The organism is Streptomyces sp. NPDC033180 (genome assembly GCF_055577645.1).
Window position 1 is genome coordinate 214,437 of the sequence record NZ_JBVIPU010000005.1, and the last position, 55,167, is coordinate 269,603.

Consider the following 55,167-nt stretch of genomic DNA (forward strand, 5'->3'; position numbering starts at 1 on the left):
GACTTCATCCACACGCAGAAGCGCGACCCGTACACGGGCTCGCAGGAGGCCGACAACGTGTGGGACTTCTGGGGCCTCAGCCCCGAGTCGACCCACCAGGTCACCTGGCTCTTCGGTGACCGCGGCATCCCGGCGACGCTGCGCCACATGAACGGGTACGGCTCGCACACGTACCAGTGGAACAACGAGGCGGGCGAGGTCTTCTGGGTCAAGTACCACTTCAAGACCGACCAGGGGATCAAGAACCTCACCACCGACGAGGCGAACCAGATGTCCGGCATGGACCCGGACTCCCACCAGCGCGACCTGCGCGAGGCCATCGAGCGCGGCGAGTTCCCGTCCTGGACCGTGCAGGTGCAGATCATGCCGGCGGCCGAAGCGGCGACGTACCGCTTCAACCCGTTCGACCTCACCAAGGTGTGGCCGCACGAGGACTACCCGCCGATCGAGATCGGCAAGCTGGAGCTCAACCGCAACCCGGAGAACATCTTCGCCGAGGTCGAGCAGAGCATCTTCTCGCCCGCGCACTTCGTTCCCGGCATCGGTCCGTCCCCGGACAAGATGCTCCAGGGCCGCCTCTTCGCGTACGGCGACGCCCACCGCTACCGCGTCGGCATCAACGCCGACCACCTGCCGGTGAACCGCCCGCACGCCACCGAGGCGCGCACCAACTCGCGTGACGGCGCGCTGTACGACGGCCGCCACAAGGGCACGAAGAACTACGAGCCGAACTCCTTCGGCGGCCCGTTCCAGACGGACCGGCCCCTGTGGGTGTCCACCCCCGTCACGGGTGGCACGGGCAACCACGAGGCGCCCTCGCACGCCGAGGACAACGACTTCGTGCAGGCGGGCAACCTCTACCGCAAGATGTCCGAGGACGAGAAGGCACGTCTGATCGAGAACCTCGCGGGCAACATCGCGGGTGTCTCGCGCGACGACATCGCTGAGCGCGCGATCAACAACTTCCGTCAGGCGGACGGCGACTTCGGCAAGCGTCTCGAGGCCGCGGTCCAGGCCCTGCGCGGCTGAGACCGTCTGTCGTAGCTCGTCTGGGGAGAAAAGGCGGGCCGGATCCTCTCGGGGGTCCGGCCCGCCTTTCCGCGTTCTGGGGGAGTGCTCAGACGGTGAGCGTGGGCGCTTTCGCCTGACGCCTGCTCGGGGCCCAGCAGCGGATGATGTCGCGGACCGAGACGATGCCGGACGGTTCGTTGCCGTCCATCACGATCAGGTGCCGGAAGCCGCCGTGCGACATGGCGTCGGCCGCCTCCTCCAGGGTCCAGGACGGGGTGGCGAAGACGACATCGGTCGTGGTGTGGGTGCCGGCGGTCTCGGTGTCGGGGTTCTGGCCGAGCCCCAGCGAGATGAGGACGTCGCGCTCGGTCAGGATTCCCAGGCCGGAGTTGTCGGAGTCGAGGACGACGGCCGCGCCGACGCGGCGCGTCGACATCAGGCGGGCCGCCTGGCGCAGTGTGTGGGCGGGACCGATGGTGAGGACCACCGTGCTCATGGCGTCGCGGACGAGCATGGGCTTGAGCCACCTCCTGAGTGGACCGCAAGAGAAGCGATTCACAAGTTCACAAGTGGGGGGACTCTCAGAGTCGCAGCCCTGCGCGTCGTCAACAAGGGGGCGCGTGCTGCCGGTTCAGGGCGTGCGCACCAAGGGCGCGCGCCTCCGCCGCGAGGGACGCGAGTCCTCAGTAGCGCTGGTTGAGGTAGCCGAGCAGCTCGTCGTGGAGCAGGCCGTTCGACGCAGCGGCGTTGCCGCTGTGCGGGCCCGGAGCGCCGTCGAGGCCGGTGAAGGTGCCGCCCGCCTCGGTCACGATGATCGCGGTCGCCGCCATGTCCCAGAGCGAGAGCTCGGGCTCCGCGCAGATGTCGATCGAGCCCTCGGCGACCATCATGTACGGCCAGAAGTCGCCGTACCCACGGGTGCGCCAGACCGCGCGCGTGAGGTCCATGAACCCGTCGAGGCGGCCCTGCTCCTCCCAGCCCGAGAGCGAGGAGTAAGCGAAGGAGGCGTCCTGGAGCCGCGAGACCTTCGAGGCGTGGAGCCGGGTCGCGGAGGTCAGGCTGCGCCCGGTGTAGGCGCCGGCGCCCTTCGCCGCCCACCAGCGCCGGCCGAGCGCGGGCGCCGACACGACACCCACCACCGGCTGGAAGCCGCCCTCGCCCGCCTCCATGAGGGAGATCAGCGTGGCCCAGACCGGCACCCCGCGTACGTAGTTCTTGGTGCCGTCGATCGGGTCGATCACCCAGCGGCGAGGGCCCGTGCCCTCGACTCCGAACTCCTCGCCGAGGATCGCGTCGCGCGGCCGGCCCCGCTTCAGGTTCGAGCGGATCAGCTCCTCGGCCGTTTTGTCCGCCTCGCTCACCGGCGTCATGTCCGGCTTGGTCTCGACCTTGAGGTCGAGAGCCTTGAACCGGTCCATCGTCGCGGCGTCGGCGGCGTCCGCGAGGACATGGGCAAGACGCAGATCATCGTGGTAGTCGGGCATGAGTGAACAGTATCGATCTCGTTGTGCCTGAGCCACAGCGCCGTATGTCCGGGCCATTCCGGGACATGACGCATACCGTGCCAGGTCGCGCCGGGGCTATTGACACCGCTCCCGAGCACGTCAACTCTGGCCGCAGAGCCGCTTCGGCCCCGGGAGGCGACGATGCCTGCGGCACGGGAATCCTTACTGGACGCGGCCAAAGCGGCGCTCGCCCGCCGACCGTGGCCAGGCGTTCGCATGGTCGATGTCGCGGCCACCGCCGGGGTGTCCCGGCAGACCCTCTACAACGAGTTCGGCAGCAAGGACGGCCTCGCCCGCGCCCTGCTCCGGCGCGAGACCGACGTGTATCTGCACGGCGTGGAGCGCGCGTTGGCCGTGGCGGGCGTCCCGGTGGACCGGCTCGCGGCCGTGGGCGCCTGGACGATCGCCGCCGCCCGTGGGAGCGAACTCACGCGGGCCATACTCACCGGCTGCTGGAGCGAACGCCTGCCCGCGCCGAGCAGGCCCGGGGTCTCCGCCTCACCCGTACCGGCACAGCGGCGTGCGGACGCGGGCGTACCCTCGCCCGCCGAACTGCTCGCCCTCGTCCGGGACAAGGCGGTGAACGCGCTGGACGGCAGGGCGCGGCCGAAGGACACGGAAGAGCTGGCCATGGCCTGCGAGAGCGCCGTGCGGATGGCGTTGTCGTACGTCGTCGCGCCCTCACCGACAGGTGAGGATCCCGTGGAACTGGTGCGCGGGGTCCTCGGGCACTGGACCGGCGCCTGAGGTCTGCGAACCGGCGCCTGAGGCCCGAGATCAGTCAGTGGGCGGAGCCGGAGAGCTGGAGGCCGATGACACCGGCGACCACCAGCGAGATGGAGACGATCTTGAGCGTGGAGACCACGTCACCGAGGAAGATCATTCCGTAGATCGCGGTGCCCGCGGCACCGATGCCCGTCCAGACCGCGTACGCGGGACCCACGTCGAGTTTCCGCAGCGCGAGGGTGAGCAGACCGAAGCTGCCCAGGGCGAAGGCCGCGAAGGTGATCGTCGGCCAGAGCCGGGTGAAGCCGTGCGAGAGCTTGAGGCAGACCGCGAATCCGGTCTCCAGGAACCCCGCGACGATGACCAGCAGCCACGCCATGTATCTGCCTCCCGCAACCGAACGTTCGGTGACCGCTTCGCCTGGCTTGGTTCAGGCCTGGTGCGATTATGCCCTTGCCGCTGTGCCTCGGGCGCAAACAACGGCGAGGTCAGTCGTCCTCGCGTCGCTCGCGGGTCGAGAGGAGCCTGCGCAGTGAGTACAGACGCGCCGGATCCGCGTGCCCCTCCTCCACCCACGCGTCGAGGGCGCAGTCCGGCTCGTCGTGGCCGCACGCGCGCGGACAGCCCTCCGTCCCCGGCACCAGATCGGGGAACGCGAGGATGACGCGGGACGGGTCGACGTGGTGCAGGCCGAAGGACCGCACGCCGGGCGTGTCGACCACCCACCCGCCGGACGAGCCCGCCAGCGGCAGCGCGAGCGCCGACACGGTGGTGTGCCTGCCGCGGCCCGTGACGGCGTTGACGTGCCCGGTGCTGCGTCTGCGCTCCTCGGGGACCAGGGCGTTCACCAGCGTCGTCTTGCCCACACCGGAGTGGCCGACGAACGCGGTGACCTTCCCGTCGAGGACTTCGCGCACCCGGGCGAGCTCCGCGCCGTCGGTGAACTCCTCGCGGCTGGTGACGACATAGGGCATGTCGAGCGTGGAGTACGTCTCCAGGATCTTGTCGGCGGACGCCAGGTCGGACTTGGTCAGGACGAGGAGCGGCGTGAGACCGCCGTCGTACGCCGCCACGATGCAGCGGTCGATCAGGCGTGTGCGCGGCTCCGGATCGGCGAGGGCGGTGACGATGGCGAGCTGGTCGGCGTTGGCGACGACCACCCGCTCGTACGGGTCGTCGTCATCGGCCGTGCGCCGCAGGACCGACGTGCGCGGCGAGATGCGCACGATGCGGGCCAGGGTGTCCTTCTTGCCGGAGAGATCACCGACGAGCGAGACGTGGTCGCCCACCACGGCGGCCTTGCGCCCCAGTTCGCGGGCCTTCATGGCCAGTACGATCCGGTCGTCGACCAGGACGGTGAGGCGGCCCCGGTCGACGGTGAGGACCATGCCGTCGGAAGCGTCCTCGTGCTTGGGCCTGATGTGCGTGCGCGGGCGGTTGCCCTTGCGGTTGGGGCGGACGCGGATGTCGTCCTCGTCGGGGTTCTTTCCGTAGCGGCGCATGTCCTGGATCCGCCCGTCAGTTCCCGAGCATTCCGGTCCAGAGTTCGGGGAAGTCGGGCAGCGTCTTCGCCGTCGTCGCCACGTTCTCGATCTGTACGCCCTCCACCGCCAGGCCGATGATCGCGCCCGCGGTGGCCATGCGGTGGTCGTCGTAGGTGTGGAAGATCCCGCCGTGCAGACGGCGCGGACGGATGTGCAGGCCGTCGGCGGTCTCGGTGACGTCGCCGCCGAGTTCGTTGATCTCCTTGGTGAGGGCCGCCAGGCGGTCCGTCTCGTGCAGCCGCAGGTGGGCGACGCCGCGCAGGGTCGAGGGGGAGTCGGCGAGGGCCGCGACGGCCGCGATGCCGGGGGTCAGCTCGCCGACCTCGCTCAGGTCCACGTCGATGCCGTGGATCGAGCCGGAGCCGGTGAACACGAGCCCCCGCTCGGTCAGTTCGCAGGAACCGCCCATCTCGGTGAAGATCTCCCGAAGCTTGTCGCCGGGCTGCGTGGTGTGCGCGGGCCAGTCCGGGATGGTCACGCGGCCACCGGTGACCAGGGCCGCGGCCAGGAACGGCTGGGCGTTCGAGAGGTCCGGCTCGACGGTCAGATCGCGGCCGAGCAGGGCGCCGGGGGTGACCCGCCACACGTTCGGCTCGCCGCCCGACTCCGGGGTGTCCACCTGGGCGCCGACCGCGCGGAGCATGTCGACGGTCATCCGGATGTGCGGCATGGAGGGCAGAGCGGAGCCGGTGTGACGGACCTCCACACCCTGGTTGAAGCGCGGGCCCGAGAGCAGCAGGGCGCTCACGAACTGGGAGGACGAGGAGGCGTCGATCTCGACCGGGCCGCCGTCCAGGGCGCCGCCGCCGTGCACGGTCAGCGGCAGCGCACCGCGGCTGTCGTCGTCGATGCGGGCACCGAGCGCGCGCAGGGCGTCGATCACGCCGTTCAGCGGCCGCTCGTACGAACGGGGGTCGCCGTCGAAGCGGATCGGGCCGTCGGCGAGGGCGGCGACCGGGGGCAGGAAGCGCATGACCGTGCCCGCGTTGCCGACATCGACCGTGGCGGGGCCGTGCAGGCCGGAGGGGATGATCCGCCAGGCCTCACCGGAGCCGTCCGGGCCCACGCCTTCCTCGATGCCGACGCCGAGCGCGCGCAGGGCGCCCGCCATCAGGAGGGTGTCGCGCGAGCGCAGCGGCCGGCGCAGCCAGCCGGGCTCGGCGGCGAGGGCGGCGAGGACGAGGCCGCGGTTGGTGACCGATTTGGACCCGGGCACATGGACCGTCGCGGCGACGGCTCCGCTCGCGTGCGGGGCTGGCCAGAGGGTGCTGTGCGCTGGGTTTGCGGTCATGCCCCCACTTTAGTGGCAGAGAGGTGAGGGGTCGTGGCTGCTCAGAGGCCGAGCAGCCAGCGCCCGCCGCCTATCAGCGAGCACAGCGAGACGGCGTGGAAGAGGAAGAGCCACATCCCCGCGGGGACGTGCGTGAGCCGCGACAGCTGGTCCGCGTCCGAGTCGCCCGCGCCGCCGCGCCTGCGCTTGGACTGCAGCTCGAACGCGGGACGTACGCCTCCCAGGAGCAGGAACCACACCACGGCGTACGCGAAGGCCGCCTGCACCTGCGAGCTGGTCAGCCAGGAGACGAGCAGGAAGGTGCCGCCGGTGACGATCACGGTGAGGGCGCCGTACGCGTTGCGGATCATGACGAGCATCACGATGAGCAGCGCCGTCGCGATCCACAGGAACGCGGTGATGTGGTCGGCGGCGAGGAGCGCGGCGCCCGCCAGGCCGAGCAGGGGCGGCGCGGTGTAGCCCGAGGCGGCGGTCAGGATCATGCCGAGGCCGGTGGGCTTGCCGCGGGAGACGGTCAGGCCGCTGGTGTCGGAGTGCAGCCGGATGCCGTCGAGGCGGCGCCCGGTCAGGAGGGCGACCAGGCCGTGGCCGCCCTCGTGCGCGATGGTGATGGCGTTGCGGGCGACCCGCCAGACGCCGTGCGGCAGGACGACGGCGAGGGCGACGAGGCCGGTGATGATCACCAGCCATTCGTCGGGCGCCGCCTGCGTCCCGAAGACCCGGTCCCAGAGGTCGGTCAGGCTGGCGTTCGCGGTTATTTCCATTGCTGGTGCCATTGTCGGGACCGGCTCCTCTGGTCGGATCTAAAAGGGGTCGGCGCGTTAGCGCTGTCGTTGAGGGGCGGTGGTCGGGCGACGGGTGGGCCTGGCAGTCTGGCACGTATGTGCGGACGGTATGCATCGAGTCGTAGGCCCGAGGATCTCGCAGGAATCTTTGAGATCGAGAAGTGGGAGCCGGAGGAGGCCCTCGACCCCGATTTCAACGTGGCCCCCACCAAGGAGGTCTACGCGGTCCTCGACCGTCCGGTGAAAGACGCTGAGGACCCCCGCCCGGTTCGCCAGCTGCGCACACTGAAGTGGGGACTCGTCCCGTCCTGGTCGAAGACACCCGAGGGCGGCGCCCGGATGATCAACGCCCGCGCGGAGACGGTGCACGAGAAGCCCTCCTACCGCCGGGCCTTCGCCTCCCGCCGCTGCGTCATCCCCGCCGACGGCTACTACGAGTGGGTCACCGGCTCCGGCGAGCGCGATCTTGAGGTCGAGGGCAAGAAGAAGCGCCCCCGCAAGCAGCCGTACTTCGTGACGCCCGCCGACGGCTCGGTCTTCGCGATGGCGGGGCTCTATGAGTTCTGGCGCGACAAGACGCTCCCCGACGAGCACCCCCTCGCCTGGTGGGTGACGTGCACGGTGATCACCACGGAGGCGGAGACCTCCCCCCTGGCGGTCGCGCCGGGGGAAGGCCCCCGCTCGCTGGCCGACATCCACCCGCGGATGCCCCTGATGCTGACGCCGGACCGCTGGGACGCCTGGCTCGACCCCTCGCGCACGGACGTCGAGGACCTGCGGCCGCTCCTGGAGCCGCCGCCGCACGGCCTGATGCGGGCCTTCCCGGTGTCGACGGCGGTCAGCAACGTGCGCAACAACGGCCCGGAGCTGCTCAAGGAGCTGGAGGGGCCCGAAGAAGGCACACTCTTCTGATGTGACCAAGAGCGATCCCAAGAGCGATCCCAAGAGCGATCCCAAGAGCGATCCCAAGAGCGAGATCGTCGAGACCGACGCCGGTGACGCGCGCGTCACCTGGCATCCCGCGCCGAAGAGCAGGGCCCGCCACATCCTGGCCCTCAGCCACGGCGCCGGCGGCGGCATCGAGGCCCGCGACCTGCGGGCCATCGCCGCCGCCCTGCCCGCGCACGGCGTCACCGTCGCCCTCGTGGAGCAGCCGTGGCGCGTCGCGGGCAAGAAGCTGGCGCCCGCGCCGAAGACCCTGGACGTGGGGTGGCGAGGCCTGTGGCCCGCGCTCGCGCAGCCGGGCCTGCCGGTGATCGCGGGCGGACGCAGCGCCGGGGCGCGGGTGGCGTGCCGTACGGCCACCGAGCTGGGCGCCGCCGCCGTCCTCGCCCTCAGCTTCCCGCTGCACCCGCCGGGCAAGCCGGAGAAGTCGCGCGCGGAGGAACTCCTCGGCGCCGGGGTGCCGACCCTCGTCGTGCAGGGTGGCAACGATCCCTTCGGGAAGCCCGCGGAGTTCCCCGAAGGGACGTACGAGATCGTCGAGATCCCCTACGGCGATCACGGCTTCGCGATCCCCAAGCGCGCCGACATCACCGAGACCGAGGCCATGACGATCGTCACGGATGGCGTCATCCGGTGGACGGGAATGTTGGGTGCGTGACCTCTGTTGTGCCGAACAGAAGCCAAACGCTGTTGGTACGAGAGGAAGTCCGCCGCATGGGTTCGACCATCTGCCCGGCCCGCTCCAGCGCCCCTGACCTGGAATGGACGGTGCTGAGCGCGCCCAAGACCGCTCCTATTCGAGCGGCGGCGGGACCGGATCGTCGTCTATCCTCCGATTCGAGTGGGGCTGCTTTCGGTCTCACCACGTCTTTGGAGGAGGTGGGTCCGGTCACTGGGACCGACGCAGGGGCCGAGAACGGCCAGGCGGAGCGACCCGACGGAGGCGCCGAGACGCCGGCGGAGCGCACGGCCCGCTTCGAGCGGGACGCCCTGGGCTTCCTCGACCAGATGTACTCGGCGGCGCTGCGCATGACGCGCAACCCGGCGGACGCGGAGGACCTGGTGCAGGAGACCTACGCCAAGGCGTACGCGTCGTTCCACCAGTTCCGTGAGGGCACCAACCTCAAGGCGTGGCTGTACCGCATCCTCACCAACACGTTCATCAACTCGTACCGCAAGAAGCAGCGCGAGCCCCAGCGCAGCGCCGCCGAGGAGATCGAGGACTGGCAGCTCGCGCGTGCCGAGTCGCACATGTCCACCGGTCTGCGCTCGGCCGAGTCGCAGGCGCTCGATCACCTGCCCGACTCGGACGTGAAGTCCGCACTGCAGGCGATCCCCGAGGAATTCCGCATCGCCGTCTATCTGGCCGACGTAGAGGGCTTTGCGTACAAGGAGATCGCGGACATTATGGGGACACCTATCGGTACGGTGATGTCCCGGTTGCACCGCGGTCGTCGCCAACTGCGCGGCATGCTCGAGGACTACGCCCGCGACCGCGGCCTCGTCCCCGCCGGCGCCGCCTCAGAGTCGTCGAACGAAGCGAAAGGCTCAGGCTCATGAGCTGCGGAGAGCCGCACGAGACGGATTGCAGTGAAGTCCTGGACCATCTCTACGAGTTCCTGGACCACGAGATGCCGGACAGCGACTGCACCAAGTTCGAGACGCACTTCGAGGAGTGCTCTCCGTGCCTGGAGAAGTACGGCCTCGAGCAGGCGGTCAAGAAGCTGGTGAAGCGCTGCTGCGGCCAGGACGACGTGCCCGTCGACCTGCGCGCCAAGGTCATGGGGCGTATCGACCTGATCCGCTCGGGCGAGGCCGTGCCCGACCACGACGTGACGGTGGAGACGACGGCCGCCGATGCCAATGTGTCCGCCAAGAGCCTGCGGGCCAAGGAAGCCTGAGCTTCCGGTAGTTGAGTGTGAGCAGGTCGTGACGGGAGTCCGTCACGGCCTGCTTTTTTCTGTCCACCGTCGTTCACCGTCACTCGTACGTGCCAATTTCCGCGAGGGGGGCTCGGAGCGTGCGACTCTCGCTCTAGTCTCCGGACCTTGGAACGTGGTCCCTGGGGACGGTCACGGGGGAGGAGACGGTGCCATGCGGTCCATCGCCCCATGGGCGCGCGCCTACATCCTGTGCGCCGCCCTGGCCTGCGCCGCCTGCGCCGCGCCCGCGCTGACCTCGCCGCGCACGCCGTGGGGCGCGCTCGCGCTGCTCACCGCGCTCTACGCCGGGTGCGAGCAGATCACGCGGTGCCGGGTGGTCGGACGCCGCGTACCCAACGGCCTCGGCACCTTCTTCCCCGTGCTGCTCGCCGCGGTCTTCCTGCTGCCGCCCGGGGCCGCCGCCCTCGTCGCGGTGCCGGGGGCCCTGCTCGCCCGCGTCGAGCGACGCCCCCGGTGGGTGCGCAGGGTCTGGCGCGCGGCCCAACTCGCCCTGGCCGCCTGGGTGTCGGCGTGGACGTATGGAGCGTTCGGCGGGCGCGAAGCTGTGGCCGCGCCCGACTTTCCGTACGCGCTCGTGCCCGCGGGAGCGGCCGTCCTCGCCTTCTCCGTCGTGCTGACCGCCCTGGACGGCGGCATCCTGGCCACCGCGGAACGGGCGCCGGTGCGGACCGCCTGGCGGGGGCTCTTCCTGCGGTCGTTCGCGCCGGTCGCCGTGCACGGCCTCGCCGGTCTGATGATGGCGGTGCTGTGGCGCAGTCCGTACGGGCCGCTCGCCGCGCTCCTCGTGCTGCTGCCGATGGGGGTCTCCTGCTGGGCCTTCGCGCAGTACCACCGGGAGCGCGCCGCCCACCAGGCCACCATCCGGGCGCTCGTGCAGGCCGTCGACATCAAGGACCGCTACACCCGCGGGCACAGCGAGCGCGTGGGGCGGGCCTCCGTGATGATCGCGCGGGAGCTGGGGATGGCGGACGAGCGGGTGGAGAGCCTGCGGTTCGCCGGAATCCTGCACGACGTCGGCAAACTGGGCGTACCGACCCGGCTCCTTCGCAAGGACGGGCCGCTGACCCCCGAGGAGCGGCGGGTCATCGAGCTGCATCCCGAGTACGGGCACGAGATGGTGCGCGGGATCGGCTTCCTCGGGGAGGCGCGGGCGGCGATCCTGCACCACCACGAACGGATCGACGGGAGCGGGTATCCCTACGGGCTCGTGGGGCGGCAGATTCCGGAGTTCGCCCGGGTGGTGGCCGTCGCCGACGCGTTCGACGCCATGACGTCCACGCGGTCCTATCGGCGGGGGCGCCCGGTCGCCGCCGCTGTGGCCGAGCTGTCCCGCTGCGCGGGATCGCAGTTCGACCCTGTGATGGTCGCCGCGCTGCGGCGGGCGATCGACCGGCATGGATGGCATCCCGCGGTCACCTCGGACACCGGCGAGGTGCCCTCCCCTCGGCAGGAGGCCGCCGGTGTGCCCACGCCTCCCGGGGCGGGAGCGCGGTGAGGGCCCGCCTGCCCACGACGGTGGCGGTCTGTGTATACGGCGCCGCCGGGCTGCTCACGCTGCTCGCTCTCGCCTGGACCCTCTGGCACGGCGTGGCCGAAGGGGGGATCGCGCTCGCCTTCGGGGGGCTCGTCGCCGTGGGGGAGCTGGCCCGGTGGGGCGCAGGGGGGAGCGACAGGGAGCCCGCCCCGCTCGGGGCCGCGGGCGCGCTCGCGTACGCGCTGCTCGGGGAGGTCGGGGGACGGCCCACGCATCACGGCGTGTTCCAGGTGATCGCTGTGGTCGTCGCGGCCGCGCTCGTCGGCGCCGTCCCGCATGTGGCGCTCGGCAAGGGGCCCGCCCTGGACCACGTGGCCCGGCGGGTGCTCACCGTCGGGTTCGCCGCCGCGTGCTTCCAACCGCTCTACAACGCCGGGAAGTTGAAGGAGTGGGTGGGGCAGGGGCCCGCCTTCGCCGCCGTCATCGTGGCGCTGCTCGTCCTCACGGCCCTGTGCGACGCCGTGCTCGCCGCGGCCATGGCGCACGCCCGTACCCTCCCCCACAGCCTCAAGGGCACGGGAGGTACCCCCATGCCCTTCGGCCCCATCCTGAGAGACGAGCTGCGGGCCATGCTCGGCATCGGGTCCGCCGTGTGCGCGACGGGGGCCGTCATGGCGCTCGCGGTCGCCGTGGCGGGGCTCTGGGCGCTGCCGGTGTTCAGCCTGCCGCTGCTCCTGACCCAGCTGTCGTTCGGGCGGTACGCCGCGGTGCGGACCACCTATCGGCAGACCATCACCTCGCTGGCACGGTCCACCGAGATCGCCGGGTACACCCCGCAGGGTCACGCCCGCCGGGTGGCCGCGCTCAGCAGGGCCGTCGGCCGTGAGCTGGGTCTCTCCGCGCCGGACCTCACGGTCCTGGAGCACGCGGCGCTGATGCACGACATCGGGCAGCTCTCCCTCGTCGACCCCGTGCCCGCGGGCGCCACCGCGGCCCTGCCGGACGCGGAACAGCGGCGCATCGCCCTGCTCGGGGGCGCCGTCGTGCGTCAGACGGGGGTGAACGGCGACATCGCCGTGGTCGTGGAGCGGCAGGCGGACCCGTATCGCGATCAGCCGCTCACCGCCCGTATTGTGCGAGCCGCCAACGCGTACGACGAGATGGCAAGGGGAGAAGGTCCCACGGGGCCTCTCAACGCTCTGGAGCGGCTGCGCCTCGGCACCGGCCGCGACTATCAGCCCGAAGTGGTGGAAGCCCTGGCCCGGGTGCTTTCGCGGGGCGGTCATAGCTTGCCGCCGGTTGGGTAACCCATGGGTAATGAGCGGCCGTCCGACCGTACGTGGTTGGATGCGAAGAGGGCCCTCGGGCACAGCGAAACTCAGGAACTCAAGGACCGGCAGGCGGGAATCGTGAGGATCTTCGGCAAGGGACGGCACCGGCCCTCCGCCTCATGGCGGCAGGCCACCGACCGCGCCTTCACGCTGATCGGCGACGGGCGGTACGAGGACGCGGGCGCACTCCTTACCCGCGCGGCGGATCTCGAGCCGTGGCTCTCGGAGTCCTGGTTCAACCTCGCGCTGCTCCACAAGTTCCGGCACGACTGGGAGCAGGCGCGGGCCGCGGGTCTGCGGGCCGTCGCGCTGCTCGACCGGTCACAGGGCGCCCCCGACTGGTGGAACGTGGGGATCGCCGCCACCGCCCTGCAGGACTGGCCGCTTGCCCGGCGTGCCTGGCAGGCGTACGGCCTGAAGGTGCCCGGCGGTGTGGCCGCGTCCGGGGAGCCCACCGGCATGGACCTGGGCAGCGCCGCCGTGCGGCTGTCGCCCGAGGGTGAGGCCGAGGTCGTGTGGGGGCGCAGGCTGGACCCCGCGCGCATCGAGGTGCTCTCCATCCCGCTGCCCTCCTCCGGGCGCCGCTGGGGCGAGGTCGTGCTGCACGACGGCGTTCCGCACGGCGAGCGGACGACGGGGGAGGGGGACTCGTATCCCGTCTTCGACGAGATCGAGCTGTGGGCTCCCTCACCCGTCCCCACCTGGGTGGTTCTCCTTGAGGCCGCCACCGAGGACGACCGGGACGCCCTGGAGAAGCTCGCCGCGGACGCGGGCTTCGCCGCCGAGGACTGGTCCTCGTCCGTACGGCTGCTGTGCCGCATGTGCTCCGAGAGCCGCATGCCGAGCGACGAGGGCGACGGCGAGCACCTCGACCCGCACGACCACAGCGAGCCCGGCCACCCCGGGCCGCTCGGCCACCGCAGCCCCGGCGCCCTGTGGGTGCCCGAGCGCGAGTGCGGCATCGCGGCGCCCGCCGCCCTGGTGCGCGGCCTGCTCGACGGCTGGGTCGCGGACAGCCCGGACTCCCGTGACTGGCGGGATCTGGAAGAGGTCTGCTGACTCCTGGCCGTAGGCTGTACCGGCACTATCTCTTGTGGGTTCCCAGGAAGGCGTACGTCGGACAATGGCGCAGGACACTGAGCAGCAGGCCTCGGGCGGGGTCCTCCCCGTAGACGACGAGGGCTTCGTCATCGACACGGAGGACTGCGAGGAGCGGGAGACGGCCCACCGCGAGCGCGGCACGTCCCGGCCCATCACGGTCGTGGGCAACCCTGTGCTGCACAAGGAGTGCAAGGACGTCACCGCCTTCGACGACGAGCTCGCGCAGCTCGTCGACGACATGTTCGCGAGCCAGCGGACCGCCGAGGGCGTGGGCCTGGCCGCCAACCAGATCGGCGTCGACCGGAAGGTCTTCGTCTACGACTGCATGGACGACGAGGGCAGGCGGCACGTCGGCGTGGTCTGCAACCCCGTCGTGCGTGAGCTCCCCGCGGACCGGCGCCGCCTGGACGAGGCGGGCGAGGGCTGCCTTTCCGTGCCCACGGCCTACGCCGATCTGGCCCGCCCGGACTACGCCGAGGTGACCGGGCAGGACGAGAAGGGCAACCCGATCAAGGTGCGGGGCACCGGGTACTTCTCCCGCTGCCTGCAGCACGAGACGGACCACCTGTACGGCTACCTCTACATCGACCGCCTGTCCAAGCGTGACCGCAAGGACGCGCTGCGGCAGATGGAAGAGGGCACTCCGCGCTACCCCGTGGTGCCGAACGCCTAGTCGACTCCGAACTCGCGCGCACCACGCGCCACCTGCGGCCCCTGGCCGGGAACTTCTTCCCGGCCAGGGGCCGTTCGCATGAACCGACCTCAACCGGTCAGCTGTGCGATCGAAACAGGCTCATGGTGATCCAAAATCAGTCACGTACGGGGATTTTCTCGGCACTGGGGGGTAGTGAATGGCGCAAATCTGTTCCCTGAACGGTCAGTTGTGGTGCTGAATGGAAAGCGCGGGGATACACAACGGCGCGCGCCCGGTACGGCGGGAGGGGCGTGCGTTTTCACGCGGCTGAGAGGGGTTTGTCCGTGCCTGCATATTCACACGGCACTTCACCGACACAGACACGGGCGCCGGCGGTATCCGTGCCGCCAGCGTTGGCGCTTCCGGTGATCGAGTCAGGGTTTCCTCGTCAACTGCATCCGTATTGGCCACAGCTCCAGGAGAAGTCCAGGACGTGGCTGCGCGAAATGCGCCTCATGCCCGCGGACAAGGTCGAGCGGTACGCGGACAGCCTGTGCTACACGGACCTGGTCGCCGGCTACTACATTGGCGCACCCGATGAGTTGCTCAGCGCGATAGCCGATCTCAGCAGTTGGTTCTTCGCGTGGGACGACCGGCACGACCGCGACTCGGTGCACGGCAGGGCGCTGCAGTGGCGCCGACTGTGCCGCGGGCTCCACGAGACGCTGCGGACTCCCCGGCAACAACTGCGGCACCACGACCCTCTGGTGGCGGGGTTCGCGGACTGCGTCCTCAGGTTGTACTCCCACCTCGGCCCCAGCTGGAACGCCCGGTTCGCGCGGCATTTCCACAGCGTGATCGAGGCGTACGACCTGGAGTTCAGGAACCGCAGGACCGGCACGGTCCCGACGGTCGAGGCCTACATCGAACTGCGCAGGCTGACGTTCGCCCACTGGGCGTGGATCGACCTGCTCGAGCCCACGGCACGCCACGAGCTGCCGCCGGCGGTGCGCAAGCACCCCGCGTATCGGCGGGCGGCGCTCGCCACACAGGATTTCTCCGCCTGGTACAACGACCTGTGCTCGCTCCCCAAGGAACTCGCGGGAGACGAACTGCACAATCTCGGGATCAGTCTGATCCAGCACGAGGGGTTGTCCCTGGAAGAAGCCGTGGCGGAAGTGCACCGGCGGGTGACCCGATGCATATCTGATTTCCTCGTGGCGGAAAAGGAAGTGCTGCGTCTCGCCGGGCAATTGGCCGATGGAAGCGTGCAGGGGAGGGAACTCTCGGACGCAGTGGAATCGTGCGTCGCCAATATGCGGAACTGGTTCTCTTCCGTGTACTGGTTCCATCACGAATCCGGTCGCTATCGGGTGGACAGCTGGGACGACAGGTCCATTCCCCCGTATGTGAGCGACGCGGAACTGAGTGACCTGGCCGAAACTGAATTGGTAGGTGAGGAATGAGCGTCGAATCCGCGATACCCGCGACAACAACTCCACCGCTCGTCAGTGGCGGTGCCCCGCTCATCGGGCATGCCTGGAACCTGGTGCGCGACCCGCTCGGCTTCCTCGCCGCGCTGCGGGATCACGGTGATCTCGTACGCATAAGGCTGGGGCCCAAGACGGCGTACGCGGTCTGCGACCCCGAACTGGTCGGGCAGCTGTTGAGGAGCCCCGACTACATCGTCGGAGGGCCGCTCTGGGACACCCTGGAAGTGCTCCTCGGCAAGGGCGTGGCGACCAGCAACGGCAAGCTGCACCGGCGTCAACGGCGCATGATGCAGCCCGCGTTCAGGCCCGACCGGATCGCCGGCTACGCCAAGGTGATGGAGGAGGAGGCCCGCCTGACGGCCGCGCGCTGGCGGCCGGGCGACACCGTCGACATCAACGCGGAGATGTTCCGCACCGCCGTGCGCGTCGTGTCCCGCTCGCTCCTGGAGGTCGACGCGATCAGCGAGAAGGCGGACCGCATCGCCGAATCGCTGCACACCGTCTTCGAGGGGCTCTACCGCAGGATGGTCCTCTCGGTCGGTCCGCTGTACCGCGTGCCGACCCAGGGCAACCGCCGCTTCCAGAGCGCGCTGGCCGATCTGCACGCACTGGTCGACGAGATCGTCGCCGAAGGCAGGGCGGCGGGCCCGGATCAGGACGACCTGTTGGCCGAAATGCTGCGGGCACGCGATGAATCAGGGCAGCCGCTCAGCGATCAGGAGGTTCACGACCACGTGATCTCCCTTGTTGTGGCGGGTGCCGAGAATATCGCGTCGACCCTGGCGTGGACGTTCCATCTGCTGGCCCAACACCCCGAGCAGGAAAGGCGATTGGTTGAAGAGGTAAATTCCGTAGCGCCGGGCCGGGAGATCACATTCGCCGACCTCGGGTCTCTGCCGCACACCCGGAATGTCGTCACCGAGGCCATGCGTATACAACCCGCAGCCTGGATATTCACCCGCAGGTCGGTGGGGGAAACCAACCTGGGCGGCTACCGCATTCCGGCCGGTGCCGACATCGTCTACAGCGTGTACGCGATGCAACGCGATCCGCGTTCCTTCGAGCAGCACCTCGAGTTCGACCCGGACCGCTGGAACCCGGAACGCGCGGGTGACGTACCGGAGTTCGCGATGATGCCGTTCGGTACCGGTAACCGCAAGTGCCCGGGCGACCATTTCAGTCTGGCCGAACTCGCCATCATCCTGGCGACGGTGGCCCCGAAGTGGCACCTGGCGCCGGTCGCGGAGACCGACGCCGACACGAAGATCGGCATCACGCTACAGCCGAAGCATCTGGTCCTGCGGGCCGAGCGGCGCTGACGGCAGGGCCGCGGAAGGTGCGGCGGTAGGCGTTCGGCGTGGTGCCGAGCGCCCGCAGGAACTGGTGGCGCATCGCCGCGGCGTTGCCGAAACCGGCACGCCCGGCGATGGCGTCCACCGTCTCGTCCGAGCCTTCGAGCAACTCCTGTGCCAGGAGCACGCGTTGGCGCAGGAGCCAGCGGTAGGGCGTGGTGCCGGTCTCCTGCTGGAAGCGGCGCGCGAAGGTGCGCGGCGACATGTGCGCGCGCTCGGCGAGCCGCTCGACGGTGATGTCCGTGTCCAGATGGCGCTCCATCCAGGCGAGTACCCCGCCCACCGTGTCGCACGCCGATCGCGGCAGCGGGCGTGCCACGAACTGGGCCTGGCCGCCGTCGCGATGGGGTGGCACGACCATGCGCCGGGCGATGGCGTTGGCGACCTCCGTGCCGTGCTCCTGGCGGACGATGTGCAGACACGCGTCGATCCCGGCGGCGGTGCCGGCCGAGGTGATGACCGGGTTCTCGTCCACGTACAGGACGTCGGGCTCGACCCGGGCGCGCGGATAACGCACCGCGAGTTCCGCGGCGTGCTGCCAGTGCACGGCGCAGCGCCGGCCGTCCAGCAGGCCCGCGGCGCCGAGCACGAAGACGCCGGAGCAGACGGAGAGGATGCGGGTCCCGCGGTCCACCGCGCGGCGCAGGGCGGCGAGCAGCTCCTCGGGGTAGTCGCGGTTCACGAACTCCTGGCCCGCGGGCACGGTGATGAGGTCGGCCTCTTCCAGCCGGTCGAGGCCGTACGGAGTGGTGATCGAGAACCCGGCGTGATTGCTCAAGGGTCCGCTCTCCGCGGCGACCACCGCGAAGTCGTACACGGGAAGGCCCGCGTCGCTCCGGTCGAGGCCGAACACCTCGCAGACGACGCCGAGTTCGAAGGGGTGCACGCCGTCGAGCAGGACGGTGGCCACGTTCTTCAGCATGTGTGCCAGTGTGCCGCAGGGCTGGCAGTAAGTCGATGGTGTGTGGCAGTCCTGCCACTGCCGCGTCCGCCCGGCGCGCAGGACAGTGAGGACATGAACACATTCCTCGGATACGTGACCGTCCTGACCGTCCTCCTCCTGCTGGCCGCGCCCTCGCTCGTCGGGTACGTCCACGACCGTCGGATCGACCGCGAGCTGCGCGAGGCGGAATCCGCCCCGCGCAGCCCGGACGTACCGGAGGTACTAGAACTCGTCGTCGAAGGAGACCGAACCCTCGACCGCGACCTGGTAGGCCGAAGGCCGGCGCTCGAAGAAGTTGGTCAGCTCCTGGACACCCTGGAGTTCCATGAACGAGAACGGGTTTGAGGAGCCGTAGACCGGCGCGAAGCCGAGCCGCTGGAGCCGCTGGTCGGCGACGCACTGGAGGTACTCGCGCATGGAGTCGGTGTTCATGCCGGGCAGGCCCTCGCCGCACAGGTCGCGTGCGAACTGCAGCTCGGCCTCGACGGCCTCCTTGAGCATGTCCGTGACCTGCGTCTGGAGCGCGTCGTCGAAGAGCTCGGGCTCCTCCTTGCGCACGGTGTCCACGACGTCGAAGGCGAAGCTCATGTGCATCGTCTCGTCGCGGAACACCCAGTTGGTGCCGGTGGCGAGGCCGTGCAGCAGGCCGCGCGAGCGGAACCAGTAGACGTACGCGAAGGCGCCGTAGAAGAAGAGCCCCTCGATGCACGCGGCGAAGCAGATCAGGTTCAGCAGGAAGCGGCGCCGGTCGGCTTGCGTCTCCAGGCGGTCCATCTTCTCGACGGAGTCCATCCACTTGAAGCAGAACTCGGCCTTCTCGCGGATGGAGGGGATCTCCTCGACCGCGTCGAAGGCCGCGGCGCGGTCCTCCGGGTCGGGCAGATAGGTGTCGAGCAGCGTCAGATAGAACTGGACGTGCACGGCCTCCTCGAAGAGCTGGCGGCTCAAGTAGAGCCGTGCCTCGGGGGAGTTGATGTGCTTGTAGAGCGTGAGCACGAGGTTGTTGGAGACGATCGAGTCGCCGGTCGCGAAGAACGCGACCAGGCGGCCGATCATGTGCTGCTCGCCGGGCGAGAGCTTGGCGAGGTCGGCGACGTCCGAGTGGAGGTCGACCTCCTCCACGGTCCAGGTGTTCTTGATCGCGTCCCGGTAGCGCTCGTAGAAGTCCGGGTAGCGCATGGGGCGCAGGGTCAGCTCGAAGCCCGGGTCGAGGAGGTTCTTTTCGGCGTTCGTGGTGCTGGACATTACTGGCAGGCCTCGCAGGACTCGGGGTTTTCCAGGGAGCAGGCGACGGCGTCTTCGGCCGTGACCTGGGCAGGTACGAAGGAGGGGTCGGGAACGGGCTCGGCGGTCTTGCCCGCCGCCGCGCGGGCGATGCGGGTCGCCGGGCGCGAACGCAGGTAGTACGTGGTCTTCAGACCCTGCTGCCAGGCGTAGGCGTACATCGAGGAGAGCTTGCCGATGGTCGGCGTCTCCAGGAACAGGTTCAGGGACTGCGCCTGGTCGAGGAACGGCGTGCGCGCGGCGGCCATGTCGATCAGGCCGCGCTGCGGGATCTCCCACGCGGTGCGGTAGAGCTCGCGCACCTCGGCCGGGATCCAACTGAACCCCTGCACCGAGCCGTTGGCCTCGCGCAGCGCCTCGCGGGTCTTGGCGTCCCAGACGCCGAGCCGTTTCAGTTCCTGCACCAAGTAGGCGTTGACCTGGAGGAATTCACCACTCAGCGTCTCGCGCTTGAAGAGGTTGGAGACCTGCGGCTCGATGCACTCGTACACGCCCGCGATGGACGCGATCGTGGCGGTCGGCGCGATCGCGAGAAGCAGCGAGTTGCGCATGCCGGTCACGGCGATACGTTCCCGCAGCGCCGCCCAGCGCTCCGGCCAGGTCAGCTCGACGCCGTAGTGGTCGGGGTGCAGGACACCGCGCGCGGTGCGGGTCTTCTCCCAGGCGGGCAGCGGGCCGTTGCGTTCGGCGAGGTCGGCGGACGCCTCGTACGCGGCGAGCATGATCCGCTCGGCGATGCGCGTGGAGAGAGCACGCGCGGCGGGGGAGTCGAAGGGCAGCTTCAGCTGGAAGAAGACGTCCTGCAGACCCATCGCGCCCAGACCGACCGGACGCCACCGTGCGTTCGACGTGCCGGCCTGCTCGGTCGGGTAGAAGTTGATGTCGACGACGCGGTCGAGGAACGTGACGGCGGTACGGACGGTCTCGTCGAGCCGCTGCCAGTCGATGTCACCGGCGGCCGTGTCCACGAAGGCGCCGAGGTTCACCGAACCCAGGTTGCAGACGGCCGTCTCACCGTCGTCCGTCACCTCCAGGATCTCCGTGCAGAGGTTGGAGGAGTGGACGGTGTGGCCGGGCTCCGCCGTCTGGTTGGCGGTGCGGTTGGCGGCGTCCTTGAACGTCATCCAGCCGTTGCCGGTCTGCGCGAGGGTGCGCATCATGCGGCCGTAGAGGTCACGGGCCGGGATGGTCTTGCGGGCGAGCCCGGCGGCCTCGGCCTCGCGGTAGGCGGCGTCGAACTCCTCGCCCCACAGGTCGACGAGCTCGGGCACGTCGGCCGGCGAGAACAGCGACCAGTCCTCGCTGGCGGCGACCCGGCGCATGAACTCGTCCGGGATCCAGTGCGCGAGGTTGAGGTTGTGCGTGCGGCGCGCGTCCTCACCCGTGTTGTCGCGCAGCTCCAGGAACTCCTCGATGTCGGAGTGCCACGTCTCCAGGTAGACCGCGGCGGCGCCCTTGCGGCGGCCGCCCTGGTTCACGGCGGCGACGGAGGCGTCCAGGGTCTTCAGGAACGGGACGATGCCGTTGGAGTGGCCGTTCGTGCCGCGGATCAGCGAACCGCGGGCGCGGATGCGGGAGTACGAGAGGCCGATGCCGCCCGCGTGCTTGGAGAGGCGCGCGACCTGGTGGTAGCGGTCGTAGATGGAGTCCAGCTCGTCCAGCGGGGAGTCGAGGAGGTAGCAGGAGGACATCTGCGGGTGGCGGGTGCCGGAGTTGAAGAGCGTCGGCGAGGACGGCAGGTAGTCCAGACGGCTCATCAGGCGGTACAGGGCAGCGACTTCGTCCACCGAGCGCGCGGAGCCGTCCTCGGCGAGGCCGCTCGCGACGCGCAGCATGAAGTGCTGCGGGGTCTCGATGACGTGCCGGGTGATCGGGTGGCGAAGGAGATAGCGGCTGTGCAGGGTGCGCAGACCGAAGTATCCGAAGCGGAAGTCGGCGCCGTCCTGGAGGGCGGCGTCCACGAGCCCGTCGAGGTGCTCCGCGTGGTCGGCGACGAACGCGGCGGTGCGGTCCGCGATCAGTCCCTCGCGGTGTCCCACGGCGACCGAGTCGGAGAAGGAGCGCACGCCCTGCGAGGCCGCCTCGTCACGGATGCTGAGACTGAGGAGCCTGGCCGCGAGCTGCGAGTACGTCGGGTCCTCGGAGATGAGCCCGGCGGCCGCCTCGGTCGCGAGCTCCCGCAGCTCCGCCACATCCGCTCTGGCCGAACGGCCGCGCAGCGCGGCGGCGGCGACCCGGCCGGGGTCGGCGTCGGGGAGGTCGGCGGTGAGGTCGGTCAGGGTACGCAGCAGCGCGGTTCCTGGGCCGTCGGCGGTCTGCTGACCGTCGGTGATCTGCGCTGACGCAGGTTCGGCTGGCGCGATGGTCACGGAGCACTCCCTCGCTCGGCTCAGAGCCTTGCGGAGGGGTGAGTGACACACGGGGGCCGCCCCTGGGCAGGGCTGCGCTCCGCGTCCACCAGCCCATTCCACGAGGCCCGGACGTCGTCGGCACCCGGACCGGTCGGAACGGGCGCACTGTCGACAGGTCTTCGGACTTGCGAGCACGACAAATGCGTACTCATACACCGTTGCGGGACAGTTCCGGACTTGCACCGGATTCCCCTGCGGCGACAGCGAGCACGAGCATACATCTTGTGCTGGCTCTGAGCGGCAGCCCCATATCTTGTGTCGGCGCGCACAAAAAAGCGCGGGCCGCCGGGGGAATCCGGCGGCCCGCGCCATGCGTTACGTACAGGAACAGGCTCAGTGCCCGCCCGGTGCTCCCACCGTGGCAGGCGGCAGTTCCTCCGTGACGCCGGGGTCGCCCGCGTCCGCCGTGTAGTCGCCGGGAGACGTCTCGTCGATGCCGTCAGGGGCCTTCATGGCGCGCAGGACGAAGGTCATGACCACGGTGACCACCACGTTCAGGACGAACGCCGTGAGGCCGATGTAGCCGATCTCGCCGATGCCGGGGATCTCGTCGGACGAGCCGCCGAAGTGCTTCTGCGTCGGCGAAGCGACACCGTACGCGGCAGCCGTTCCGTAGACCATGCCGACCGCCCAGCCCGCGAGCAGCGCCCAGCGGTGGAACCACCGCGTGAACAGGCCGCCCACCAGCGCGGGCATGGTCTGCAGGATCCAGATGCCGCCCAGGAGCTGGAAGTTGATCGCGACCGTCTTGTCCATGGTGAGCACGAAGGCGAGGGCGCCCACCTTCACCAGGAGCGAGACAAGCTTGGAGACCTTGGTCTCCTGGGCGGGCGTCGCGTCCGGCTTGAGGAAGTCCTTGTAGATGTTCCTGGTGAACAGGTTCGCGGCCGCGATGGACATGATGGCGGCCGGGACGAGCGCGCCGATGCCGATCGCCGCGAACGCGACGCCCGTGAACCAGTCGGGGAACATGTTCTCGAACAGCTGCGGGATCGCCAGCTGCCCGTTCTCCACCTTCACCCCGGCCGCGATCGCCATGAAGCCGAGGAGCGCGAGCAGCCCCAGCATCAGCGAGTAGAGCGGCAGGATCGTGGTGTTGCGGCGGATCACGTTGCGGCTCTTGGAGGAGAGCGTCGCCGTGATCGAGTGCGGGTACATGAACAGCGCGAGCGCGGAGCCGAGCGCGAGCGTGGCGTACGTCCACTGCCCGGCCTCGCCCGGCGCGAGACCCGCGACGGGCTTGCCCGCGGCCTCGTTCGCCGACGAGAACTTGTCGCCCGCCGCCTGGAAGATCTCGTCGAAGCCGCCGAGCTTGATCGGGATGTAGATGATCGCGACGGCGATGACGAGATAGATCAGGCCGTCCTTCACGAACGCGATCAGCGCGGGAGCGCGCAGACCCGACGAGTACGTGTACGCGGCGAGCACCGCGAACGCGATCAGGAGCGGCAGGTCCTTGATGAACCAGTTCGTGTCGGGGCCGCCGCCGACGCCCATGACGTCGAGCACGGCCTGGATGCCGACCAGCTGGAGCGCGATGTACGGCATCGTGGCGAGGATGCCGGTGACCGCGACGGCCAGCGAGAGCCCCTTGGAGCCGAAGCGCCCGCGAACGAAGTCCGAGGTCGTCACGTATCCGTGCTTGTGCGAGACCGACCAGAGCCGCGGCAGGAAGGTGAAGATCAGCGGGTAGACGAGAATCGTGTACGGCACCGCGAAGAAGCCGGCCGCGCCCGCCGCGTAGATCGCCGCCGGGACCGCGACGAACGTGTACGCCGTGTAGAGGTCGCCGCCGAGCAGGAACCACGTGACCCAGGTGCCGAACGACCGGCCGCCCAGGCCCCATTCGTCCAGGCTCTCGGTCTCGGCCTTGCGCCAGCGCGCGGCCAGGAAGCCCATCGCCGTCACGGCGACGAAGAAGAAGATGAAGACGGCGAGGGCGATGCCGTTGACGCCGCCCGTGTCCGCTGCGAGCACGTTCATCGGGTCGCACCCCCCTGGGCCTGCTCGGCCTTGCGGGCGCGCTGGTCACGCTGCCACAGCTTGTAAGCGATCATGGTCAGAGCGGTGGATATGAGCACCCACAGCATCTGGTACCAGTAGAAGAACGGGATGCCGATGAAGGTCGGGTCGACCTTCGCGTAGGAGCTCACCCAGAGCATCGCCACGAACGGCGCGACGAGACAGAGGGCAACGACCACGCGGACCGGCGTGATCACCGGTCTGCTCACTTCAGGCGCATCTGACACTTCGCGGCTCCGCTCCCTCGCTTATCCCACCTTTAACGTGCGGGAAATCTAAGCGAGAGGATTGATCTATGGAACCCCCGTCCGGATAGCGGACGGATACGGGACACATCAATGTGCCTGCTCAGTACGGGAACGGCGGATGCTCAGCAGCAGCGGAACCCCCGCCTGGGGTCCGACTCCTGCTGATCCGTCCGCATACGCTCGAACTCCCTCCGGGAGGGCACGGATGCCCCGGGATGCGTCTTCCGCTTGTGCGCGACATAGCGGTCGTACGCGGACTCGTCGGTCAACTCCCGTGCGTACCAGCGCACCCAGCGCAGCCCGCGCAGCACCCACGTCATGACGAGACCTGCGCGTCGTCGGAAGACCTGGCCTTCGCCGCCGCCAGCTCGGCCTTCTCCTCCGGTGTCGCGATGAGCCCGGCCGGAGCGGTGAGCTTCGACTCCACGTACTCGGCCTCGCTCAGCTTCGACGACCGGGGGTCGCGGATGTGCTTCACGCAGATACGGGCCGCGTCCGCGATCACGATGACGATGAGCAGGGCGAGCACAGCCGAAAGGACGCCGTCCACCGCGGAGTTGGTGACGACGGTGTGCATGTCGTCCATGGACTTGGCGGGCGGCAGGACCTTTCCGTCGTCGATGGCGTCCTGGTAGATCGAGCGCTGCTTGAAGAAGCCGACGCGCGGATCGCTTGAGAACACCTTCTGCCAGCTCGCCGTGAGCGTCACCGTCGCGTCCCAGGCGAGTGGAACGCCGGTGATCCAGGCCCACTTGAGGCGCCCCGACTTCACCAGGAGCGTCGTGCAGACGGCGAGCGCGACCGCGGCCAGGAGCTGGTTGGAGATGCCGAAGATCGGGAAGAGCTGGTTGATCCCGCCGAGCGGCTCGTGCACGCCCACCCAGAGGAAGTATCCCCACAGGCCGGTGACGATCGCGCTCGTGATGATGAGTCCGGGCTTCCAACTGACCCTCTTGAAGGGCTTGTAGACGTTCCCGAGCATGTCCTGCAGCATGAAGCGGCCCACGCGCGTACCCGCGTCGAGCGCGGTCAGGATGAACAGCGCCTCAAACATGATCGCGAAGTGGTACCAGAACGCCTTCAGGGAGCCGCCGGTGACCTTCGAGAAGATCTCGGAGACACCGACCGCGAGCGTGGGCGCCCCGCCGGTGCGCGAGAGCAGCGAGGACTCCTCGACGTTCTTGGCGGCCTGCGCGAGATCCTCGGGGGAGATGGAGTACCCGAAGCCCGCGACCGCCTGGCTCGCCGCCTGGACGTTGTCCCCGATGACGCCGGCGGGCGCGTTCATGGCGAAGTAGAGCCCCGGGTCGATGATGCTCGCCGCGATGAGCGCCATGACCGCGACCGACGACTCCATCAGCATGGAGCCGTAGCCGATCATCCGGATCTGCGTCTCCTTCTGGACCATCTTCGGCGTGGTGCCCGACGAGATCAGCGCGTGGAAGCCGGACAGGGCCCCGCAGGCGATGGTGATGAAGACGAACGGGAAGAGCGATCCCGCGAAGACGGGCCCGTCGCCGCGCGAGGCGAAGTCGGTCACCGGGTCCATCTTCAGCGTCGGCAGCGTGATGACGACGCCGAGCGCGAGCAGCAGGATCGTGCCGACCTTCATGAACGTGGAGAGGTAGTCGCGCGGCGCGAGCAGCATCCACACCGGCAGGATCGAGGCGATGAACCCGTACGCCACCAGCCAGATGACCAGCGTCGAGGGCGCGAGCGTGAACGTCTGAGCCAGGGACGACTCGGCGACCCAGCGCCCGGCGACCAGTGCGACGAGAAGCAGCGTGATCCCGATGAGGGAGACCTCGCTGACCCGGCCGGGGCGCAGGATTCGCAGGTAGAAGCCCATGAAGAGCGCGATCGGAATGGTCATCGCGATGGAGAAGGTGCCCCAGGGGGAGTCCGCGAGCGCGTTCACGACGACGAGCGCGAGCACCCCGAGCAGGACGATCATGATGGCGAACGCGGCGAGCAGCGCGGCGGCCCCGCCGAAGGGGCCGATCTCCTCGCGCGCCATCTGGCCGAGCGACTTCCCGTCACGCCGTGTGGAGAAGAAGAGGACGACCATGTCCTGCACGGCGCCCGCGAAGATCACGCCGACGATGATCCAGATCGTGCCCGGCAAGTACCCCATCTGCGCGGCCAGTACGGGCCCCACCAGGGGGCCCGCGCCCGCGATCGCCGCGAAGTGGTGGCCGAGCAGGACACGGCGGTCGGTCGGGTGGAAGTCGATGCCGTTGTCCAGTCGCTCCGCCGGAGTGGCCCGCTTCTTGTCGACCTTCAGGACGCGATGGACGATGAACTTGGAGTAGAAGCGATAGGCGATGGCGTACGAGCCGAGGGCCGCGGCCACCATCCAGGCGGCCGACACCTCCTCGTCCCGCGAGAGCGCGAGCACGGTCCAGCCCGCGGCGCCCACCAGCGCGACGAGGGACCAGATGACGATGGTTCGGGGATTGGCTGTGCGCACCGGGTCGTCCTCCCGTTCATCATGCGATGACGGGAGGAACGTAGAGCAGCACGGTGATCTGCGCCAGACCCCGGAAGAGGGTCGGTGCGCCGAGCTGCCGGTTACTCCGTGGGGCGCTTGAGGCGTGCCACGAACTTGTAGCGGTCGCCGCGGTACACCGAACGGACCCATTCCACCGGCTGGCCGCCGCCGTCCAGGGAGTGCCGCGACAGGAGCAGCATCGGCAGACCCACGTCCGTGCCGAGCAGGCCGGCCTCGCGCGGCGTGGCGAGGGAGGTCTCGATGGTCTCCTCGGCCTCCGCGAGGTGGACGTCGTACACCTCGGCGAGTGCGGTGTAGAGCGAGGTGTACTTCACCAGGGAGCGGCGCAGGGCCGGGAAGCGCTTGGCCGAGAGGTGTGTCGTCTCGATGGCCATGGCCTCGCCGTTGGCCAGGCGGAGCCGCTCGATCCTGAGCACCCGGCCGCCTGTACTGATGTCGAGCAGTCCGGCGAGGGTGTCGTCGGCGGTGATGTAGCCGATGTCCAGGAGCTGCGAGGTGGGTTCGAGGCCCTGGGCCCTCATGTCCTCGGTGTACGAGGTGAGTTGGAGGGCCTGGGAGACCTTCGGCTTGGCCACGAAGGTGCCCTTGCCCTGGATCCGCTCCAGGCGGCCCTCGACGACCAGCTCCTGCAGGGCCTGGCGCACCGTCGTGCGCGAGGTGTCGAACTCGGCGGCCAGCGTGCGCTCCGGCGGGACCGGGGTGCCGGGCGGCAGCGTCTCGGTCATGTCGAGCAAGTGCCGCTTCAGGCGGTAGTACTTGGGCACGCGCGCGGTACGGCCGACGGTCGCCGCCGTGCCGGTCTCCGCGGCCGGGGACGCACCCGCCTCGGTTTCCGTACTCCCCGCCTCGGTGCCCATGGCCCGCCTTCCTGCTGCCGTCACCGGCTCCTCCGTCTGTCGCGGCTCACATCGTGGCACGTACCGGGCCGGGCACACCGTGCCCGCTCAGGTGTCGGTCCGATAACGGACCTGACAGCCCTTCTTATACACCCTTGACACCCCTAAAGGTCTAGGCCAAGCTCCCCGTACTGGTCTACACCATTAAAGACCAGGTTCCAGTCCCACGGGCAGATCTCGGTCCTATTGGTCGCTGCGGGTGGGGGGTTGACTGGCATCCCTTGAGGAGGGTGACGTGAAGCGCAAGCTCATAGCGGCCATCGGTGTCGCGGGCATGTTGGTCTCGATCGCGGCCTGTGGCAGCGACGACGACAAGAAGGCCGGGGGAGCCGACAGCTTCAAGGGGGAGACCCTGACGCTCTGGGCGATGGACGGCTCCACGCCGGACAAGTGGCAGAAGGACGTCACGGCTGCGTTCGAGAAGAAGACCGGCGCGAAGCTGAAGTTCGAAGTCCAGCAGTGGAACGGCATTCAGCAGAAGCTGACCACCGCCCTCTCCGAGGAGAACCCGCCGGACGTCTTCGAGATCGGCAACACCCAGACCGCCGCGTACGCCAAGACCGGCGGGCTCGCCGAGCTCGGCGACCTCAAGGAGTCGATCGGCGCCGACTGGACCGAGTCGATGAACAAGGCCTCGGTCATCGACGGCAAGCAGTACGCCGCCCCGTGGTTCGTCCTCAACCGCGTCGTGGTCTACAACAAGAAGATCTGGGCCGACGCCGGCATCAAGGACACCCCCAAGACCCGCGAAGAGTTCCTCAAGGACCTCAAGCAGATCGGCGCGAGGACCGACGCCGAACCGATCTACATGCCGGGACAGTTCTGGTACCACTTCGTCGGCCTGACCATCGGTGAGGGCGTCGAGCTGGTCAAGAAGGACGGCGACAAGTACGTCTCCAACCTGGGCGACCCGAAGGTCGGCAAGGCCATGAAGACGTACCAGGAGTTCGCGAAGCTCTCCAAGGCCCCCAAGAACAAGGACGAGGCCACGCCGCAGCAGGGCGAGGTCTTCGGCAAGGGCAAGACCGGCACCTTCATCGGCATGCCGTGGGAGGCCGACCTGGCCATCAAGGCGGACAAGAAGATCGCGAAGGACATCGGCTACTTCACGATCCCGGGCGTCACGGCCGAGAAGCCCGAGGGTGTCTTCCTCGGCGGCTCCAACCTCGCCATCGCCGCGACCAGCAAGAAGCAGGAGCTCGCCAAGGAGTTCCTGAAGATCGCGCTGTCCGACAAGTTCGAGGGTCAGTTCGCCAAGGAAGGCGGCGTCATCCCGAACAAGGAGTCCCTCGAGTCCTCCCTCGCGGGCAACCCGGCCGCCAAGGCCATGACGCCCGCCACCCCCGGCGGCGGCATCACCCCGCTGATCCCGGAGTGGGGCGCGGTGGAGAACCCGCCGAACCCGATCAAGAACTACATGTCCGCGGTGCTCAACGGTAAGTCGCCTGCCGATGCCGCCAAGCAGGTCGAGGGCGAGCTCAACAAGCGTCTGGCGCAGAAGCAGTAAGGACGCGCTCCTGCCGGGGCCTTCGGGCCCGGGGTGTCATCACCCCCGGGCCCGGTGCCCCGGCGCAGCGCTGCGTTCCGCGATGCCCACGAAAGAGATGGCGAGCATGACCGTGCAGACCGAACGGCCGCCCTCCGGCCCGACGGACGTCGTGAAAACGGACGGACGGCCGGCTGATCCCGGCAAGCCCCGCGAGCGGGCCCGGTCGCTCGCCCCCTACCTGCTCCTGCTTCCCGCGGTCGCGGTCACCCTGCTGCTCCTCGGCTGGCCGCTGGTCAACAACGGGATTTTGTCGTTCCAGAACCTCAACATGAGGCAGTTCATCCTGCACCTCACGGAGTGGAACGGGTTCGACAACTACAAGGAGGTCCTCACCGGCGAGGACTTCTGGCGGGTCACCGGCCGCTCGGTCGCCTTTACCGCCGTCAACGTCGTGCTGATCATGATCCTCGGCACGCTGGTCGGACTACTGCTCGCCCGGCTCGGCCGGAAGATGCGCACGTTCCTCCTGGTCGGCCTCGTGCTCGCCTGGGCGATGCCCGTCGTCGCCGCGAGCACGGTCTACCAGTGGCTGTTCGCGCAGCGCTTCGGCGTCGTCAACTGGGTGCTCGCCAAGATCGGCTTCGAGTCGATGGCCGAACACGACTGGCTGGCCACGCAGTACTCGACCTTCTTCGTCGTGCTGCTGCTGATCGTCTGGATGTCCATCCCCTTCGTGGCGATCAACCTGTACGCCGCCACTACCACCATTCCCAACGAGCTGTACGAGGCCGCGGCCCTGGACGGCGCCGGCGCCTGGAAGCAGTTCACCCAGGTCACGCTGCCGTATCTGCGGCCCTTCCTCTACGCCACGACGTTCCTGGAGATCATCTGGGTCTTCAAGGCGTTCGTACAGGTCTTCACGATCAACGAGGGCGGACCCGACCGGCTCACCGAGATCCTTCCCGTCTACGCCTACATCGAGGGCATGGGCAACCAGCACTTCGGCATGGGCGCCGCGATCGCGCTGCTCACCATCGTCATCCTGCTGGCCATCACATCGTTCTACCTGCGGATCGTGCTCAAGCAAGAGGAGGACGAGCTGTGAAGCGCTCGCTGATGGGCCGTCTGTGGCCCAACCTGACAGCTGTCGTCATCTTCGTCCTCTGCGTCTTCCCCGTGTACTGGATGTTCGCGACGGCCTTCAAGCCGAGCGGCGACATCATCGCCGAGGACCCGGTCTGGATCCCGACCGACGTCACGCTGGAGCACTTCAAGAAGGCGATGAACGCCGACCACTTCTGGACCATGGTCGGCAACTCCCTCACTGTCACGGTCCTCGCGGTCGTCTTCTCGCTCATCATCGGCGTGACCGCGGCGTTCGCCCTCGCCCGTATGCGCTTCAAGGGGCGCCGCGGCTTCATCATCGGTTTCATGCTCGCGCAAATGGCCCCGTGGGAGGTCATGGTCATCGCGATCTACATGATCGTGCGCGACGCCGACATGCTGAACAGCCTGATCCCGCTGACCCTGTTCTACATGGTGATGATCCTGCCCTTCACCCTCCTCACGCTGCGCGGCTTCGTCGCCGCCGTGCCCAGGGAGCTGGAGGAGTCCGCCATGGTCGACGGCTGCACCCGTATGCAGGCGTTCCGCCGGGTGATCCTGCCGCTGCTCGCGCCGGGCCTGATGTCGACCTCGCTCTTCGGCTTCATCACCGCGTGGAACGAATTCCCGCTCGTCCTTGTCCTCAACAAGGAGGCGGAGGCCAAGACGCTGCCGGTGTGGCTGTCCAGTTTCCAGACCGCCTTCGGCGACGACTGGGGTGCCACCATGGCCGCCGCCTCGCTCTTCGCCATCCCGATCCTCGTCCTCTTCGTCTTCCTGCAGCGCAGGGCCGTCAGCGGTCTGACCGACGGTGCCGTGAAGGGATAACACGCCATATGACGACACTCACCAGCCCCACCGACACTCTGACCCGCGACGCCCTGACCGTCCTGCAGCCCGGCTTCGTAGGAACCAGCGCGCCGGACTGGCTGCTCCGCAGGATCGGTGAGGGCCTCGCATCGGTCGGCCTGTTCGGCCGCAACATCGCCTCGCCCGAACAACTGGCCGCACTGACGGCCCAGTTGCGTGCCGAGCGCGACGACGTCCTGGTCGCCATCGACGAGGAGGGCGGTGACGTGACCCGCCTGGAGGTCCGCTCCGGATCCTCCTTTCCCGGCAACCACGCGCTCGGCGCGGTCGACGACACGGCGCTGACCCGTGATGTGGCCGCCGAGCTGGGCCGCCGGCTCGCCGCCTGCGGCGTCAACCTCAACTGGGCGCCCTCCGCCGACGTCAACTCCAACCCGGACAACCCCGTCATCGGCGTACGCTCCTTCGGCGCCGACCCGCTCCTGGTGGCCCGGCACACCGCCGCCTACGTCGAGGGGCTGCAGTCCTCCGGCGTCGCCGCCTGCACCAAGCACTTCCCGGGGCACGGCGACACCGCGGTCGACTCGCACCATGACGTGCCGCGCATCGGGGTGGACCCCGAGATGCTCCGGGCGCGTGACCTCGCGCCGTTCCGGGCCGCGATCGCCGCGGGCACGCGCGCGGTGATGAGCGCGCACATCCTCGTCCCCTCTCTGGACGCGGAGTACCCGGCGACGCTCTCGCGCCGCATCCTGACGGGCATCCTGCGCGAGGAACTGAACTACGACGGCCTGATCGTCACGGACGGCATGGAGATGCAGGCCATCTCCGCCACGTACGGAATCGAGCGCGGCAGCGTCCTCGCCATCGCCGCGGGTGCCGACGCGATCTGCGTGGGCGGCGGCCTCGCGGACGACGACACGGTCCTGCGCCTGCGCGACGCGCTGGTCGGGGCGGTGCGCGCGGGCGAGCTCTGCGAGGAGCGCCTCGCCGACGCGGCCACGCGGGTACGGGCCCTGGCCCATTGGACTTCGGTGTCGGGCGCGGCCGATCGTTCGGGGGGCGTGCCCGGCACCGAAATCGGCCTGGTCGCGGCCCGCCGCGCCCTGACGGTCACCCGGGGCGAGACCTACGCGGCCCCGCTCACCGAAGCTCCGTTCGTCGCCGCGTTCACGCCGATGGCCAACATCGCGGTGGGCGACGAGACGCCGTGGGGCGTGGCCGCGGAGCTCGAACGGCTGCTCCCTGGCACGGAAACGGGCAGCTTCACGGGCGCGGACGCGGGCGCGCTCGCCCTCGCGGAGGCGGGGGAGCGGCGCGTGGTGGCCGTCGTCCGCGATGCCCACCGCCACGCGTGGATGACGGAGGCACTGCACACCCTGCTGACCGCTCGCCCCGACACGATCGTGGTCGAGATGGGCGTCCCCCAGTCCACGCCGACAGGCTCCCTCCACATCGCCACCCATGGGGCGGCGAGGGTCTGCGGCCTGGCGGCGGCAGAGGTGATCACGGGCGCCCCGTAAGGGGCGCGGGGAACTGCGCGATCAGCCCCGACGCACCAGCAGGTGGGCTACAGGCAAAAAGGTGCCGGGCGCCCCCGACAGAGGGGCACCCGGCACCTTTCGCATGAGGCCCAGGGGCCCGCTCAAAGCCCTTGCCAGGCAGGCTTCGCCGCATACGTGGCCCGGAAGTACTCCCCGAGCTTCAGCTTGGAGGCAGCCGCCTCGTCCACGACGACCGTCGCGTGCCGATGCAACTGCAGAGCCGAAGCCGGAACAACCGCGGCGACAGGGCCCTCCACCGTCGCGGCGACCGCGTCCGCCTTGCCCTCGCCGGTGGCCAGCAGCACCAGATGCCGCGCTTCGAGGATCGTCCCGATCCCCTGAGTGATCACGTGGTGCGGCACCTGCTCGATGTCCCCGTCGAAGAAGCGCGCGTTGTCCACCCGCGTCTGCTCCGTCAGCGTCTTGATCCGCGTACGCGAGGCGAGCGAGGAGCACGGTTCGTTGAACCCGATGTGCCCGTCCGTGCCGATCCCGAGCAGTTGGAGGTCCACACCCCCGGCGTCCGCGAGCGCCTGGTCGTACGCCTCGCACGCCGCCTGTACGTCCTGCGCGCTGCCGTCGGGCCCCATGAAGGACTTCTCGCTGAGCCCCAGCGGCTCGACGACCTCGCGCAGCACCACGGAGCGATAGGACTCGGGATGCCCGGCGGGCAGTCCCACGTACTCGTCGAGCTGGCAGATCCGCGCCCGCGACGCATCCACGGCACCGGAGCCGACCTTGGCCGCCAGGGCTTCGTAGATGGGCAGTGGGGTGGATCCGGTGGCGACACCGAGCAGGGCGTCAGGCTTACGGCGCACCAAGGCGGCCATGGCCTCCGCGATGAGCTCGCCGCCTGCCTTGGCGTCCGGGACGATGACAACTTCCACGCTGGGCCTGCCGATCTGGAGAGGGGCTCACGGGCCCGGAGAGAGGACCCACGGGGAACTACTGGACTATGTGGTATAGACCAATCTAGCAGAGCTGGCCCGCCCGGGCCCCGGGTTCCCGGGCTTCAAGTTCCCGCATTCCATGCTCGGCTCTCCGGCCCGCCCCCGCCCGTCGGGCAGGCCACGCCCCGAGCGGCCGACGCCCCGCGACGCCTCTCCGGCGCCGGGCCGCAGACGTCCGCGCTCACACCCCGAGTGCGGAGCCTCCCGTCGCGTCGATGTACTGACCGGTGATCCACCGCGCGTCGTCCGAGGCGACGAAGGCGACGATGTCCGCCACGTCGGCGGGCCGGCCTATGCGGTCGAAGGTCGAGTACCCGGCCATCTCGCCGCGCTGCTCCTTTGGAAGCCCGTCCATCATCTCCGTCTCGATGATCCCCGGCGCCACCGCGTTGACCGTGATCCCGCGCGGACCCAGGTCCTGGGCCAGGGTGTGCGTCAGGACGTTCAGTGCTCCCTTCGTCATCGAGTACCCGATCGTGATCGGGAAGGCGATGCGGGTGACGCCCGAGGAGATGTTGATGATCCGGCCGCCGTCGCGCAGTCGGTCGAGGCCCTTTTGAATGATGAAGAACGGTGCTTTCACATTGACCGCGAACACCCGGTCGTACTCCGCCTCCTGGACCTCTCCCACGTGGCTGTAGAGCCCGATGCCCGCGTTGTTCACCAGGATGTCCAGGCCGTCGGCATGCCGGTCGAACTCGGTCCAGAGGGCTTGGGCGTCGCCGGGAACACCCAACTCCGTGCCGATCGTGAAGGCGGAGCCGCCCGCGGCCTCGATCGCCGCGACCGTCTCCTTCGCCGCGACCTCATTGCTGCCGTAGTGCACGGCGACCCGCGCGCCGTCCCGCCCAAGACGCTCGGCGATGCCCCGCCCGATGCCCCGGCTGCCACCCGTGACCAGTGCCGTCTTCCCTGCGAGCTTCCCTGCAAGCGCACTCATGAGAGCCGCCCCCTGTTTCTCTAGTGGTCGTTACAGAAAGAACCGTAGCGGATGCCGCGCCGTTTTTCTAGCGGCCGCTATACAATTCACTCCATGGCGACGAAACAACGCGGACGCCCCCGCTCCTTCGACCGCGAGACCGCGCTGGAGCAGGCCCTGCGCACCTTCTGGGAACAGGGGTACGAGGCGACATCGGTCACGGATCTCACCCGCGCCATGGGCATCGGCGCCCCCAGCATGTACGCGGCCTTTGGTGACAAGCAGTCACTGTTCGAGGAGGTCGTGCTGCTGTACGGGCAGACGCACGGCTCCTTCGGCGAGCGCGCGTTCGCCGAGGAGCCGACCGTCCGCGGCGGAGTCGCGCGCATGCTGTACGAGGCCGCCGACAAGTACACGGAAGCCGGGCACCCGCACGGTTGCCTGGTCATCTGCGCTGCGACGAACTGCACGACACCGGAGATCGAGGCCGGCCTGCGCGAGCGGCGCAACGCCAACGTCAGCTCCATCGAGTCCCGCATCAAGGCCGCCGTCGCCGCGGGCGAGCTTCCCCCGGAGACCGACGCCCCCGCCCTGGCCCGCTATACCGGCGCCATGCTGCAGGGCATGTCCCAGCAGTCCCGCGACGGCGCGAGCCGACAGGATCTTGAAGCGGTCGCCGAGCTGGCCATGCGGGCCTGGCCCGAGGTATAAGTCCGCTGAGCGGCAAGTGAAGAAAGAGACAACAACAAACATCTGCCGACGCATGGACACAAGTGAATGGTCTAGTCCACAATGCGTTGGTAAAGCATCCGCCCTTCCCGCACAGGAGGGCGGACCGAGGAACCGGCACTCTCTGCCCTGACCGTGTCGGATCCTCCGATCGGCCGTCCGGTACCGCACATTCCGGTGGTCGGTGTTCCTGAAGGGCTGCGGTGCCGTGGGTGGGTTGAGGGTCCCGCCCTGGCGCCGCGGCTCGTCGGGAATCTCCCGGAGCGGGCCCGCCGGACGTGCCAGGTACGCTCGCACACGTGCCCTCCATGAACGACCTCGTACGCCAGCACACCGCTCTCGGTGACTCCGATCTCGAGTGGCTGCATCTGCTGGTCTCGGAGTGGCAGCTGCTCTCCGACCTCTCCTTCGCCGACCTGGTGCTGTGGGTCCCCACCCGTGACGGCACCCGCTATGTCTCCGTGGCGCAGATGCGGCCCAACACCGGACCCACCTCCTACCAGGACGACATGGTCGGCCACCTCGTCCCGCGCGGCCGCCGCCCGCTGCTCGACGCCGCCCTGGACGAGGGCCGCATCGTGCGCGAGGGCGACCCCGAGTGGCGCGAAGAGGTCCCGGTGCGGGTCGAATCCATCCCCGTACGCAGGGAAGGACGCGTTCTTGGGGTCATCGCCCGCAACACGAACCTGCTCACGGTGCGCACTCCCTCGCGTCTCGAGCTGACCTACCTCCAGTCGGCGTCCGACCTGGCCCAGATGATCGCCGCGGGGTCCTTCCCGTTTCCAGGCCAGCAGGTCGACATGGACGCGTCCCCGCGCGTGGGCGACGGTCTGCTCCGGCTCGACGCCGACGGCATCGTCCAGTACGCGTCGCCGAACGCGCTCTCTGCCTACCACCGACTCGGCCTCGCCGCCGACCTGGTCGGCCACCACCTCGGCACGGCGACCGCCGAACTCGCCCCGTCCCGCGGCCCGGTGGACGAGGCACTCGCCAAGGTCGCCAGCGGCTGGGCGCCCCGCGAGTTCGAGATCGAGGGCGGCGATGGAGTGATCCAGCTCCGGGCGATCCCGCTCAAGCCCAAGGGCCCGCGCATCGGCTCGCTCGTCCTGCTCCGCGACGTCACTGAACTGCGCCGTCGCGAGCGGGAGTTGATCACCAAGGACGCGACCATCCGGGAGATCCACCACCGGGTGAAGAACAACCTCCAGACGGTCGCCGCGCTCCTGCGCCTCCAAGCCCGCCGCATCGACTCCGCCCCCGGCCGCGAAGCCCTCGAAGAGGCCGTACGCCGCGTGGGCTCCATCGCCATCGTGCACGAGACGCTGTCCCAGAACCTGGACGAGCGCGTGGAGTTCGACGAGATCGCCGACCGCGTCCTCGCGATGGTCGCCGAGATCTCGCCCGGCAAGGTCACCGGCCGGCGCACCGGACGCTTCGGCATCCTGGACGCCGAGGTCGCGACCCCGCTGTCGATGGTCCTCACGGAGGTTCTGCAGAACGCCCTGGAGCACGGCTTCCAGGAAGGGGACACCGGCACGGTAGAGGTCTCGGCCGTGCGCGGCGGCACCAGCAAGGACGCCCGACTCCTCATCACCGTCCAGGACGACGGCGTCGGCCTGCCCGACGGCTTCGATCCACACCGCTCGGGCAACCTCGGCCTTCAGATCGTCCGCACCCTGGTCGAGGGCGAGATGGGCGGCACGTTCGACATGGTGCGGGCCCCGGAGCGCGGCACGCAGGTCGTCCTGGACATCCCGGTGAGCGCCGACAAGTAGCGCACTCACGTACGAAAGCAGCGCATACGCAAAGCAGTGAGCCCCGGACCGAAGTGGTCCGGGGCTCACTGCTCACGTTGCGTTGCGCATCGGGGGTACTGCGCGGCTGCGGCTCGGGGGCGGGAGATGCGTACTCGCTGTACGCGCCGCCGGGCTCAGGCTCGTGGGGGGCGTGAGCGTCAGGCGCTGGCCTGGCGTGCACGGTTGCGAGCGGCGCGGCGCTTCATTGCGCGGCGCTCGTCCTCGCTGAGGCCACCCCAGACGCCGGAGTCCTGGCCGGACTCGAGCGCCCACTGCAGGCACTGCTCCATGACGGGGCAGCGGCGGCAGACGGCCTTGGCTTCCTCGATCTGCAGCAGCGCAGGACCGGTGTTGCCGATGGGGAAGAAGAGCTCGGGGTCTTCCTCGCGGCAAACGGCGTTGTGACGCCAGTCCATGGCTGCTACCTCTCCTTGGTATTACATGCAGGTTGCTTGTGAATGTGAACGCTTTCACGAATCCCTCGACGACGGAAGGGACGTTCGTCACATACGCGACGATGTCCTATGCGTTGAGGAGGGGGTTCTGGCTTTCTGTGGGGCCGATGTTGCGGGCCGTCCCGATCGCCATGTAGAGATTCGCAAACCTCGGCGGCGGATACAACCCCTTCCGGCAAGTTTTTTTTGATTCCTCAGTGTCGGCTGGGTCACAGCCGTACTTCCATGGGGTGGACCCTGGCCTAAACGTTCGAGTGAAAGGACTTTGGGCCCTTCTACTCACACAATCACACGCAGTGCACGGCGTACGCCTGTGAACGTCACGCTCGTGCGCAGCCCCAGGTGGTCACCGTCCATCTGGAGGGGGAGCGGGACCTTCGAATGCAAGGTGAAGTCGGTGAGGTCATGGAGCGTAACCGCGTGCTTGCCGTGAGGTCCGCGATCCGGCGTCGACGTCAGGAGCTGGGTGCCGTACCGGGCCACCGCCGAGGTCGAGAGCCTGCTCAGACCGAGCACATCCAGGCCCGTGTCGAAGGAGGCCTGGGGGGACGCGTACATCGGGCGATTGCCCAGGTAGGTGTAGGGAGAGGTATTGCAGACTATGGAGAGCACGAGGTCGGTCACCGGGTCCTCGCCGGCCCGTTCCAGGGTGATCATTCCGTGCCTGCGGTGCGGCTCGTCGAGGAACTGACGGAACACCTGGCGCAAATACAGCGCATGGGTGGACCGTTTCCCGCGCTCCCTCTGTTGTTCGACACGTCCCACCACTCCGGCGTCGAAACCGAATCCGGCGGCGAACGTGAACCAGCGCGCGGGCACGGCTTCGTCCTCCGTGCCGGGGGTCCCCGACACCTGGCCCAGGCTCACTGTCCGTTCACTTCCCTCACGCAGTGCGTCGAGCAGTGCGCCGGTCGCCTCCACGGCGTCGTTGGGCAGACCGAGGGCGCGTGCGAAGACGTTGGTGGAGCCGCCGGGGACGACGGCCAGGCGCGGCAGACGGGCCGGGTCGGGGCCGTTGTGCAGCAGGCCGTTGACGACCTCGTTGACCGTTCCGTCCCCGCCGAGGGCGACGACCAGTTCGATGTCCTTGCTCTCCGCGGCCTGTCTGCCGAGGTCCCGGGCGTGGCCGCGGTACTCCGTGGTGACCGCTTCGAGTTTCATCTCGCTCGCCAGCGCGTGGATCAGTACGTCACGCGTGCGCGCGCTGGTGGTGGTTGCCGCCGGGTTGACCACAAGGAGTGCACGCATGCGAAGCAGAGTACCTAGGGGTCATGAACCGGCCTAGACCGAGGGGGCGGACCGGAGGCCGGAGCGCGGACACGCACAGCTACCCTGCAAGGGTGAGTACACAGCGGAACCCCACCCCCGAAGCCCCGGAATCAGGCCCGCGTCCCGGCCGTCTGACGGCCGCCGCGGCCCTTGCCGCGCTGGAGGGCGTCGCACTCATCGTCGCCGGTGTCTACATGCTCGTGATGGGCCTCGCGGGTGACCCCGACAACCCGGAACAAGCCACGACGGGCGGCATCACGCTGATCGTCCTCGCGCTCCTGCCCCTGATCGCCGCCCGCGGCCTCCTGCGCCGCCGCAGCTGGAGCCGGGGGCCCGCCATCATCACGCAGATCATGGCGCTTCCGGTGGCCTGGCAGCTGCTGCAGGCCGACAGCATGGCGATCCCGGCCGGGATCGCGCTCGCCGCCGTCGCGGTGGCCGCGCTCGTCCTGCTGGTCAACCCGGCCACGACCGAGGCACTCGGCATCAAGGGCCCGGGGAACGTACAGGACGACGTGAAGTAGCCGTCCCGCGCGAGACCGGTCTTCTGAACGAGACAGACCTTCCGAAGGAGCAGACCAGGAGGGGCGGTCTGCTCCTTCGTCACTCCTCCACGAGGAGCTTCTCGCGCAGCTGCGCGAGCGTGCGGGCGAGAAGCCGGGAGACGTGCATCTGGGAGATGCCGACTTCCTGGGCGATCTGCGACTGCGTCATGTTGCCGAAGAACCGCAGCAGCAGGATGCGCTTCTCGCGCGGTGGAAGGTCTTCCAGGAGCGGTTTGAGGGATTCCCTGTACTCGACGCCCTCCAGGGCCTCGTCCTCCGAGCCCAGGGTGTCCGCGACCGCCGGGGACTCGTCGTCCGTGTCCGGGACGTCCAGGGACAGCGTGGAGTAGGCGTTGGCCGACTCCAGGCCCTCCAGGACCTCCTCCTCGGAGATGCCCAGCTTCTCGGCGAGCTCGTGCACCGTGGGCGAGCGGCCGTGCAGCTGGGACAGCTCGGCCGTCGCCGTGGTCAGGGCGAGCCTGAGCTCCTGGAGACGCCGCGGGACCCGGACCGCCCAGCCCTTGTCGCGGAAGTGACGCTTGATCTCACCGACGACCGTGGGCGTCGCGTACGTGGAGAACTCCACGCCGCGCTCCGGGTCGAATCGGTCCACGGACTTGATCAGACCGATCGTGGCGACCTGCGTCAGGTCGTCAAGGGGCTCGCCGCGGTTGCGGAAGCGGCGGGCCAGATGCTCGACAAGCGGCAGGTGCATGCGGACCAGCTTGTTGCGCAGGTCCGCGTACTCGGGACTGCCGTCCTTCAGCTCGCGCAGCTCGATGAACATCGCGCGTGCGCCGCTGCGGTCCTGCGGATCGTGCCGGGTGTGCTGCTGCTCACCGTGTTCGCTCATGTATCCCGCCCGTTGCGCGCCGCCCCGGACGGAGGGCTTTGCGCGCTCCTCCTGGGCGGTCGGCTCTGCCTGCTCCGACGCGTCAGCCACAGTCGACGGACCCGGCTGCTCCGGGTCCTCGGGGTGCGGCCTGGCCTGCTGCTCGGGGATGCCGGTGAGCGCCGGCTCCGCGGGGGCCTCGCGCCCCCTCGTCGGCGTCCCTCCCCGGCCACCGGGCAGACCCCGTGTGCCGCGCTCTTCGTCCCGCACCGGCCCCTCCCCGCCCCTCACGCCGGCCCGGGTCCCGCGCCGCGCTTCTTGTAGAGACTGATCGAGACGGTGTTGTCCTCGGCCACGGAGGAGTCGACCTGACCCGCGAGGGCGGACAGCACTGTCCAGGCGAAGGTGTCCCGCTCCGGGGCCCGGCCGTCGGTGGTCGGCGCCGAGACGGTCACCTCCAGGGAGTCGTCGACGAGCCGGAAGACGCAGCTGAGCACCGAACCGGGCACGGCCTGCTGGAGCAGGATCGCGCAGGCCTCGTCGACCGCGATGCGGAGGTCCTCGATCTCGTCGAGAGTGAAGTCCAAACGCGCCGCGAGACCGGCCGTGGCCGTACGCAGCACCGACAGGTAGGCACCCGCAGCCGGAAGGCGGACCTCGACGAAGTCCTGATTCCCGGGCTCGCCTGCGATCTGGGACACCCTCACCTCCAAGGTGGTACAAGCACTTTCGGGGCTCCAGGTCCGCCGTCCACCGGCGGTCCGGACTGCGTCACACGGGTAACGCACCACGTAGTTATGCGGTGACGCTACCGCGCTCCCCAGTTCCGTGTCCCGGGGACCCCGCTCCGTTGCTGTCACTCATAGTAAGCCTAAGGGTACGGAGAGTGGCTAGGGGTCGCGCGGTCCCAATTGGAGAGTACGGGCGTCGGGTTGACGTACCCAGGCCTCAGACGATCGAACCGTCCACGAAGCACCAACGCCAGCTCTCACCCGGTTCGAAGGTCCTCATCACCGCGTGCCCGGTGTCCTTGAAGTGTGCCGTCGCGTGCCGGAAGGGCGAGGAGTCGCAGCAGCCCACATGGCCGCAGTCCAGACAGAGCCGCAGTTGCACCGGGTGACTGCCGACCGCGAGGCACTCCGGACAGGTCTCGCTCAGCGGCGCGGGCTCGGGGTGCGGCAGCGCTGCCACATGCGGGCACTCGTTCATGATTGCCAGGTTACGACGGGATCGCGTATCGCGGAGGGCCTGACCGATGGACGTACTGCCCCTGGTGGCACTGATCGCGGCGAGTGCCGCGGTGGCCGGAGCCGCGCGCCGGACCCCGGTGCCCGCGCCGCTGCTGCTCGTCGCGGTGGGGCTCGTCGCCGCGTACGTGCCCGGGGTTCCGGACTACCACCTGGACCCGCACATCGTGCTGCCGCTGATCCTGCCGCCCTTGCTGCACACCGCGGCCCTGGAGAGCTCGTACCTCGATCTGCGCGCCAACGTCAGACCCGTGGCACTGCTCTCGGTCGGGTACACGCTGTTCGCGACCCTGGCCGTCGGCTATCTCGCGTATCTGCTGATCCCCGATCTGCCGCTGACCGCCGCGCTGGTCCTCGGCGCGGTGATCGCGCCGCCGGACGCGGTGGCGGCCACGGCCATCGCGCGGAAGGTGGGGTTGCCGTCGCGGATCACCACGATCCTGCAGGGCGAGTCGCTGGTGAACGACGCGACCGCGATCACCGCCTTCAAGGTCGCGCTCGCCGCGGCGGTCGGTGAGGGCGCGAGCTGGGGCGGCGGGGTCAGGGAGTTCCTGGTGGCCGCGGTCGGCGGGGTCGGTGTCGGGCTGATCCTCATGGTGCCGATCCACTGGCTGCGCAGGCACATGAAGGAGGCGATGCTGCAGAACACCCTCTCCTTGCTCATCCCTTTCGTCGCGTACGCGGCCGCGGAGCAGGTCGGTGCTTCCGGAGTGCTCGCCGTGGTCGTCGTCGCCCTGTTCCTCGGGCACCGCTCCTGGGAGGTCGACTTCGAGACGCGGCTCCAGGAGGCCGCCGTGTGGAAGGTGGTGGCGTTCATCCTGGAGTCGGCGGTCTTCGCGCTCATCGGCCTGCAACTGCCGGTCGTGCTCAAGGGGCTCGGCGAGTACAGCGGGCTCCAGGCGGCCTGGTACGCGCTGGGGGTCTTCTTCTTCGTCGTCCTCGTGCGCTTCGCGTGGTCGTACCCGGCGACCTATCTGCCGCGGATCCTGTCGACGCGCATCAAGGAGCGGGAGTCCGACATGGACTGGCGGCGGCCGCTGATCGTCAGCTGGGCCGGGATGCGCGGAGTGGTGTCGCTGGCGATCGCCTTCTCGATCCCGCTCGTCATGGACGACGGGGAGCCGTTCCCCGCACGCAACCTCGTCCTGTTCCTGACCTTCACCACGGTGATCGGCACATTGGTCGTGCAGGGGCTCTCGCTGCCGTGGCTGATCCGGGTCCTGAGACTTCCGGGGCGTGACACGCAGGCGGAGACGCTCGCGGAGGCGCAGGCGCAGAACGCCGCCTCGCAGGCCGCGGAGCGGCGGGTGGACGAACTCATGCGGGACGAGCGCAATCGGCTCCCAGAGCCCCTCCAGGACCGTCTGCGCACCGTCCTCGAACGGCGCCGCAACTCCGTGTGGGAGCGGCTCGGTCAGTCCAACCCGGTGACGGGGGAGTCCGCCGACGACACCTACCGCAGGCTCGCCCGGGAGGCGATCGCCGCGGAGCGGGAGGTGTTCGTGACGATGCGGGACGAGCGGCGCATCGACGACGAGATGATGCGGACGCTGCTGCGGAAGCTGGACCTGGAGGAGGCGGCGGCCTACCGGGAGGTCGAGGACTGAGCCGTGGGCGGCACCGGGTCCGTGGCGGTGATCACGGCCGTGACGTTGCTGCCGGGGGGAAACGCGCCCTCTTCGGAGAGGGCTGTCAGCGCGTAGAGGAGCTTGGCCACATAGACGCGCTCCACGGGGAGGCCGTGCCGGTCCTCGAAGTCGTGCGCGAACGCGGTGAGTTCAGGGGATGTGCGGGCGTAGCCACCGAAGTGGAAGCGCTCGTCCAGGCGCCAGTTGGCGGTGGGGGAGCCGAAGGCCAGCTGCTGCAGTGCCTGTATCTCGGGGCCGAGGAAGCCGCCCTTGAGTACCGGTATGCCGAGCGCGCGCTGGTGCGGGGCGAGGCCCGCGGCCATGCCGGCCAGGGTGCCGCCGGTGCCGCAGGCCACGGCCGCCGTGTCGGTGCGGCCGCGCAGCTCCTCGCCCAGGGCCATGCAGCCTTGTACGGCCAGGGAGTTGCTGCCCCCTTCGGGGATGACGTAGGGGTCTTCGGCGCCTGTCGCGTGCAGGAGGGCGGCCAGGACTTCAGGATCGGTCTTCCTGCGGTACGTCGCCCGGTCGATGAAGTGCAGGCGCATTCCGTCGGCCGCGCAGTGCGCCAGCGACGGGTTCAGGGGGCGGCCCGTGAGTTCGTCGCCGCGGACCACGCCGATGGTGTCCATGCCGAGGAGGCGGCCCGCCGCGGCGGTCGCCCTGAGGTGGTTGGAGTAGGCGCCGCCGAAGGTCAGCAGGGCCGTGTGCCCCGCCGCGACGGCGGCGTCCAGGTTCAGGAAGAGCTTGCGGTACTTGTTGCCCGGGAGGTCCGGGTGGATCAGGTCGTCCCGCTTGAGTGCGAGGGTGACGCCGTGCCGCGCGAACCGGTCGTCCTGGAGCTCTAGGAGCGGGGACGGAAGCCGGGGGCGCGGGGTGGTCGGCGGGGTGGTGCTCACCCCGCCATTCTGCCCGGCACCGTGCAGGCGGGCACGGTCACGGTCCGCCCGCTCGGGGCACGTCTCCTACTTGAGCCGTTCCTCGACGCGCTCCCGCATGGCGTTCATGGTGAAGCCCTTGGGGTCGATCTTGCCCGGCTGCCATTCGAGGTGGCCGATCACTGAGCGGTGGGTCCAGCCGTGGTGGCGGCAGATGGCCGCCGACACCCTCTCGATGGCGACCAGCTGCGCCTCGGGCCACGGATCCTCGCCGTCGCCGAGGTTCTCGCACTCGAAGCCGTAGAAGTGGCGGTTACCGTCGGTGTTCGCCTCGTTGTCCGGCGGGAGCGCCTTCTCGGCGATGACCGCGCGCAGGACGTCGTCGTCGCCCAGGCCCGCGTGGTTGGCGCGGCCGTACCCGACGAGGTGGACGCGGCCGTCCTTGGTGATGACGCCGTGGCAGAGCGGGCCGGGCAGCGAGGCATACCCGTCCCGGCAGATCTCCACCGTCCGCTGACTGCCCGACGTGACCGTGTGGTGGATCATCACGCCGTGCACGGGCCCCCACGGCCCCTTGTGGTTGCGGTTGTGGTGAGGCCAGTCGCCGACTTCGACGACCGTCACACCTTCGTCCTTGAGCACGTCCAGGAACTTGCCCGCGGACATGGGTGGGGCCATGGCCGACTCCTTTGCGGAGCACGACGGCCGCCTGCCGCGGACCGTCTTGTATGCCCGCTTTTACCGGAACCACGGTGCCCGGACCAGCCGTTCGGACGTATTCCGTTGCTGTTCGGGCACCGTGCGAGCCGATTTGGTCAGCCGCGGTGGTCCCCGCTGTGCAGGAACGCGTCGCCGTTCGTCGCGATGTGGGCCTCGAGTGCCCGCAGAGCCTGCTGCGTGGCCTCGGGGGTTCCCGTGCCGTGCTGCTGTGCGTAATACGCGGCGCCCAGCTTCTTCAGGAGGTCGCCGCCCGTGCGCTGCGCCTGGACCTCGTCGATCTTCTGCTTGCCCTGCGTGAGTCCGCGCTGCGCCTGTTCCTTGGCGCGATCCAGGAAGCCTGCCATTGCCGTCTCCTACGGGGGTGCGGAGTGGTGCATATCGGTACGAACAGTATCGGCCGCTGTGTCCTGTTCAACGGATGCACCGATCTTGGAGTTCCCCGTCCCCGAGAACCCCGTTCCTGGTACGCGGGTGAGTGCCCCGCTTTCGCCTGGTCCATTCCCGCTCGTTTGTGTAATGGCGCCGACACGCACCGTGCTGGAAGGGTTGTCGGCGCAGATCAGCGCTTGATCGGGAGGGCATAGCCAATGTCGGTAGGCGAAGAGGTCCGTGCGGAACAGTCCGAGCCGCAGCAGAGCTTGGGTACGTCGGCCGCGCGGAATCTGGCCACCACCACCAAGTCCGCGCCGCAGATGCAGGAGATCAGCTCTCGCTGGCTCCTGCGGACGCTGCCGTGGGTGCAGGTGCAGGGCGGCACGTATCGAGTGAACCGGAGGTTGAGTTACTCGGTCGGTGACGGCCGGGTGACGTTCGTGAAGACCGGAGACCGGGTCCAGGTCATCCCGGCGGAGCTCGGCGAACTGCCGATCCTGCGGGATTACGAGGACGTCGAGGTCCTGGGGGAGCTGGCCCAGCGCTGCCAGCAGCGGGAATTCGCCGCGGGGTCGGTCATCACCTCCTTCGGGAGTCAGGCCGACGAGGTGTTCCTGCTCGCGCACGGCAGGGTCGAGAAGATCGGCACCGGACCCTACGGGGACGACACGGTCCTCGGGTCGCTCGCCGACGGTTCCTACTTCGGCGAGCAGGCACTGCTCGACCCGGAGGCCATCTGGGAGTACACGACGCGCGCGGTGACCGCGTGCACCGTGCTCACCCTGCCCCGCGAGGACCTGGAGCAGGTCGCCGAGCGCACGGATTCGCTGCGCGAGCATCTGAGGCGGCTGCGGTCCATTCCGGCCCAGCGGACCAATAAGTTCGGCGAGTCACCCATCGACCTCTCCGCCGGACACATCGGCGAAGCCGTGCTGCCGGGCACCTACGTCGACTACGAGTCAGCGCCCCGTGAGTACGAACTGAGCGTCGCCCAGACCGTTCTGCGCGTCCACACGCGCGTGGCCGACCTCTACAACCAGCCGATGAACCAGACCGAGCAGCAGCTGAGGCTCACGGTCGAGGCGCTCAAGGAGCGCCAGGAGCACGAGCTGATCAACAACCGCGAGTTCGGGCTGCTCAACAACTGCGAGTACGAGCAGCGGCTGCAGCCACACGACGGCGTGCCGAGCCCGGACGACATGGACGAACTGCTCAGCCGCAGGCGAGGATCGAAGCTCTTCCTGGCCCACCCGCGCGCGATCTCCGCCTTCGGCCGCGAGCTCAACAAACGCGGGCTCGTGCCGGAGACCATCGACATGGGCGGCCACCGCATCCCCACGTGGCGGGGGGTCCCGATCTATCCGTGCAACAAGATCCCGGTCACCGAGGCCCGCACCACCTCGATCATCTGTATGCGTACGGGCGAGGAGGAGCAGGGCGTCGTCGGTCTGCACCAGGTCGGCATCCCGGACGAGATCGAGCCGAGCCTGTCCGTGCGCTTCATGGGGATCAGCGAGCAGGCGATCATCTCGTACCTCGTGTCGACCTACTACTCCGCGGCGGTCCTGGTGCCGGACGCGCTGGGCGTGCTGGAGAACGTCGAGATCGGCCGCTGGCGGTGAGGCCGTGTCTGCGGGCATGCCGCCGGGTACACCCCTTCCGTACGCGCCCGCAGGCCCAGGAAACGCCACCGTCCGCATCCTCCCCGGGGTGAGTCCATGACGGACACGACGACGGACATGACCACGGACATGAAGCAGCACGAGGAGCACGCGGGGCACGAATCGTCCGAAGCGGCGGAAATCCTGGCATCGGCGCGCGCGTGCGTCGACCCGGAGCTGCGCCGGGCGATCGACTCGCTGCCCGGAGCCATGCGCCGCATCGCGCTCTACCACTTCGGCTGGGAGAACGCGGACGGCACACCAGCGGCCGGGCACGCGGGCAAAGCGATCAGGCCCGCGCTCGTGCTCGCCGCGGTCCGGGCGCTCGGCGGGGATCAGACCACGGCTGTCCGGGCGGCGGCAGCGGTGGAGTTGACCCACAACTTCACCCTGCTGCACGACGACGTCATCGACCGCGACACCACCCGCAGGCACCGGCCCACCGCATGGACCGTGTTCGGCGAACCCGACGCGATCCTGGCCGGTGACGCGCTCCAGGCGCTGGCGCAGCGGCTGCTCGCCGAGGACCCGCACCCCGGGGCCCCGGCGGCAGCCGCCCGGCTCGCCGCCTGCGTGGTGGAGCTCTGCGCGGGCCAGCAGGCGGACGGCGCGTTCGAGCGGCGCGGCCCCGATGAGGTCACGCTCGACGAGTGCCTCGCCATGGCCGAGGCCAAGACGGGGGCGCTGCTCGGCTGCGCCTGTGCGCTGGGGGCGCTGTACGCGGGAGCGGGGCGAAGCGAGGTGGAGGCGCTCGACGGGTTCGGCCGTGAGGCGGGGCTAGCCTTCCAGCTCATCGACGACGTGATCGGCATCTGGGGCGATCCGGGGCACACGGGCAAGCCAGCGCGTGCCGACCTCGCGGCCCGCAAGAAGTCCCTGCCGGTGGTCGCGGCGCTGGCCTCCGGCACCCCGGCCGCCGCCGAACTGGCCGAGCTGTACGGACGCCCGTCGGTCGACGGCGACCTGGACCGCATGGCGCACGCCGTCGAGACGGCGGGCGGCAGGGACTGGGCGCTCCTGCACGCGGGCGACCGGATGTCCCGCGCGATCAACCAGCTCGCCGGCGCGGTGCCGGTCCCGGAGACGGCGGGCAGCCTGCTGGCGCTCGCGGAGTTCGTGACGCGGCGCACGCACTAGACGTACGGAGACGTACGGAGACGTACAAGGACGTGCGGAGAGGAGACGGACCCGCCACCACGGGCTGAACAGGACGGCCGAACGTGACCGCCGTGCCCCGCACCCCGCCGAGATCCGGTCAGGGTGCGGGGCTCGCCCGTGTGCCGGGGCCCGATCACCTAGGCTGCAACCGAGGCAACCGGTGGGGAAGTAAGCGCAGTTGAGCGCGGACGAGGGGCAAAGGGGCGGGCTGTGGGCGTAGTCATCCGAAGGGCGGGGGAGAGCGACAGAGCGGACGTGGTCCGGCTGCTCGACGAGGCGTTCCGAGACGATCCGGTGAGCAGCTGGGTCTTCCCCGGTGAGGAGTACCGTCGCCGCAGGCACGGCGCTCTCATGAACGCCTTCTACGACCTCGCGCTGAGCCAGGGCTACGTGGACATCGCGGAGGACGGCGCGGCCGTCGCGCTGTGGTGGTCCGTCCCCGCAGACGAGGACGCGGGCGCTGACCCGAGCGCGGGCGCTGACCCGAGCGCGGGCGGGGGCGGAGAAGAGGGTCCCGCGCAGCTGCGCGCGGCCATCGACCCGGACAACGCGCGGATCGAGGAGATCGGCCGGCTGACCGGTGAGTCGCATCCGACCGACCGCCCCCACCAGTACCTGCACATGATCGGCGTGAGCCCGGAGCGGCAGGGCGAAGGGCTCGGCTCCGCACTGATCGGCTCCGTGCTCGAACGCTGCGACAGGGAAGGACTGCACGCCTATCTGGAGGCGAGCAGCGGCCGCAGCCGCGCGCTGTACGCACGGCTCGGATTCCATTTCACCGGCAAGGCCATCGACCTGCCGGACGGCCCGCACCTGTGGCCGATGTGGCGGGATCCCCAACCTTTCGGCACGGACGGTGGCGACACGGGCCGATTCGCATAAAGTCGTCGAAGCACCGCTGTGTTGCCCGTAGACACAACGAAGGGGGGACGAGCCCCATGTCCCGCGAAATGACCCGTGAGGTGTCCGGCGACACGTCCCGCGAGCGACTTCTGGCGGAGGCATTCGTGGAGATGGCCGACTCCTTGACTGACGATTCCGGCGTCGCCGAATTCCTGCAGAGCCTGGCCGTGCGCTGCGTTGAGCTGCTCGGCGTCTCGGCGGCGGGCGTCCTGTTGGCCGAGTCCCAGGGCGAGTTGAGGCTCGTCGCGGCGTCCGGCGAGCACGCCTGGGTGCTCGATCTGTACGCCCTGCAGCAGGAGCAGGAGCAGGAGCAGGAGCAGGAGCAGGAGCAGGAGCAGGAGCAGGAGCAGGAGCAGGAGCCGTGCCGTGACTGCTACCGCTCCGGCACGGCGCACACGAACATCGCGCTCCACGGCCTGGAGGCGACCACCGCCTGGCCGCGGTTCGCGGCGCGCGCCCAAGAGGCCGGGTACGCGATGACGCAGGTGCTGCCCCTGCGCCAGGGTGATCGGGTGCTCGGGACGCTCAATCTGTTCCAGGCGAAGCCGACCGTGCTAGGCCCCGACGAGATCGCGCTCGCGCAGGCTCTCGCGGATGTCGCCACGATCGCGATACTCCAGCGGCGTTCCCTGGAACAGAGCGAGATTCAGCGCGGCCGGTTGCAGGAGGCCCTCACCAGCCGGATCGCCGTCGAGCAGGCGAAAGGCGTGCTCGCCGAACGCTGGAAGTGCACGGTGGACGAGGCGTTCGGGGCGTTGCGGCGCCATGCGCGGGCGAACCGGCTGCGGCTCGCGGAGTGCGCGCGGCAGGTGGTGTCGGGGGAGCTCGACACGGAGGGAATTCGCCGGGGGTGGCGCGGGTGACGCGGGTGCTCCCCTCGGTGCCGAACATGAAGAAGCGCAATTCGAGTCAGGGAGACGCCTTGCGAAAGCTCATCTACTTCGTCGCCGTGTCGATCGACGGCTTCATCGGTGACCGGAGTGGCGACGGCGGATCCTTCATGCCGTTCGTGGACGAGGAGTTCCTGGAGTTCCTCAAGGCGGAATACCCGGAGACGATTCCGACCGGCGGCCGCCGGAGCCTCGGTATCGAGGACGCGGAGAACAAGCATTTCGACACGATCGTCCAGGGCAGGGGCAGTTACCGCTTGGCCCTGGACGCCGACATCACAAGTCCGTACGGGCACCTGCGCGAGTACGTGGCGTCCACCACCCTCGACAAGTCGCCCGACCCGAATGTCGAGATCATCTCGCGAGACCTGGTGGGCAGGGTCCGCGAACTCAAGCAAGAGGAAAGCGAGTTCGACATCTGGCTTTGCGGTGGCGCGAAAATCGCGGGGGAGCTGCGGGACGAGGTCGACGAGTTGGTCATCAAGACGTACCCGGTGCTTCTGGGGACCGGCATGCCGATGTTCGACGAGAGCGAGAGCGAGAGCGAGAGCGAGAGCGAGGGCGACGGCGCGGGTGCGGGTACGGGTGCGAAGACCGTGATCAGTGAGTTCGCGCTCGACGCGTCCCGGGTCTTCGGCAACGGCGTCGTCGTGCGGACGTACCGAAGGAAGCGCTGACGGCTGGGCTTTCCGGCCGGCCCGTGCCACAACCCACGCTGCGACGCGTGCGTCGACGAACCCGTGGAGCGCCGACGGCGCGAAGGGCGTGGGGAAGCTGAAGCGGCCGAGGCCGAGGTCGAGACAGGGCCCGCGCCCGCGCGCTCCGACGACGACTGAGCACGGCACGACGGGCGTGACGGCGGTGCGAACGGAGACACCGTGGGGGCCGTGGGAGCCGGCCCCGCTCGCCGAGATCGCCGCCCGGTTCGCGCAGTCCCGCGTCCCGTGGTGCATCGCGTGGACCAGGACCGGGCGCGGGCCCATGTGAGGAGGGTGCTCGGCGACGCGTAGCCGGGCATCTGCATCATGGGCTCATGGACATGACCGAGCTGGATCAGTTTCCGACAGCCGGGACCGCCCCCTCGCCCCGCGCGCAGCACGGCGAAGCCCCGCGCGTCCCCCGCGTCCGCCGCGCTCGTCCCGCCGACCTCCCCCGCATCGTGGAACTGGTCGCCGAGCACGCCGTGTACGAGAAGAGCACGCCGCCCGCCGCAGGCCTGGAGCGGCGCCTGGACGTCCTTCTCTTCGGGGTGCCGGACCCGCGTCTGCGCTGTCTGGTGGCCGAGCTGCCCGGTGGGGAGGTCGTCGGTTACGCGACGTGTGCGCCGGAGATCTCCACCTGGGACGGCGCCGAGTACCTCCACATGGACTGCCTCTTCCTGCGTGACGGACATCGGGGCCGCGGCCTCGGCGAGCTCCTGACGGACGCGGTGGCGGCCGAGGCCCGTGCCCTTGGCCTCACCGAGGTCCAGTGGCAGACGCCCGCGTGGAACGAGGGCGCGATCCGCTTCTACGGCCGGATCGGCGCCGACGCCAAGGAGAAGCTTCGCTTCGCCTGGCAGGTGCCGCCGCTGCCGTTCGACGCCGTCCTCTGCGATCTCGACGGCGTGATCCGCTTCTACGACATGTCGGTGGTGGAGGAGATGGAGCGCGCCGCCGGCCTGCCCCACGGCAGCACCGCCGAGATCGCCTTCGCGGCCGAGACCGACCTGCCGCTGATGCTCGGGCGCATCGGCAAGGCGGAGTGGGTGGACGCGATCGCGCGCGGCCTCGCGGACCGGGTGCCCCATGAGCGCGGGCACGCCCTGGGCGCCGCGCTGGCCGAGGCCGGGTTCTCCGCCGACGCCACCGTGGTGGACCTGCTCCGGCGGGCCCGCGGGCACCTGCACGTGGCGCTCGTGACGAACGCGACCCCCTGGCTCGACGACGACCTGGCCGAACTCGGCATCGCCGACCTCGCGCACACCGTGGTCGGCAGCGCCGGCGTCGGCATCGTCAAGCCCGACCGCCGGATCTACGAGATCGCCGTGGAGCGGACCGGGGTCCCCGCCGAGCGCTGCCTGTTCGTGGACGACCGCAAGGAGAACGTGGACGCGGCCGTCGCGCTCGGCATGACCGGGCTCCACTACACGGGCCCCGATGACCTCAGGGAGGCGCTGGCCCCGGTGCTCGGCCGGGGCTGACTGCGGCCTGCGGCGCCGCAGGGCTACTTCACCGTCCACCGCCCGCCCAGCATCAGCTCCCGGCCCTCCAGCTCGTCGGCCTCGCGCCAGGCCTGGAGCCGCTGCGGGGTGATGCGGAAGTAGGCGTACACGGTGTCGAGCTTGCGCGGGTCGAAGCCCGTCTTCTCGGCGAAGTCATCACCGGCCTCGGGAGTCAACTCGCCCTCGCCCAGGGCGCGTACGGCGCCCTCGATGAGGACGACGTCGCGGGTCGGGCCGAGGCCGACCCGCGCCTTGCCGGCCGCCCGGAGGTTGCGTCCGGTGACGCTGGCATCCGGGGTGGCCACCAGCAGGCTCTCGCCGTCCCAGAGGAAGGACAGCGGGATCAGATACGGGGTTCCGCTGTCCGCGTCGGCCGTGGCCACCCAGGCGTCGATGTCGTGGGCGAGGCGGTGCAGGGCGTCCCGCTTGCGCTGCTCGGGCGCGCGGGGCCCTGGCGTCTGCGTGTTCATTACTGTTTGCCTCCAAGTGCGCTGGCACGGTGCGTCACTTCTACGACGTACCGCGACGAGGGAATGTGACAGATGGACCAGAACAAGGCAGCGGTGGACCGGAACAGATCCGCGGTGGACCAGGACGAGGCGCTGGCGGCCCGATTCGAGGAGCACCGGCCGCATTTGAAGGCTGTCGCCTATCGCATGCTCGGTTCGCTCAGCGAGTCCGAGGACGCGGTCCAGGAGTCCTGGATACGCCTCAGTCGCTCCGACATCGGCGAGGTGGTGAACCTGGGGGGCTGGCTGACGACGGTCGTCGGCCGGATCTGCCTCGACATGCTGCGTACGCGGCAGTCGCGGCGCGAGGAGTCCCTGTCCGTATCGGTGGACACCCATGTGCCGGACCCGGTGGTCAGCTGGGGAGATGTGGTCGACCCCGAGCAGGAGGTGCTCCTCGCCGACTCGGTGGGCCTCGCGCTGCTCGTCGTCCTTGAGACACTGGCGCCCGCCGAACGCCTCGCGTTCGTGCTGCACGACATGTTCGCCGTGCCCTTCGACGAGGTCGCCCCGATCGTGGAGCGCACCCCGGCCGCGACCCGGCAGCTCGCGAGCCGGGCCCGCCGCCGGGTGCAGGGCTCCGCGCCCGTCCCCGACAACGACCCCGTACGCCAGCGCGAGGTCGTCGGCGCCTTCCTCGCGGCCGCTCGGGGCGGCGACTTCGACGCGCTGCTCGAACTGCTCGACCCGGATGTGGTGTTGCGGGCCGACACCGGCGAACTGGCCTCCGGCCTCTCGCAGTTGGTCCGGGGCGCGTCGGTGGTGGCCGGGCAGGCGGCGATGTTCAAGCAGGCGGCGCCGACCACCGAGATCGCGCTCGTCAACGGCCGCTACGGCATGGTCGGAGTGCCGGACGGCGAGGTCGTATCGGTCATGGAGTTCACGATCGCCAGCGGCAGGATCGTCGAGCTCAACATCCTCGTCGACCCCGCCCGCGTGCGCGCCCTCGGCCTGCCCGCCTTCCGGCGCTGAGCAGCTCCCTGGCCCCGCGCGGCTAGCGCCGGACACCCGCCACCTCCCGCAGGTACTCCTTGCGGCAGAGCGGGTTGCGGTCGGTCCGCGGCCGGTCCGGGGCCTCGCCCCGGACCGGCTGGTACCGCTCGAAGGCGGACTCCAGCTCGCCCTCGCCGTGCGTCAGCGAGGGCAGCAGCTGCTCGAGCTCGTGGACGCGGGCCGCGGGGATCTCACCCTCGACCTCGTACGAGGCTCCGCGTGCCGTCTGGGTGTGCGGGACCGCCCGCAGCCGTGAGAGCGCGGGCAGGAGCTGCCCGAACACGTCGTCCGGGACGCTGAGCCGGAAGTGGTGCAGCGGTTCGTGCACTTCGGTGCCCGCCCGTCGCAGCGCGCTCAGGAGGACCAGCGGAGTCAGCTGCCGGAAGTCGCCGGCCGTGCTCGACATGCTCTTGTCGAAGGTGCCGTGCGCGTGGCTCTGCCGGGGCCAGTACCCCGAGTGCGTCATGGTGACGACGCAGTCGTCGACCTCCCACCCGTGGACCCCCTGGTGCAGGGCTTCGCGCACGCTCTCCTCGACGGCGCGGAAGAACGCGTACGGCATCGAGCCGAGCTCGACCTCCAGGCGGAACTCCACGCCGGAACCCGGCGGACCGGGATCGACGCGCAGGCCGACGGTGGCCAGGAAGGGGTTGTCGTCCTTGTCGATGATCTCGAAGGCGGACCCGCTCCCGGTCACGCGCTCCACGCAGATGGTCGTGGTCTCGCGGAACGTGACGTCGATGCCGTACTCGTCGAGGAGTGTCGCCTGGATGACCTCCTTCTGGACCTCGCCGTACAACGACACGTGGACCTCCTGGCGGAGATCGTCCTGTCGCAGATTGATCAGCGGGTCCTGCTCGGCGAGCTGGGCGAGCGCGAGGTGCAGGGCGCCCTTGTCGCCGGGGCGGGTGGGGACGACGACGGTTTCCAGGGTGGGCGGCGAGAAGTGGTGCCGACCGTCTCCGCCGCCTCTCCCGTCCACGTGCGTGGCGCCGACGACATCACCGATCCGGATGTCGCCGAGCCCCCACACCTTCCCGATCTGCCCCGCGAGAACGCCCTCGCGCGCGGTGGCGGACCCGCGGTCGAAGACGCTCACCGCGGTGACCTTGCCCTCGCGCCCGCCGCCGAACGGCAGCCGGTCCCGCGTGCGGATCATCCCCGCGAACATCCGGACGTACGCGACCTTCTCCCCGGCGTCCCCGCGCTCGACCTTGAAGACGGTGCCGGACGCCGGGTCGTCGGCGCGCAGGGAGCCGTCCGCGGACGGCAGCAACTCCCGGATGCCCGCGATGAGTGCGCCGACGCCCGCTCCGGTGGCGGCCGAACCGAAGAACACCGGGTGCACCAGGGCCCGCTCGGTCTGCCTGGCGAGTTCGGCGCGCAGGCGCCCGTAGGAGAGCCCCGCCTCGTCGTCGACGTACGCGCGGAGCAGGTCGTCGTCGTGCGTGGCGAGTACGTCGACGAGGCGGGCGGTGAAGGAGGGGTCACCGTCGTCGAAGGGTACGAAGGCCCCGTCACGACCGCCGAGGCCGTGGACCGCCCCCATGGGCACGATGTCCGCCACGAGCCGCTCCGAGATGTCCCGCAGCAGATCCTCGTGGCGCGCGCCGCGGCGGTCGATCTTGTTCACGAAGACGAGCGTGGGAATGCGGAGCCGCCGCAGCGTCCGCATGAGTACGCGGGTCTGCGCCTGGACGCCCTCGACCGCGGAGATGACGAGTACGGCGCCGTCGAGCACGCTCAGCACCCGTTCCACCTCGGCGATGAAGTCCGGGTGCCCGGGGGTGTCGATGAGATTGACCGTGACGTCGTCGACGGCGAAGGAGACGACGGCGGACTTGATCGTGATGCCGCGCTGCCGCTCCAGGGCGAGTGAATCGGTCTGGGTGTTGCCCGCGTCGACGCGACCGATCTCGTCGATGACACCGGCGGCGTGCAGAAGCCGCTCGGTCAGGCTGGTCTTACCGGCGTCAACGTGCGCCAGGATCCCCAGATTCAGGGAGTTGGTCGTGCTCGGCGTATGCACTGAGTGTCATGTCCTCTGGGTTGATGGCAGTTCCCTTCTGGCTGGACATGAACGAACGGCGCATTGCGTCTCCTTGACGGGTCGGG

General features: G+C 69.6%; 53 protein-coding genes and 1 riboswitch (1 of these 54 cut by a window edge). Of the genes, 27 read left to right on the forward strand and 26 right to left on the reverse strand.

Going from position 1 to position 55,167, the window contains the following annotated elements; translation table 11 throughout:
- Nucleotides 1-1,029, forward strand: the 3' portion of a protein-coding gene (locus tag ACZ5WE_RS17490) for a catalase (protein WP_467689209.1). The gene continues 441 nt to the left of window position 1, outside the view; only the last 1,029 of its 1,470 coding nucleotides appear in the window; the start codon falls outside the window, past its left edge; its stop codon occupies nucleotides 1,027-1,029.
- 88 nt (nucleotides 1,030-1,117) lie between these two features.
- Here the strand turns inward: ACZ5WE_RS17490 and ACZ5WE_RS17495 are convergent, their stop codons facing one another.
- On the reverse strand, nucleotides 1,118-1,525 hold the full coding sequence (locus tag ACZ5WE_RS17495) for a CBS domain-containing protein (protein WP_467688879.1): 408 nt from the start codon (nucleotides 1,523-1,525) through the stop codon (nucleotides 1,118-1,120).
- Between the two features lie 169 nt (nucleotides 1,526-1,694).
- Nucleotides 1,695-2,495 carry a histidinol-phosphatase gene (hisN, locus tag ACZ5WE_RS17500; protein ID WP_467688880.1) on the reverse strand — a complete coding sequence of 267 codons (801 nt, stop codon included), beginning with the start codon at nucleotides 2,493-2,495 and terminating at the stop codon, nucleotides 1,695-1,697.
- A 162-nt stretch (nucleotides 2,496-2,657) separates the two neighbouring features.
- Here hisN and ACZ5WE_RS17505 point away from each other — a divergent pair, with 162 nt between their 5' ends.
- Nucleotides 2,658-3,263 (forward strand): TetR/AcrR family transcriptional regulator, encoded by a 606-nt coding sequence (locus ACZ5WE_RS17505; protein WP_467688882.1) that lies wholly within the window; start codon nucleotides 2,658-2,660, stop codon nucleotides 3,261-3,263.
- A gap of 34 nt (nucleotides 3,264-3,297) precedes the next feature.
- On the opposite strand, the gene ACZ5WE_RS17510 is transcribed toward ACZ5WE_RS17505, so the two are convergent.
- The 4 genes from ACZ5WE_RS17510 to ACZ5WE_RS17525 form a co-directional block, all read right to left on the reverse strand.
- Complete coding sequence (locus tag ACZ5WE_RS17510; protein WP_367044872.1) at nucleotides 3,298-3,621, reverse strand: DMT family transporter; 324 nt, start codon at nucleotides 3,619-3,621, stop codon at nucleotides 3,298-3,300.
- A 109-nt stretch (nucleotides 3,622-3,730) separates the two neighbouring features.
- Nucleotides 3,731-4,744 (reverse strand): ribosome small subunit-dependent GTPase A, encoded by a 1,014-nt coding sequence (gene rsgA / locus ACZ5WE_RS17515; RefSeq protein ID WP_467688884.1) that lies wholly within the window; start codon nucleotides 4,742-4,744, stop codon nucleotides 3,731-3,733.
- Nucleotides 4,745-4,760: 16 nt separating this feature from the next.
- A complete protein-coding gene (aroA, locus tag ACZ5WE_RS17520) occupies nucleotides 4,761-6,077 on the reverse strand; it encodes a 3-phosphoshikimate 1-carboxyvinyltransferase (RefSeq protein ID WP_467688886.1) in 1,317 nt (438 codons plus the stop codon).
- Nucleotides 6,078-6,118: 41 nt separating this feature from the next.
- The gene (locus tag ACZ5WE_RS17525) at nucleotides 6,119-6,841 is read right to left on the reverse strand and encodes a M50 family metallopeptidase (protein WP_467688888.1); all 723 of its coding nucleotides are present in this window, start codon (nucleotides 6,839-6,841) and stop codon (nucleotides 6,119-6,121) included.
- A 117-nt stretch (nucleotides 6,842-6,958) separates the two neighbouring features.
- Between ACZ5WE_RS17525 and ACZ5WE_RS17530 the strand changes: the two genes are divergently transcribed.
- The 10 genes from ACZ5WE_RS17530 (at nucleotide 6,959) to ACZ5WE_RS17575 (ending at nucleotide 17,102) form a co-directional block, all read left to right on the forward strand.
- Nucleotides 6,959-7,774: an SOS response-associated peptidase gene (locus ACZ5WE_RS17530; RefSeq protein ID WP_467688890.1), complete on the forward strand. Its 816-nt coding sequence runs from the start codon at nucleotides 6,959-6,961 to the stop codon at nucleotides 7,772-7,774.
- Nucleotide 7,775: 1 nt separating this feature from the next.
- Entirely contained in the window at nucleotides 7,776-8,465 is a 690-nt protein-coding gene (locus ACZ5WE_RS17535) for an alpha/beta hydrolase family protein (protein WP_467688891.1), read from the forward strand.
- 221 nt (nucleotides 8,466-8,686) lie between these two features.
- On the forward strand, nucleotides 8,687-9,367 hold the full coding sequence (locus tag ACZ5WE_RS17540) for a sigma-70 family RNA polymerase sigma factor (RefSeq protein WP_344524992.1): 681 nt from the start codon (nucleotides 8,687-8,689) through the stop codon (nucleotides 9,365-9,367).
- Nucleotides 9,364-9,708 (forward strand): mycothiol system anti-sigma-R factor, encoded by a 345-nt coding sequence (gene rsrA, locus ACZ5WE_RS17545; RefSeq protein ID WP_467688894.1) that lies wholly within the window; start codon nucleotides 9,364-9,366, stop codon nucleotides 9,706-9,708. Before ACZ5WE_RS17540 ends, rsrA begins: the two co-directional genes overlap by 4 nt.
- Before the next feature lie 193 nt (nucleotides 9,709-9,901).
- Entirely contained in the window at nucleotides 9,902-11,245 is a 1,344-nt protein-coding gene (locus tag ACZ5WE_RS17550) for an HD-GYP domain-containing protein (RefSeq protein WP_467688896.1), read from the forward strand.
- On the forward strand, nucleotides 11,149-12,531 hold the full coding sequence (locus tag ACZ5WE_RS17555) for an HD-GYP domain-containing protein (protein ID WP_467688898.1): 1,383 nt from the start codon (nucleotides 11,149-11,151) through the stop codon (nucleotides 12,529-12,531). The genes ACZ5WE_RS17550 and ACZ5WE_RS17555 overlap by 97 nt, the downstream gene beginning before the upstream one ends.
- A 102-nt stretch (nucleotides 12,532-12,633) precedes the next feature.
- Nucleotides 12,634-13,614, forward strand: coding sequence for a tetratricopeptide repeat protein (locus ACZ5WE_RS17560; RefSeq protein WP_467689211.1), 981 nt, complete (start codon nucleotides 12,634-12,636; stop codon nucleotides 13,612-13,614).
- Between the two features lie 64 nt (nucleotides 13,615-13,678).
- Nucleotides 13,679-14,329 carry a peptide deformylase gene (def, locus tag ACZ5WE_RS17565; RefSeq protein ID WP_467688900.1) on the forward strand — a complete coding sequence of 217 codons (651 nt, stop codon included), beginning with the start codon at nucleotides 13,679-13,681 and terminating at the stop codon, nucleotides 14,327-14,329.
- Nucleotides 14,330-14,634: 305 nt separating this feature from the next.
- Nucleotides 14,635-15,756 carry an epi-isozizaene synthase gene (cyc1, locus tag ACZ5WE_RS17570; protein ID WP_467688902.1) on the forward strand — a complete coding sequence of 374 codons (1,122 nt, stop codon included), beginning with the start codon at nucleotides 14,635-14,637 and terminating at the stop codon, nucleotides 15,754-15,756.
- Complete coding sequence (locus ACZ5WE_RS17575; protein WP_467688904.1) at nucleotides 15,753-17,102, forward strand: bifunctional albaflavenone monooxygenase/terpene synthase; 1,350 nt, start codon at nucleotides 15,753-15,755, stop codon at nucleotides 17,100-17,102. The genes cyc1 and ACZ5WE_RS17575 overlap by 4 nt, the downstream gene beginning before the upstream one ends.
- Here the strand turns inward: ACZ5WE_RS17575 and ACZ5WE_RS17580 are convergent.
- The 8 genes from ACZ5WE_RS17580 to ACZ5WE_RS17615 form a co-directional block, all read right to left on the reverse strand.
- Nucleotides 17,056-18,057, reverse strand: a complete 1,002-nt coding sequence (locus tag ACZ5WE_RS17580) for a helix-turn-helix domain-containing protein (protein ID WP_467688905.1) — start codon at nucleotides 18,055-18,057, stop codon at nucleotides 17,056-17,058. The two genes, ACZ5WE_RS17575 and ACZ5WE_RS17580, sit on opposite strands and share 47 nt — an antisense overlap.
- A 243-nt stretch (nucleotides 18,058-18,300) precedes the next feature.
- Nucleotides 18,301-19,323: a ribonucleotide-diphosphate reductase subunit beta gene (locus ACZ5WE_RS17585; RefSeq protein ID WP_467688907.1), complete on the reverse strand. Its 1,023-nt coding sequence runs from the start codon at nucleotides 19,321-19,323 to the stop codon at nucleotides 18,301-18,303.
- Nucleotides 19,323-21,731, reverse strand: coding sequence for a ribonucleoside-diphosphate reductase subunit alpha (locus ACZ5WE_RS17590; RefSeq protein WP_467688909.1), 2,409 nt, complete (start codon nucleotides 21,729-21,731; stop codon nucleotides 19,323-19,325). The genes ACZ5WE_RS17585 and ACZ5WE_RS17590 overlap by 1 nt, the downstream gene beginning before the upstream one ends.
- Nucleotides 21,732-21,866: 135 nt before the next feature.
- Nucleotides 21,867-21,990, reverse strand: a riboswitch (cobalamin riboswitch).
- A 116-nt stretch (nucleotides 21,991-22,106) separates the two neighbouring features.
- On the reverse strand, nucleotides 22,107-23,756 hold the full coding sequence (gene mctP, locus ACZ5WE_RS17595) for a monocarboxylate uptake permease MctP (protein WP_467688911.1): 1,650 nt from the start codon (nucleotides 23,754-23,756) through the stop codon (nucleotides 22,107-22,109).
- Nucleotides 23,753-24,022, reverse strand: a complete 270-nt coding sequence (locus tag ACZ5WE_RS17600) for a DUF3311 domain-containing protein (RefSeq protein WP_467688913.1) — start codon at nucleotides 24,020-24,022, stop codon at nucleotides 23,753-23,755. Before ACZ5WE_RS17600 ends, mctP begins: the two co-directional genes overlap by 4 nt.
- 143 nt (nucleotides 24,023-24,165) lie before the next feature.
- Nucleotides 24,166-24,363: a YbdD/YjiX family protein gene (locus ACZ5WE_RS17605; RefSeq protein WP_467688915.1), complete on the reverse strand. Its 198-nt coding sequence runs from the start codon at nucleotides 24,361-24,363 to the stop codon at nucleotides 24,166-24,168.
- Nucleotides 24,360-26,513, reverse strand: a complete 2,154-nt coding sequence (locus tag ACZ5WE_RS17610) for a carbon starvation CstA family protein (protein ID WP_467688917.1) — start codon at nucleotides 26,511-26,513, stop codon at nucleotides 24,360-24,362. The genes ACZ5WE_RS17605 and ACZ5WE_RS17610 overlap by 4 nt, the downstream gene beginning before the upstream one ends.
- A 101-nt stretch (nucleotides 26,514-26,614) precedes the next feature.
- Nucleotides 26,615-27,412, reverse strand: a complete 798-nt coding sequence (locus ACZ5WE_RS17615) for a GntR family transcriptional regulator (RefSeq protein ID WP_467689213.1) — start codon at nucleotides 27,410-27,412, stop codon at nucleotides 26,615-26,617.
- A gap of 274 nt (nucleotides 27,413-27,686) precedes the next feature.
- Here ACZ5WE_RS17615 and ACZ5WE_RS17620 point away from each other — a divergent pair, with 274 nt between their 5' ends.
- From ACZ5WE_RS17620 to ACZ5WE_RS17635, 4 genes are all read left to right on the forward strand, one after another.
- Entirely contained in the window at nucleotides 27,687-28,958 is a 1,272-nt protein-coding gene (locus tag ACZ5WE_RS17620; RefSeq protein WP_467688919.1) for an extracellular solute-binding protein, read from the forward strand.
- Between the two features lie 106 nt (nucleotides 28,959-29,064).
- A complete protein-coding gene (locus ACZ5WE_RS17625; protein WP_467688921.1) occupies nucleotides 29,065-30,045 on the forward strand; it encodes a carbohydrate ABC transporter permease in 981 nt (326 codons plus the stop codon).
- Nucleotides 30,042-30,872 (forward strand): carbohydrate ABC transporter permease, encoded by an 831-nt coding sequence (locus tag ACZ5WE_RS17630; protein ID WP_467688923.1) that lies wholly within the window; start codon nucleotides 30,042-30,044, stop codon nucleotides 30,870-30,872. Before ACZ5WE_RS17625 ends, ACZ5WE_RS17630 begins: the two co-directional genes overlap by 4 nt.
- An 8-nt stretch (nucleotides 30,873-30,880) precedes the next feature.
- On the forward strand, nucleotides 30,881-32,377 hold the full coding sequence (locus tag ACZ5WE_RS17635) for a glycoside hydrolase family 3 protein (protein ID WP_467688925.1): 1,497 nt from the start codon (nucleotides 30,881-30,883) through the stop codon (nucleotides 32,375-32,377).
- A gap of 122 nt (nucleotides 32,378-32,499) precedes the next feature.
- Here the strand turns inward: ACZ5WE_RS17635 and nagB are convergent, their stop codons facing one another.
- Nucleotides 32,500-33,285 (reverse strand): glucosamine-6-phosphate deaminase, encoded by a 786-nt coding sequence (gene nagB, locus ACZ5WE_RS17640; protein ID WP_344530135.1) that lies wholly within the window; start codon nucleotides 33,283-33,285, stop codon nucleotides 32,500-32,502.
- A 244-nt stretch (nucleotides 33,286-33,529) separates the two neighbouring features.
- Nucleotides 33,530-34,288 (reverse strand): SDR family oxidoreductase, encoded by a 759-nt coding sequence (locus ACZ5WE_RS17645; protein ID WP_467688927.1) that lies wholly within the window; start codon nucleotides 34,286-34,288, stop codon nucleotides 33,530-33,532.
- A gap of 93 nt (nucleotides 34,289-34,381) precedes the next feature.
- On the opposite strand from ACZ5WE_RS17645, the gene ACZ5WE_RS17650 reads away from it, so the two are divergent.
- Both ACZ5WE_RS17650 and ACZ5WE_RS17655 read left to right on the forward strand, forming a co-directional pair.
- Nucleotides 34,382-34,978 carry a TetR/AcrR family transcriptional regulator gene (locus tag ACZ5WE_RS17650; protein ID WP_467688929.1) on the forward strand — a complete coding sequence of 199 codons (597 nt, stop codon included), beginning with the start codon at nucleotides 34,382-34,384 and terminating at the stop codon, nucleotides 34,976-34,978.
- A gap of 326 nt (nucleotides 34,979-35,304) precedes the next feature.
- Nucleotides 35,305-36,771 (forward strand): sensor histidine kinase, encoded by a 1,467-nt coding sequence (locus ACZ5WE_RS17655; protein WP_467689215.1) that lies wholly within the window; start codon nucleotides 35,305-35,307, stop codon nucleotides 36,769-36,771.
- A 179-nt stretch (nucleotides 36,772-36,950) separates the two neighbouring features.
- On the opposite strand, the gene ACZ5WE_RS17660 is transcribed toward ACZ5WE_RS17655, so the two are convergent.
- Together ACZ5WE_RS17660 and ACZ5WE_RS17665 are read right to left on the reverse strand one after the other, a co-directional pair.
- A complete protein-coding gene (locus ACZ5WE_RS17660) occupies nucleotides 36,951-37,208 on the reverse strand; it encodes a WhiB family transcriptional regulator (RefSeq protein WP_016639615.1) in 258 nt (85 codons plus the stop codon).
- A 318-nt stretch (nucleotides 37,209-37,526) separates the two neighbouring features.
- Nucleotides 37,527-38,495, reverse strand: a complete 969-nt coding sequence (locus ACZ5WE_RS17665; protein WP_467688930.1) for a diacylglycerol/lipid kinase family protein — start codon at nucleotides 38,493-38,495, stop codon at nucleotides 37,527-37,529.
- Between the two features lie 23 nt (nucleotides 38,496-38,518).
- On the opposite strand from ACZ5WE_RS17665, the gene ACZ5WE_RS17670 reads away from it, so the two are divergent.
- On the forward strand, nucleotides 38,519-39,040 hold the full coding sequence (locus tag ACZ5WE_RS17670) for a hypothetical protein (RefSeq protein WP_467688932.1): 522 nt from the start codon (nucleotides 38,519-38,521) through the stop codon (nucleotides 39,038-39,040).
- Nucleotides 39,041-39,119: 79 nt separating this feature from the next.
- Here ACZ5WE_RS17670 and ACZ5WE_RS17675 read toward each other — a convergent pair whose 3' ends face one another.
- From ACZ5WE_RS17675 to ACZ5WE_RS17685, 3 genes are all read right to left on the reverse strand, one after another.
- On the reverse strand, nucleotides 39,120-40,163 hold the full coding sequence (locus ACZ5WE_RS17675; protein WP_467688933.1) for an RNA polymerase sigma factor SigF: 1,044 nt from the start codon (nucleotides 40,161-40,163) through the stop codon (nucleotides 39,120-39,122).
- 17 nt (nucleotides 40,164-40,180) lie between these two features.
- Complete coding sequence (locus ACZ5WE_RS17680; RefSeq protein WP_135332116.1) at nucleotides 40,181-40,594, reverse strand: ATP-binding protein; 414 nt, start codon at nucleotides 40,592-40,594, stop codon at nucleotides 40,181-40,183.
- 247 nt (nucleotides 40,595-40,841) lie between these two features.
- Entirely contained in the window at nucleotides 40,842-41,102 is a 261-nt protein-coding gene (locus ACZ5WE_RS17685) for a UBP-type zinc finger domain-containing protein (protein WP_467688934.1), read from the reverse strand.
- 46 nt (nucleotides 41,103-41,148) lie between these two features.
- On the opposite strand from ACZ5WE_RS17685, the gene ACZ5WE_RS17690 reads away from it, so the two are divergent.
- Entirely contained in the window at nucleotides 41,149-42,747 is a 1,599-nt protein-coding gene (locus tag ACZ5WE_RS17690) for a Na+/H+ antiporter (RefSeq protein ID WP_467688935.1), read from the forward strand.
- Here ACZ5WE_RS17690 and ACZ5WE_RS17695 read toward each other — a convergent pair.
- The 3 genes from ACZ5WE_RS17695 to ACZ5WE_RS17705 all read right to left on the reverse strand — a co-directional run bounded on the left by ACZ5WE_RS17695 (nucleotide 42,726) and on the right by ACZ5WE_RS17705 (nucleotide 44,707).
- Entirely contained in the window at nucleotides 42,726-43,664 is a 939-nt protein-coding gene (locus ACZ5WE_RS17695; RefSeq protein ID WP_467688937.1) for a 1-aminocyclopropane-1-carboxylate deaminase/D-cysteine desulfhydrase, read from the reverse strand. The genes ACZ5WE_RS17690 and ACZ5WE_RS17695 overlap by 22 nt on opposite strands.
- 66 nt (nucleotides 43,665-43,730) lie before the next feature.
- On the reverse strand, nucleotides 43,731-44,321 hold the full coding sequence (locus ACZ5WE_RS17700; RefSeq protein WP_467688939.1) for an N-acetylmuramoyl-L-alanine amidase: 591 nt from the start codon (nucleotides 44,319-44,321) through the stop codon (nucleotides 43,731-43,733).
- A 137-nt stretch (nucleotides 44,322-44,458) separates the two neighbouring features.
- Nucleotides 44,459-44,707, reverse strand: coding sequence for a hypothetical protein (locus ACZ5WE_RS17705; protein ID WP_467688940.1), 249 nt, complete (start codon nucleotides 44,705-44,707; stop codon nucleotides 44,459-44,461).
- A 243-nt stretch (nucleotides 44,708-44,950) separates the two neighbouring features.
- Between ACZ5WE_RS17705 and ACZ5WE_RS17710 the strand changes: the two genes are divergently transcribed.
- The 6 genes from ACZ5WE_RS17710 to ACZ5WE_RS17735 all read left to right on the forward strand — a co-directional run bounded on the left by ACZ5WE_RS17710 (nucleotide 44,951) and on the right by ACZ5WE_RS17735 (nucleotide 51,529).
- The gene (locus ACZ5WE_RS17710; RefSeq protein ID WP_467688941.1) at nucleotides 44,951-46,357 is read left to right on the forward strand and encodes a family 2B encapsulin nanocompartment shell protein; all 1,407 of its coding nucleotides are present in this window, start codon (nucleotides 44,951-44,953) and stop codon (nucleotides 46,355-46,357) included.
- Nucleotides 46,358-46,486: 129 nt separating this feature from the next.
- Entirely contained in the window at nucleotides 46,487-47,533 is a 1,047-nt protein-coding gene (locus ACZ5WE_RS17715) for a family 2 encapsulin nanocompartment cargo protein polyprenyl transferase (protein ID WP_467689217.1), read from the forward strand.
- 231 nt (nucleotides 47,534-47,764) lie between these two features.
- The gene (locus tag ACZ5WE_RS17720) at nucleotides 47,765-48,436 is read left to right on the forward strand and encodes a GNAT family N-acetyltransferase (RefSeq protein ID WP_467688943.1); all 672 of its coding nucleotides are present in this window, start codon (nucleotides 47,765-47,767) and stop codon (nucleotides 48,434-48,436) included.
- A gap of 56 nt (nucleotides 48,437-48,492) precedes the next feature.
- Nucleotides 48,493-49,320 (forward strand): ANTAR domain-containing protein, encoded by an 828-nt coding sequence (locus ACZ5WE_RS17725; RefSeq protein WP_467688945.1) that lies wholly within the window; start codon nucleotides 48,493-48,495, stop codon nucleotides 49,318-49,320.
- 59 nt (nucleotides 49,321-49,379) lie between these two features.
- Complete coding sequence (locus ACZ5WE_RS17730) at nucleotides 49,380-50,024, forward strand: dihydrofolate reductase family protein (protein ID WP_467688947.1); 645 nt, start codon at nucleotides 49,380-49,382, stop codon at nucleotides 50,022-50,024.
- 356 nt (nucleotides 50,025-50,380) lie between these two features.
- Nucleotides 50,381-51,529 carry a GNAT family N-acetyltransferase gene (locus ACZ5WE_RS17735; RefSeq protein ID WP_467688948.1) on the forward strand — a complete coding sequence of 383 codons (1,149 nt, stop codon included), beginning with the start codon at nucleotides 50,381-50,383 and terminating at the stop codon, nucleotides 51,527-51,529.
- 23 nt (nucleotides 51,530-51,552) lie between these two features.
- On the opposite strand, the gene ACZ5WE_RS17740 is transcribed toward ACZ5WE_RS17735, so the two are convergent.
- Nucleotides 51,553-52,020: a pyridoxamine 5'-phosphate oxidase family protein gene (locus ACZ5WE_RS17740; RefSeq protein WP_467688950.1), complete on the reverse strand. Its 468-nt coding sequence runs from the start codon at nucleotides 52,018-52,020 to the stop codon at nucleotides 51,553-51,555.
- Nucleotides 52,021-52,092: 72 nt separating this feature from the next.
- Here ACZ5WE_RS17740 and ACZ5WE_RS17745 point away from each other — a divergent pair, with 72 nt between their 5' ends.
- Entirely contained in the window at nucleotides 52,093-53,031 is a 939-nt protein-coding gene (locus ACZ5WE_RS17745; protein ID WP_467688952.1) for a sigma-70 family RNA polymerase sigma factor, read from the forward strand.
- A gap of 22 nt (nucleotides 53,032-53,053) precedes the next feature.
- On the opposite strand, the gene ACZ5WE_RS17750 is transcribed toward ACZ5WE_RS17745, so the two are convergent.
- On the reverse strand, nucleotides 53,054-55,081 hold the full coding sequence (locus ACZ5WE_RS17750; RefSeq protein WP_467688954.1) for a GTP-binding protein: 2,028 nt from the start codon (nucleotides 55,079-55,081) through the stop codon (nucleotides 53,054-53,056).
- Between the last annotated feature and the right edge of the window lie 86 nt (nucleotides 55,082-55,167).

What these genes read in the sequence shown, in the direction of transcription:
- ACZ5WE_RS17495 (WP_467688879.1), bottom strand. Translation starts at nt 1,525, where the DNA reads ATGCTCGTCCGCGACGCCATGAGCACGGTGGTCCTCACCATCGGTCCC.
- hisN (WP_467688880.1), bottom strand. Translation starts at nt 2,495, where the DNA reads ATGCCCGACTACCACGATGATCTGCGTCTTGCCCATGTCCTCGCGGAC.
- ACZ5WE_RS17505 (WP_467688882.1), top strand. Translation starts at nt 2,658, where the DNA reads ATGCCTGCGGCACGGGAATCCTTACTGGACGCGGCCAAAGCGGCGCTC.
- ACZ5WE_RS17510 (WP_367044872.1), bottom strand. Translation starts at nt 3,621, where the DNA reads ATGGCGTGGCTGCTGGTCATCGTCGCGGGGTTCCTGGAGACCGGATTC.
- rsgA (WP_467688884.1), bottom strand. Translation starts at nt 4,744, where the DNA reads ATGCGCCGCTACGGAAAGAACCCCGACGAGGACGACATCCGCGTCCGC.
- aroA (WP_467688886.1), bottom strand. Translation starts at nt 6,077, where the DNA reads ATGACCGCAAACCCAGCGCACAGCACCCTCTGGCCAGCCCCGCACGCG.
- ACZ5WE_RS17525 (WP_467688888.1), bottom strand. Translation starts at nt 6,841, where the DNA reads ATGGAAATAACCGCGAACGCCAGCCTGACCGACCTCTGGGACCGGGTC.
- ACZ5WE_RS17530 (WP_467688890.1), top strand. Translation starts at nt 6,959, where the DNA reads ATGTGCGGACGGTATGCATCGAGTCGTAGGCCCGAGGATCTCGCAGGA.
- rsrA (WP_467688894.1), top strand. Translation starts at nt 9,364, where the DNA reads ATGAGCTGCGGAGAGCCGCACGAGACGGATTGCAGTGAAGTCCTGGAC.
- ACZ5WE_RS17550 (WP_467688896.1), top strand. Translation starts at nt 9,902, where the DNA reads ATGCGGTCCATCGCCCCATGGGCGCGCGCCTACATCCTGTGCGCCGCC.
- ACZ5WE_RS17555 (WP_467688898.1), top strand. Translation starts at nt 11,149, where the DNA reads ATGGCATCCCGCGGTCACCTCGGACACCGGCGAGGTGCCCTCCCCTCG.
- def (WP_467688900.1), top strand. Translation starts at nt 13,679, where the DNA reads ATGGCGCAGGACACTGAGCAGCAGGCCTCGGGCGGGGTCCTCCCCGTA.
- ACZ5WE_RS17575 (WP_467688904.1), top strand. Translation starts at nt 15,753, where the DNA reads ATGAGCGTCGAATCCGCGATACCCGCGACAACAACTCCACCGCTCGTC.
- ACZ5WE_RS17580 (WP_467688905.1), bottom strand. Translation starts at nt 18,057, where the DNA reads ATGCTGAAGAACGTGGCCACCGTCCTGCTCGACGGCGTGCACCCCTTC.
- ACZ5WE_RS17585 (WP_467688907.1), bottom strand. Translation starts at nt 19,323, where the DNA reads ATGTCCAGCACCACGAACGCCGAAAAGAACCTCCTCGACCCGGGCTTC.
- mctP (WP_467688911.1), bottom strand. Translation starts at nt 23,756, where the DNA reads ATGAACGTGCTCGCAGCGGACACGGGCGGCGTCAACGGCATCGCCCTC.
- ACZ5WE_RS17605 (WP_467688915.1), bottom strand. Translation starts at nt 24,363, where the DNA reads ATGACGTGGGTGCTGCGCGGGCTGCGCTGGGTGCGCTGGTACGCACGG.
- ACZ5WE_RS17615 (WP_467689213.1), bottom strand. Translation starts at nt 27,412, where the DNA reads ATGGGCACCGAGGCGGGGAGTACGGAAACCGAGGCGGGTGCGTCCCCG.
- ACZ5WE_RS17625 (WP_467688921.1), top strand. Translation starts at nt 29,065, where the DNA reads ATGACCGTGCAGACCGAACGGCCGCCCTCCGGCCCGACGGACGTCGTG.
- ACZ5WE_RS17635 (WP_467688925.1), top strand. Translation starts at nt 30,881, where the DNA reads ATGACGACACTCACCAGCCCCACCGACACTCTGACCCGCGACGCCCTG.
- ACZ5WE_RS17645 (WP_467688927.1), bottom strand. Translation starts at nt 34,288, where the DNA reads ATGAGTGCGCTTGCAGGGAAGCTCGCAGGGAAGACGGCACTGGTCACG.
- ACZ5WE_RS17650 (WP_467688929.1), top strand. Translation starts at nt 34,382, where the DNA reads ATGGCGACGAAACAACGCGGACGCCCCCGCTCCTTCGACCGCGAGACC.
- ACZ5WE_RS17655 (WP_467689215.1), top strand. Translation starts at nt 35,305, where the DNA reads ATGAACGACCTCGTACGCCAGCACACCGCTCTCGGTGACTCCGATCTC.
- ACZ5WE_RS17660 (WP_016639615.1), bottom strand. Translation starts at nt 37,208, where the DNA reads ATGGACTGGCGTCACAACGCCGTTTGCCGCGAGGAAGACCCCGAGCTC.
- ACZ5WE_RS17665 (WP_467688930.1), bottom strand. Translation starts at nt 38,495, where the DNA reads ATGCGTGCACTCCTTGTGGTCAACCCGGCGGCAACCACCACCAGCGCG.
- ACZ5WE_RS17670 (WP_467688932.1), top strand. Translation starts at nt 38,519, where the DNA reads ATGAACCGGCCTAGACCGAGGGGGCGGACCGGAGGCCGGAGCGCGGAC.
- ACZ5WE_RS17685 (WP_467688934.1), bottom strand. Translation starts at nt 41,102, where the DNA reads ATGAACGAGTGCCCGCATGTGGCAGCGCTGCCGCACCCCGAGCCCGCG.
- ACZ5WE_RS17690 (WP_467688935.1), top strand. Translation starts at nt 41,149, where the DNA reads ATGGACGTACTGCCCCTGGTGGCACTGATCGCGGCGAGTGCCGCGGTG.
- ACZ5WE_RS17700 (WP_467688939.1), bottom strand. Translation starts at nt 44,321, where the DNA reads ATGGCCCCACCCATGTCCGCGGGCAAGTTCCTGGACGTGCTCAAGGAC.
- ACZ5WE_RS17705 (WP_467688940.1), bottom strand. Translation starts at nt 44,707, where the DNA reads ATGGCAGGCTTCCTGGATCGCGCCAAGGAACAGGCGCAGCGCGGACTC.
- ACZ5WE_RS17710 (WP_467688941.1), top strand. Translation starts at nt 44,951, where the DNA reads ATGTCGGTAGGCGAAGAGGTCCGTGCGGAACAGTCCGAGCCGCAGCAG.
- ACZ5WE_RS17715 (WP_467689217.1), top strand. Translation starts at nt 46,487, where the DNA reads ATGAAGCAGCACGAGGAGCACGCGGGGCACGAATCGTCCGAAGCGGCG.
- ACZ5WE_RS17725 (WP_467688945.1), top strand. Translation starts at nt 48,493, where the DNA reads ATGTCCCGCGAAATGACCCGTGAGGTGTCCGGCGACACGTCCCGCGAG.
- ACZ5WE_RS17735 (WP_467688948.1), top strand. Translation starts at nt 50,381, where the DNA reads ATGGACATGACCGAGCTGGATCAGTTTCCGACAGCCGGGACCGCCCCC.
- ACZ5WE_RS17740 (WP_467688950.1), bottom strand. Translation starts at nt 52,020, where the DNA reads ATGAACACGCAGACGCCAGGGCCCCGCGCGCCCGAGCAGCGCAAGCGG.
- ACZ5WE_RS17745 (WP_467688952.1), top strand. Translation starts at nt 52,093, where the DNA reads ATGGACCAGAACAAGGCAGCGGTGGACCGGAACAGATCCGCGGTGGAC.